This window comes from Prevotella sp. khp1 (assembly GCF_900102205.1).
Lineage (GTDB): Bacteria > Bacteroidota > Bacteroidia > Bacteroidales > Bacteroidaceae > Prevotella > Prevotella ruminicola.
Map to the genome: position 1 here is coordinate 173015 of NZ_FNJZ01000005.1, position 57671 is coordinate 230685.

Here is a 57671-nt window from a genome sequence, read left to right on the forward strand (position 1 = left end):
CGTACTGTGCTGGCAGCAAACCTTTATAGAGCGTAGCCGACACAAGTGCATCGCTATTAAAGGCCGAAAACAATCCAGCCAGGTGCCCCACATTATATACAGGAGCAATATCAACCAGTATCTGGTTTTGGGCTGATGTACCACCTCGCACCTGGAAACTGCTAGATGCATCACTCTCGCTCTTTACACCTGTAAGCAGCTGCATAGAGCGCATAATATCATGTTCGCCAAACAGTTGCGGCGAGTTAGTAAGGTCCTTCAGTTGCACCTGCTCAGCACCAGTCTGTATCTGACGCAGACGCTGGCGAGCCGAGTTCGACTTCACCACCACCTCATCAAGCTGTTCCTGTCGCAGGGTATCGGGTGTTATAGGCATGGCAACAAGTGCCGTAAGTAGTAATGTTGATAGAAACATGTTGCAAAGTTAATAGATTTTTTTGGAAACTCCAAAAAAAATATCTATCTTTGCCACCGAATATTACAAAAAACTAATTTGTTATGAAGAAATTATTTATTGCCGTAGTGGCTATTGCAGCACTCTGTGCTTGTGGAAATGGCGAGAAAAAGTATCTCGACTATCGTGGACTCTCAATGGGTATGCCCTTCAAAACCTTCTGCGACTCGCTCGCTGCTCGTGGTTTTGCTATCGATTCAGCCAAGACCGACTCTGATTTTGCCCGTGTATCGATGTATCACCCCAACCTTAACTACCGTCTGATGTTAGCTCAGCGTAACGATACGTTGGTTGCACTGCAGGAGAACTACACCATCTCTACCAACGATAGCACCCGAAAAATGTGGCAGCAGATGCACGATGCATTCGAGGAGCAACTGGGCGCTTGGCCTAACATGCTGAAGGATGGAAAAGACCACCGTATCGCAAAATTCGAGGATAAAGGTGGTTTCATCACCCTTACCCTCGAAAATACATATAAGCCAACTTTAAGTGTACTTTATCAATCAAAGTAGCATAATGGTGTAGAGGTAAACTACTGCAGCGGGGATGGCCAGCAGCGACGAATCGAAACGATCAAGCATGCCACCATGTCCGGGCAGTATGTTACCGCTATCCTTAATACCGATGGTGCGCTTAAACAAGCTCTCCACCAGATCGCCCCAGGTACCAAAGATAACTACGGTGAGTCCCAATCCGGCCCACTCAACAGCGGTCAGTCCTAACTGGTTAAGCTGATACTCATCGGTAAGATACCATACCAGCACGGCTACGGCTATCACTAAGATACCACCACCGATGCTGCCTTCCCAACTCTTTCCTGGCGAAATGCGGGGGAAGAGTTTATGTTTGCCCAACAGCGATCCACAGAGGTAGGCTCCTGTATCGTTCATCCACAAGAATACGAATACCGACAAGGGTAACACAGCATCGTAAGCCACAAATCCCTGAGGCGCAGCGTGGAATGCCAGCGTATTAAGCAGCGAGAACGGCAGGGCGATATACAACTGAGCCATCATGGTATAGGCCCAATCATGTATGGGATCCTCGTTCTTCAGGTACAGCTCAGCCACCATCAGATAGATGATAGACACAAGGTAAGGGATGAACACAGCAGATGGGGTAAGCTCGCTGCAGAAACCTGCCATGGCAAAAAAGAGATATACACCTGCCACAGTAGATATCATGCGGTTAACTGTCACCTGCGCACGTTCGTTAACCAATCCGGTAAACTCCCAAATGGTCAGTCCTGTAATCAGCGCAAACAGCAGCACCATTGCCTGTGGACGCAAAAAGCTGCACACCAGCACGGCAACAAACAGCACGCCAGTAATAGCTCTAACAATAAAATTACGCATCCTTATCCTCCTTTTCTTCGGGTTTACTCTCTAATGATTTCTGCTCAGCAGCCTTTGCTTCTGCTTCGAGCTCCTTGGCACGCTCTTCAGCCATACGCTCAGCATCGGCTTTCATCTGGGCTTCAAGCAACTCCTCTGCACGACTGGTCCAGGGACGCTTACCAAAGATTTTCTCTACATCCTCGGCAAAAATCACCTCACGATCTATCAGCAACTGAGCCAGCTGGGCATGTCCCTCCTTATGCTCGGTAAGTATCTGCTTGGCACGCTCGTACTGCTCATTTATCATACGCAGCACCTCATCGTCCATAATCTTTGCCGTGGTTTCCGAATAAGGTCTCTGGAACTGATACTCAGCATTATTATAATAACACACGTTAGGCAGTTTTTCGCTCATACCAGCATAAGCAATCATGCCGTAAGCCTGCTTGGTAGTGCGCTCAAGGTCGTTCATAGCACCTGTCGAGATATGACCCACAAACAGCTCTTCGGCTGCGCGACCACCCAACAGCGAACACATCTCATCCAGCATCGCCTCCTTGGTTTGCAGCACGCGCTCCTCAGGCAGATACCAGGCAGCACCAAGGGCCTGTCCACGTGGCACGATAGAAACCTTAACCAATGGGTTGGCAAACTCGGTAAACCATGAGATGGTAGCATGACCAGCCTCGTGAATAGCTATCGAGCGTTTCTCGGCCTGTGTCATCACCTTGGTCTTCTTTTCAAGTCCGCCAATAATACGGTCAACGGCATCCAGGAAGTCCTGCTTCGTTACAGTCTGACTATTATGACGGGCCGCAATCAGCGCAGCCTCATTACAAACATTGGCAATATCAGCACCCGAGAAGCCTGGTGTTTGACGAGCCAGGAAGTCGATATCTACGCTTTCATCAATCTTCACAGGCTTCAGGTGTACCTTAAATACCTCCTTACGCTCGTTCAGATCAGGCAAATCAACGTGTATCTGACGATCGAAGCGTCCTGCACGCAGCAGAGCTGAATCAAGCATATCGGCACGGTTGGTAGCAGCCAGAATAATAACACCGCTATTTGTACCGAATCCGTCCATCTCAGTCAACAGGGCATTCAGCGTATTCTCGCGCTCATCGTTACCGCCCATGGCAGGATTCTTTGAACGAGCACGTCCCACAGCATCAATCTCATCGATGAAGATGATACAAGGGCTCTTTGTTTTGGCCTGCTGGAACAAATCGCGTACACGACTGGCACCAACACCCACAAACATCTCTACAAAGTCAGAACCACTCATTGAGAAGAAAGGCACACCAGCCTCGCCTGCTACAGCCTTAGCTAACAGGGTTTTACCTGTTCCCGGAGGACCGACCAGCAGGGCTCCCTTGGGTATCTTACCTCCCAAGTCGGTATATTTCTGAGGATTCTTCAGGAAGTCAACAATCTCCTGTATCTCTTGTTTGGCACCAGCTTGTCCGGCAACATCCTTAAACGTGATGCCTAACTCACCACCCTTCTCATACATCTTTGCTTTGCTCTTGCCTACGTTGAAGACACCGCCACCAACGCCGCCGCCTCCGCCGCCCATGCGACGCATCAGGAATATCCACAATCCTACTATAAATAAAATAGGAATGAGGTTAGATAGAATCAGCGATAAGAACTCGTTATCACGTTTATTGTCGAAAGCCAAATCACCGGTAAACACCTTTTCATCCTTAGCCTTGGCTACAAACTGCTCAACCTGATCTACGCTACCGAATTCTACCTCCAGATAAGGCTCAACACCCGTTTGCTGCGTTCCCTGGTGGAACACATCACGGATATGTTCGGGCTTTACATACATACGTAGCATGCTCTGGGCCTTGTTTACCACAATCTTTTTGGCATAGCCACGCTCAACCATAGTTTTGAACTCGCTATACGATGCGGTTTTTGCTACGCTACTATTTTCGGCACCACCACTGGTAAAGTAAAGCAGTCCTAAAGCCAGAATAGCGATGAAATATATCCAGTTCATGTTGAACTTGGGCATATTCATCTTAGGACCGTTAGCACCGTTATTTTTGTTTGGTTTTTGATTATTCTCCATATACCTATTATATATATATTAGTCTAAATCTGGAATACGAGTCAGAGGTGCATCTTCCCACAGATGTTCCAAATCGTAATACTCGCGCACATCGGGCAAGAAAATGTGTACCAATACGTCAGTATAATCCATAGCCACCCACTGAGCGTTTTCAAGTCCTACTACGTGTGCAGGTTTCTCGCTTAACTGTTCGCGCACCATATCCCCCACCGACTCAGCAATAGCCTCGACCTGCGTGGGCGAGTTGCCAGTGCAGATAATGAAATACTGACAGATGGTTCCTTCTATTTTAGTCAGGTCGGCCACTACAATATCGCAGCCCTTCTTCTCCTGAATCGCGTCTTTAATTGTTTCTACAAGTTGTATCATTCAAAATTTGCTATTATTTGTGCACAAAGGTAGTGTAAATTGCCCAAAAAACAAAGAAAAAGTGAAAAATTTGCGGTTTTTTATAATTTTTCCCCAAAAAATTTTGGTAGTTCAAGAAAAAGTAGTACCTTTGCACCCGCAAAACAGAACAAGAGAGTTCTCAAGCAAAAACATTTTGGGGTATGGTGTAATGGTAACACTGCAGATTCTGGTCCTGCCTTTCCTGGTTCGAGTCCGGGTACCCCAACTAAAAGAATCGCTAAGTCGCTGAAAACAAAGCACTTAGCGATTTTTAGTTTTCAAAATTCCCGTGATATTCCCGTGATAATTCCCGTATATTAAAAATCCGCCCCCTACCAAGGGGGTTCCAAATGCCTTAAACAATGTAGTAAAACCACTCAAAAATGCCCTTATATATATAATAATGTGTATTTTACACACACTATTCATTCTATAATTTGCTATATATAGTAATAGCTCCTCCCAAGAATTTAGTCAATCTATCTTCTCTTATTACTTTTGGTGTAGCCTTACCCGCCAGCACCAAAATCTTCTTGCCATTGCGGTAAACATGTAGCTGGCGAGAACGCACTATTGCAGTAATCTCAGAATCATCCTGCATCGCCACCCATAGCAGATGATACACACCATCCCCTTCAAATAGCTTCTTTTTCAAGTGCGAACACATGTTTGTAGTATCGATATTCATTGTATCTCTAATTTAGGCTTTACAGGATCAGTTAGTCGGATAATGTGGTCGTATTCTACAGTAACTACGCCCTTTACCGTCTTGAAGTACTGCATCGTTTCCTCAAGAGTTTTGTCGTCAGGTTTCTTAAGAGCCATTCCGTTTATGGTGCCATAGTCATAGCGTATCTCTATTCCGTATTCTTTGATGGCTTCCAAAAGGGGCTTTTTTCCGATCTCTGGATCATACATCACAAGAAACACATTGGGAGAGTGTTCTTGAATCGGCTTATGCTTGATTGGCTCAGTCTTAATTGGCTCACTTATTGTAACTTCCTTTTTCGTACGACATGAAGTTAAAGATAATAATGCAATCTGAGCCATCAAAATCAGCGGCAAGCCATACTTAAACTTCTTGTGCATAGTCTTGTGATGCCATATTCGCATGCCTAATAACGCCCCAATGCTGCCTCCTATAATAGCCAAGATCAGGAGCGTGGCTTCAGATATGCGCCATTTTCCCTGCTTGGCGTTCCATTTATCAACGCCGTAGGCAAAGAAGGTCAGGACATTAATGCCGGTAAGGATATATACAATCGTCTCAGTCATTCTCATCAGCGGCAAAGTTAGCAAAATTTGTTCAGAAGATAATCTGAGTACAAACCATTAAAAATACTCTCTTACTGCGAACTCAAACTGGTCGATAAAAATCTGTTTGAAAGCATAGAGATTATTTTGCTCGTAGAAAATGAGCATCGCCTTCTTGTAGTCTATAGAATCGACAGAGCGGAAACTCAGAGGGCAATAGCCGTTGGCAATCAAAATGGCATTGCTGGTGATGCGAGCCGTGCGTTTGTTGCCATCAGAGAATGCCTGGATATACGACAGGAGCACCAGCGACAGAAGCGCTTTCTCAAATATACTTTCCTTGCTGTTTATCAAGTCGCATGTATCGCGCATGGCCTCACGAATCTGAAATTCATTATCCAACGGGTGGTAATTGGTACCAGTAATACCCACACGACGATGACGGATACCTCTGTCAACGGATAGTTCCTTGGTCAGCAATTGATGGATATCCTCAATATGGCTGACCGTTAAGGTTTGCAGATAGTCTGGGTTGTCAAGAATGAAGCGCAAGGCATCCTTGTGGTTAAGTAGCATAACAGCTTCTTCCTTAGTCTTGCCGTCTGCTGTCTTACTCTCGCGAAGCAGACGTTCGGTTTCCAGCAAAGAATAAGTGTTGCCTTCTATCTGCGACGACTTCCAGCTGAGGTCGATACCCAGTCGTTCCATCTCCTTGCGGTATTCGTTGTCAGTCATCTCTTTAACATGCTGACGGAACTCTGCCTGTAACTCCTGCAGACGTACTTTCTCCTCGTCTGTGAATAGACTGACGGCTGGGAGTTGCTCACGAATCAGCTCAAAGTTGAAAGAAGTCTGTACTTGTCGCTGGTCAACATCAAGTGAGAAATAGGTATCCAGATTAAGCGGCATCAACAGATGTGCCTGGTCAGAAAGGCGATATCGAGTGGCACGAGCCTTACCTTCTACTACGATATCCCCATCCTGGACACCGGCCGCAATGAGACGCTTTAAGGTGGCATCGCTACTCTCGAAGGCTGTACCCTTTGCTATTTCATCACGCGAAGACAGCGGATGATAGTGCAGAAACTGTAGAATCTCTCTTGATATATCCATCACCTTAAGTATTTAATCGGTGCAAATATAGCGCTTATTTTTCAATTATCGGCTCACGATGAGCTAAAAAATGCATAAATTTTATGATTTTTGAGCCGATTCTGCTTAAAAATAGCCATTTTTAATGGATTTTTTTTACCTTTGCATCCCCTAAAGTTTATTTCATAATGATACGAGATCTGTTATTAGTAGCACTTGGAGGAGCAGTAGGCTCCGTATTGCGCTATCTGCTTTCCGGCATAAACACCACATTCCCTTGGGGTACTTTTGCCGTTAATATTCTTGGTTCTCTGCTCATCGGGCTTTTGGTTGGGTTGGTTAGCAAGGGTATATTATCACCAGAAATGAAACTATTGATGGTAACAGGCTTCTGCGGCGGTTTTACCACATTCAGCACGTTTGCCAACGAATCTTTCGGCATGATGAAAGCTGGCGATGTTCTGCAGATGGCACTTTACGTTGGCGCAAGTGTTATAATTGGTATATTAGCCGCATGGTGCGGGATGGCACTATCTGAAAAATAATATAAAGCCATGTTGCATCAAGAGCCTCGAAGAGATCATCGAAATAATTCAAGCGCTTGCGCGTGCAGAATGTCAAAATACCGCATTAGGGGTAGCCTACTACCCCCCTCGCGACATAAATGCCGCCACGGAGGTAGCATACTACCAAGGTCGGGGCATAATGCCGCCAACACTTGGAACCATGCCTAAAGCAAGCAAGCTTGTGGTTGTATGCTTAGGACTAACAATATTAGTCCCAAAATATAAAGTGCTTTATATTCTATTGTTTTAATACCCAAGTTGTGCAGTTAAGCAAACCACCCTCTAATGCTACATCATTATAGTTTATTGTCTCGATAATCCTATCAGGGAAGGTTGCTTTCATAACGTTAATGGCTTTCTCGTCTTCTTCCTTTCTACCAAAGACTGGCATAACAATTAAATTGTTTACCTCTAAATAGTTAACATATACGCCAATTGCACTATATGGATGTTTGGGGTCTTTCTTGTCAATAAAGAAAGGCATCTCGATATATTGCAAGTTAAAATCATTAATGGCTTTTTGCACTTCTTCCTTTATGTATTGGTATTCATTTGCCAAACAATTACCGATAATAGTATTGCGGTCAACAAATCTAACCATACCGTCTGCGTGACCTGTTAAATCGTCTTCTTTAGATCTATATGCAGGAATGATTATTATTTCACATTCCAACAAATCTGCCAATTTAGATTTAAGCGTTTCTGCATCGGAAAGTAGATTCTGCGTGGGTAAATAGATTGTAACTTATTGATTACTAGATGGTTATAACGGTTTGTTAGAGTATTTTAACAAATACAATAACTATCTAATTATCAGCTATTTGCAAAAATCTGCAAATAAAAATTATCACATTCTGCGGTAGAAAGTACGAAAAATGGGGGTAAAAATCTGCAAATATCCGATACTCATTTTGAGGGTAGTTGTCACCTAATATTTGCAGATTTTTGTAGATGTTTGCATTGCACCGATTTCATTATATTATCATGCCTGCACTAAAGCAGGTTTTGATAATATGATATACAACAACAAGAAACACTTCTACGATCCATACGATAGTTTGGACGCAGAATGGAAAGCAAGAATCTCTCATGAGATGCTTTCTGTAAGAGAAGCGGCTAATCTCTCTGGATTCAGTCGCCAGTACATTAACAAACTCATTGCAAACGGCATCATTGATGCAAAAAAGAACAACGATGGGAACTATGTGATAGCATGGATAAAGATCATCAGATGGTTCTCGGCTCTTCCAACCACACCAACCTCCCCTATCGGTTATGCCAGTTACTCTTTGAAAGAGCTGATGCGCTACACGGGCATGAGCAGATGCTGGTTACTTAAGTTTGCGACACGTAATTCTATTCCTTCATACTATGTTGGTATGTATCGTCGTTTCTGCAAGTCAGCCTGTGAAGAAGCATGGAAACGTGAATCTATAGCACTGAAGCGTTGGCTTATCATTGAAGAAGCCTGCGCACTCTTCGATATTGATGAGGAAGTCATCTTTGCTCTTGCCGCCCTACATAAGATAAGAGTGAAAAGACTGAATAAAAGCCAGGTTTATAATAAGGCAGATATACTGTCCGTCGTGAAGAAAGGAGGTAAATTATGTCACGAGTGATTCTAAAGTACAGAAATATTTCACAGGGTAAAATGAAATCCATCTACCTGGAGTTTAATCCTGCTATTCATGACATCAAGGGCAATAGCATAAGATACGAATGCTTGAATTTGGAAATATACACCAATCCGGAGAATAGCTATCAGTTCAAGCACAACAGATCCGTAGAGGAGATTGCAGAAACAATTAGATGTGAAAGGTATCTGCAGCTGGTTCGTCACGACTACAGTTTCTTGGCTAAGGCCAGGCTTGACGAGGACTTTTTAGAGTATTTCAGATTGAATGGTGATTGTCATGGTGCAAAATATCAAAGCAGCCGACTTCATTTTGAGAGATTTTGTAAGGGACAATGCAAGTTTAGGGACATCAATGCGAGCCTATGCGAACGGTTCCGTCTTTACCTGCTTCGTACCAAGGGGCTGCAGCACACCAAGAAAAAGCTATCCAAGAACTCTGCAAGTGCATATTTCAATGCATTCCTTAGCATTGTCCATTTTGCCTATAGGGACAATATTCTTTCTGAAGACTACACCACATGCATAGAAAAGATAAAATGGAACCATGACATTCCAAAGGAATATCTTTCTAGTGCGGAAATCAAGCAGTTAGCAAGTACACCATATGCTGATAATCCAGATGTGTACAGGGCTGGCATGTTTTCCATCTATACTGGATTAAGAAGGAGTGACATCCTTGCTCTCAGATGGGAAAATATACATCATGACCGTGGAAGAAAAGCGTATATCAGGTTCCGTATCAAGAAAACGGGCACTTTGATTCAATTGCCCTTGTCTCTTCCAGCCATCAGAGTGTTAGGTGAATCGAAATCAGAAGGAAAGATATTCCCCATGATTACAGAAAGCATTCTTGTAACTCATGTTGATCGATGGATTAGCAAGGCAAAAATCCGCAAGCACATCACCTTCCACTGTTTCCGGCACACATTCGCCATGCAGCTGTTGGACAAAGGTGTTGACATTTACACCATTGCTGCTCTTCTCGGGCATCGGCAGGTGTCAAGCACACAGAACTACGCCAAGATGACTTCGAAGAAAATGATTGAAGCAATCGTGAAAATGGAATAGTACAATTCAGAACAATATAAATTCGGCGGTAATTTTAGTTTACTGCCGATTATATAGTTCATATATAAAGAACTACTCGAACGTTGGTTGAAGACTCTGACGGTACTCGCTGGGTGACTGACCAAGATGCTTTGTGCAGTAGCGGCTGAAGTAAGAAAGAGTAGTGAAATTCATAAGTTATGCTATCTGGGTGAGGGACAGGCGCTCATCATTCAGATATTCTTTTAATATAGGTACGGTGTGTCGGTCGATGTATGAGGTGACACTGTGTCCTGTCACGCGCTTGATGGTGGCCGAGAGATACTTTGGCGATACGTTTAGTCGCTCTGCGTAGTAGCTCACATCGCGCTCTGTGCGGCTGATGCCGGTGGAGAGAAGTGCCATGAGCTGCTTGACGATGTAGGCTGTCCGGTCAGTATGCGAGTCTGTGGATTCTCGTTGGGCATGGGCATCGAAGATGTCGTACATCATCGTAAGGCAGAGGCTGCCCATCAGGTTGCTGTCGAGGAATAATCGAAAGATGCTGAAAACGGACAAATTGAGTGCAACTCTTTGTGAGAACAGGGGTTGCACCCAATCTTTTTGAATCATTATTTCAAAAGAAATCGACGGTATGAGAAGTTTGCAACTGAGTTGCAAGTGAAATGTCGTATCTTTGCAGCGCAAATTGATATTATATCATAATTAAATGTGATGAAACCGTTATTGCTGCTGTTGTCCATATCTGTTTTATTGCTGTCTGTCATACCATGTAATTGGGATGACATGACAGAGCATTTGGATGCAGTACAGTGCCATCAGATGCATAGAAATGACGGCTCTCATCATGATCACACTTCATGTCCAGAAGGGCATTGCTGTTGCTCGCCTTTCTCCAGTTGTTGCGGATGCGCAAACGTCGTCAAGGCGAAAAAAGTGACGGAAATGTGCTTGAAGCCCTTATCTTGCCACAAGGTCTTCACTCCTTATTCCAATGGATATGTGCATACGGTTTATGCATCTATCTGGCAACCGCCTCAATAGTATCAATTCCATCTTTTAGTGTATTATTGACCTGCGGTCAATATAGTTTACTTTATAGAATTGATACTAAATATAAGTTATGTTTCAACGTATCATCAAGTTCTCTATTGAGAACAAATTGGTGGTCGGGGTATTTACCTGTGCATTGGTGGCGTGGGGCCTATGGTCCTTGCTTCATCTGCCTTTCGATGCCACACCCGACATCACCAACAATCAGGTGCAGATTATCGTGACGTCTCAATCTACTGGTGCTGAGGAGATGGAGCGTAACGTCACTACACCTATCGAAATGGCATTAGCCAATATTCCAGAAGTAAAAGAGCGGAGGAGCATCAGCCGTAGCGGAATGGCGGTTATCACGATGGTCTTCAACGACGCAACTGACAACTATTGGGCGCGTGAACTGATAGACCAGCAGTTGGGGGGCGTCAAGGAAAAACTGCCTGATGACGTGGATGTGGAACTGGCACCCATCTCTACCGGTTTGGGTGAAATATACCATTATACCATCCGTGCCGAGAAGGGGTATGAGGATAAATACTCGCTCACCGACCTGCGTACCATTCAAGATTGGATTGTGAGAAAACAGTTGTCGGGTACGCCAGGTATTGCCGAGGTCAGTGGCTGGGGCGGTTATGTGAAGCAATATGAGGTGGATATAAACCTGGAGCGCCTCAATGCCATGGGCGTGACGATTGCCGAACTCTATACTGCCCTGAACGAGAACAATGAAAATACTGGCGGCGGTTACATAGAGCGTCTTTCCAATCAGTATTATATTCGAGGCCTCGGATTGGTGAAGACGTTGGATGACATTGAGAAAATCGTGGTGAAGACCCAGGGCGGTGTGCCCGTTCTGGTGGGTGATGTGGCGAAGGTGCACTTCGGACATGCAACACGCTACGGTGCCGTGACCCGTAATGGTGAAGGCGAGGTAGTGGCTGGTATCACGCTGATGTTGAGGGGCGAGAATTTTCAGGAAGTCATCAAAAATGTGAAGTCACGCATTGCCGATATTCAGAAGAGTCTTCCCAAGGGTGTTGTCATTGAGCCATTTATTGACCGCACCTTGTTGGTAGACCGTGTTACTAACACCATTGCACGCAATCTGATGGAGGGTGGACTCATTGTCATCTTCATTCTCATCTTTTTCTTGGGAAACTATAGAGCCGGACTTGTTGTGGCTTCGGTCATCCCGTTGTCGATGCTGTTTGCCTTCGGTATGATGCGCGTGTTTGATGTCAGCGGCAACCTGATGAGTCTTGGTGCCATCGACTTTGGTATGATTGTTGACGGTGCCATCATCATCGTAGAAGCCGTGGTGGCGAGGATAGCTTCCCAGGATGACACACAAATCCGTAATTTCGACAATCTGGTGTATGAATCGTCGAGTAGGATACGTAAGTCGGCTGCCTTCGGAGAGATGATCATCATGATTGTCTATTTGCCGATGATGACCTTGGTGGGTATCGAGGGAAAGATGTTCCGTCCCATGGCTATGACCATTTTCTTTGCCATCCTCGGCGCCTTTATTCTCTCGCTTACATATGTCCCGATGATGTCGGCTGTATTCTTGAAGCGGAAAACCACCAACAAGGTCATGCTGCGTTTGGAGCACGCCACGACGTCACTCAGTGCGCGTATGATGGCCCGGCTGCAATCATGGTATCTGCCTCTGGTGGATAAATGCATAAATCACGGCAGGGGTGTCATTGTCGGTATGATGGCACTCTTTGGGGCCTCGCTGTTCCTGATGAGTCGGCTTGGAGCTGAATTTGTACCCACGCTCGAAGAAGGAGATTTCGCTGTAGAATTGAGTATGGCGCAGGGCACGTCGCTCACCCAAATGGTGGAGACCTGTACAAAGGCGGAACAGATTCTGAAACAGGAGTTCCCCGAAATCAAACAGGTGGTGACGCGCATCGGTTCTGCAGAAATACCCACCGACCCGATGCCCGTGGAACGCGCCGACATGCTTGTCGCCCTGAAACCAAAAGCAGAGTGGACTTCTGCCGAGACGAAAAATGATTTGCAGGAAAAAATGGAAGAAGCCCTTGGTGTGATTCCAGGTCTTGATGTGGAGATGTCGCAGCCTATCCAGATGCGTAATAACGAGTTGATTACTGGTATTCGTCAGGATGTCGCGGTGAAAATCTACGGTGGTGATACGGAGGTGTTAGCGGACCTGGCCGACAGGGTGGAGCGCCTTATCAAGGATGTTGAAGGCGTGGGTAGCCTGTTTGTGGAAAAGGTAAATGGACTGCCGCAACTGCAAGTGGAATACAACCGTCAGATGTTGGCCAAGTATGGTATTTCTATCCGTCAGGCCAACGATGTGCTGCAGTCGGCTTTCGCAGGAAAAATAGCAGGGAGCGTGACGGAGGAGAATCGTCAGTTTGACATTGTGCTCCGCATCCACAATGACGGACGTGATGCCCTTTCCAATTTTGAGGAACTATTCGTACCCTCACCGTCTGGCATTTCCGTTCCCATGCGCCAGTTGGCCACCATCAGTTATAAGGAGGCTCCGGCGCAAATCTCTCACGAGGATGGGGAGCGCAGTATCTTTGTAGGATTCAACGTGAAGGGGCGGGATGTCAGTTCCACGGTCATGGATATCCAGCAGATTCTTGACGACCGTCTGGAGATGCCTGCCGGATACCACTATGCCTTCGGGGGTGAGTTCGAGAATCTGCAGAGCGCCACAGACCGGTTGATGGTTGCCATTCCCGTGGCTCTCGTGTTGATTCTGCTATTGCTTTATGCCACTTTGAAGAGTGTGCGTGAGACGCTATACGTTGCATCGGCTATTCCGCTTTCAGCCATTGGCGGTATCGTTGCCTTGTGGCTTCGCGGCATGCCAATGAGTATCTCGGCAGGAATCGGCTTTATTGCCTTGTTCGGTGTTGCCGTACTCAATGGTATAGTACTCGTGGGACAGTTCAATGCCTTGCAACATCATGGTGTCACGGATGTCCGTCAGCGCATACTCGAAGGATGCGAACACCGTCTGCGCCCAGTTGTCATAACGGCATTGGTAGCTTCTTTTGGTTTCCTGCCCATGGCCCTCTCCACCAGTGATGGAGCCGAAGTACAGCGTCCGTTGGCCACCGTCGTTATTGGCGGTCTGCTCACAGCCACGGTTCTTACGCTCTTCGTGATTCCTACCATTTACAAGACTTTTACGAAAAAAACGGAAGCAAATTCACATCAAACAGAAAATGAAAAGAATATATAGTACCTTATTAATATTGATCTGTTGCCTGTCGTCAGTGGATGCACAGTCGCTGGCGAAGTGCATCGAGATTGCCCGTGCCAACAACATGGGCGTGAAGGTGGCCGACCTGCAAGTGCAGCGGGCAAAACGAATGGAAGGCTCCTATTTCGAGCTGGATCGGACGGAGTTGTTGCTGTCGCAGGACCCGACATCGGGCGGCAGTCCCGACAATGCACTGACGCTCTCGCAGAAGATTGATTTCCCGACCGTTTACGGCAAGCGGCGGAAACTGCTGAAAGCCGAAACTTTGGTTGAAGAAAGCCGGCATCAACTTACGGAAAGTGAACTTACGAGGGATGTTTCCGTGGCTTATAGTCAGCTGCTCTTTTGGCAGCATGTCGAAGCGCTGCTTTGCGGAAACGACTCCGTGCTGGGTGAGTTTGTCAGGACGGCAGACATCCGATATAAAAACGGTGAGACCAACCGCCTGGAACTGATGAACGCCCAGCAGATGAAGGCAGAGAATGGTATCAGACTGCGTGAGGCTCAGGATGAGAAAACGGCTGCCGCCATACAGTTGCAGCAGTTGATGAACACCTCGGAAACAGTTGTTGCCACAGACGGTTATCTGTGTGTGCAGCCTGTGGACGATGCCTGGTCGTTTGCCGCTACCCCGCAGGGACAACTATTGGAGAGTGAGCAGATGCGCAGTGAAAGTGAACTGAACTACATCCGCCAGGGAATGATGCCATCATTCAACGTTGGAATCCGTCATCAGTTGGTCATTTCAGGTATCAACCCCTACAACGTGGACAGGTCGCGCTTCGACAAGGGTAACTGGATGGGCTTTGAAGTCGGGGTGGCCTTCCCGCTTTTCTACGGCTCCCAGAAGGCTCGTAAATCTGCTGCAAAACTGGATGTGGATATCGCACGCACAAGAAAGGAACAGGCAGAGCGCAAGAGCGGTTCCGAACTGCTGATTGCCAAGAATGCCTTGGAGAGTGCCAGACGCTCATACGACTATTATCAGAGCGATGGCTTTCCTGCCGCCAAGGAGATGCGTCGCCTGTCGCGTATCGAATATGGAGCCGGAGAGATTACCTACGTGGAACACGTGCAAAACCTGTCGGCGGCACTTGCCGTTGAGATGGATAATGCCAAGGCCATCGATGCGTTGAATCAAGCCATCATCAAACTGAATTTTATCAAAGGAAAGTAATTATTAACGATTAAGAAGATGAAGATAATAATATATTCTATGATCGCCCTGTCGCTGCTGACCGTTTCTTGCAAGAACGAAGTGAAGCAGGCAGAGGAAGAAAAAGAGTCGCATGAAGAGAATGTCGTTGAATTGACCGAACAGCAATTGAATACCATCGGTGTCAAGTTCGGGCATGTAGAGCAACGCCAACTTTCGGGCACCATCAATGCCACGGGAACTTTGAGACTTTCTCCGCAAGACCGTGCGGATGTCACCTCTTTGGTTGCTGGCATCACCAAGCGCATCCTGGTGAAAGAAGGACAGGCTGTAAGGCAGGGACAGACGCTGGCCTTAGTGGAGAACACCGAGATTGTGGCTCTACAGAAAGACTATCTCGTTGCTTCCCGGCAATTATCGCTGGCACGGCAGGCCTTGCAGCGTCAGCAGGATATTCATGAACAAGGGGCTGGTGTGGGTAAAAACCTGCAACAGGCCAAGGCCGAATTTGACATGGCCAGCGTCACCGAGCAAGGCTTGCGCCTTCAGTTGGAACAACTGGGTATCAGCAGTCGTCAGGTGGCGCAAGGGCATTTCTCGAATGCTGCTCCCGTACGTTCACCCATCTCGGGCGTGGTGGGCGAGATATTGGTAAGTATGGGAAGTTATCTCGACAGCGAGACCGTGCTGATGAAGGTCTATGACAACAAAGCCCTCCATGCCGACCTCCATGTCTTTGAAAGCGACATCGCCAGCATCCACATCGGCCAGAAGGTCACCATGCAACTCTCCGACCAGTCCTCAACACTCCTCACGGGCACTGTCTCGTTCGTTACCGCAGCCTTGGACAATGAGTCGAAGTCGGCTTCTGTTCATGTCAAACTCGACAGCGCGGAAGGGGCAAAACTCTTGCCCAATATGTTCGTTTCGGCAGTCATCCACTGTGACGAACAGACCTGCGATGCCGTGCCCGATGAAGCCATTGTGATGAGTGCCAATCGCAAGTTCGTATTTGTCAGTCTTGGTTCCAACCGTTTCCGGAAACAGGAAGTCGTCACGGGATTCAGCCAGCAAGGCTACACGCAAATCACATTCACCGACAGCGTGTCTCCTTCCTCCGAAATTGTCATAGCCAAGGCCTTTTATCTGGAGTCTATGTTGGCCGACCACGGTGAGGAGGAATAAGTAAATACCATTGTTATGGTATTGCACAAATGCTAAGAAAGGTGTACTTTTGCAATTGATGATACGAATTGTCACATACGAGCCGCAATACAAGCAGGACTTTATCCAACTGAACAAGCAGTGGATAGAGACCTGGTTCAGACTGGAGCAGTCTGATCTTGACACATTTGCACATATCGATGACAACATCATCGGACATGGTGGGCAGATATTTCTGGCTATAGACGAAAGCAGACAGGTTGTGGGTTGCTGTGCGCTGAAACCGCATCCTGAATCTGACTGTCACGAGCTGGCAAAGATGGCAGTCTCTCCAGATGCACAGGGAAAAGGCATCGGTCGCCAACTGGGCGAGGCATTATTAGACTATGCCCGCAGTCATGATGTAAAACGAATCTTTCTCGAAGGCAACACCCGCTTGGAAGCCTCCATTGCTCTTTATCGCAAATTGGGATTCAAGGAGATACTGCTGAAGAATAATGCCTACGAACGTTGTGATATACTGATGGAACTGTGTCTGGAGAATAAAACAGCGACCATCAGACCGATAGAACAGGAAGATCAGAAGCCGCTTGCCCGTGTGATACGTTCTGTGTTCGAGGAATATGGAGCACCATTGGTGAACACCGTCTATGATGATTCCCGCACATGGCATATATGGAAATCCTTGCAGGATGTGAATGCCGGATATTGGGTCATCAACGAAGATAGTGAGGTGATGGGGGGCTGTGGTTTCTATCCAACAGAAGGCTTGCCTGAAGGATATGTAGAACTGGTAAAATTCTATCTTTCCCCGAAAGTTCGTGGGAAGGGGTATGGCTCAAAACTTTTCTCACTGGTCATCAATGAAGCACGGAAAGCAGGCTATACACATCTCTACATTGAGTCTTTCCCGGAGTTTGCCGATGCAGTGAAGATGTATGCCCGTCATGGTTTTGTGAAACTGCCTTCTCGCCTTGGTCATTCAGGCCATACGGCAACTACAATTCACATGGTATTATCTCTATGACAAACTTCGAAACATTATCAAAACTTTTGATAATGTTGCTTGATTTGCCATAATCTCGATGTTTTTAATTTCCTTACTGTAGATTTCTCAACTTTCGGGAGTGATTAGAAATTATGTTGCTTCACAAGGTGTTGTGACCATCAGCACAAGGTTATGGCTCCAAATACAACCCAGATAGTGTGGAGAATTTGAGCCATACCACGGATCACATTGGGTAGATGAAGGAACAACAGTTACCTTTGCAACCTAATTTCATCTACTCCAGAAAGTAGAAACATACATTTTTCTTTTCACGCGCATACGCGCACGATGTCAACATTGTGGAAAGTTTTTTCTGCCGTCCAAAAGAAAAAGAGAAAGTATAAAATGGATTGAACTTGGCACGGTTTAGTTTATTTGCATTTAATATATCCATAACCTAAACTAAACTTTTTTCCGCCAAATAATATAATAAACGGACTCTGATTGACAGAATGAAGAGTGCCGAAGGACAAAAAGGGACAGATAACTACTCAATAGTGTCCCCCGAGGGACAGATTTCGTAAAATGCTACAAAGGGACAAAAATAGTGTCAACACTTTTTAACAAGCCAATTTTGAGTTATAAAATACGCCCATTTTTCGTCTGATTATAAATATATACAAAGAACTGCAAAGATAAATGTACCTAAAGGGACAGAAATTGGAAGTCGCTCTTCACTCGCTTCTCAGCGAATACAAAAATGTGCAAGAATCCGTGTTAACGAATGTGAATATACAAAGAACTGGAAAAACGTCTTTGCAGATGTTTGTATATTTTATTTTTGACGGCAGCTTCATTTGCAGATTTTTGTATATTTTCCGTCCCTCCTCCGTCCCTCGGCATAGTATCTGTCCCCTGCAATTGGAGGCATATACACTGATTATCAACGACTTATATTTGCAGATTTTACATTCTGCGTCGATACCTGGATTCTCAGAATAGATTCTATCTGTTAGTATGGCTCTATCTTCACAGATTAAGACATTTCCTCCATCTATATTAATGTTAGAGAATTCAGGAGTAAAGCCGTTTTCCTATCCGGAAGTGGAAGAGGAAGGAGAGGATTACTTGAATGTTGCGGAGAAAGAAACATAAAAATCTGCATAATCTTGAATAAAAGTTTGATTTTTCGCAGATTATTCTTATATTTGCAATGTGAACAGCTAATTATCGTTCAATATCTGTGCCTATGGAAGAATTTATTCACGACCAATATACACTAAAAGCAATAGAACTTGTTAGGGAAGGGCAAAGTTTTTTCATTACAGGTAAAGCAGGAACGGGTAAGACCAGACTTCTGGGAGAAATCGTCAGAGAATGTCGAGCTCGCGGAAAGAACATTGCTGTGGCTGCACCTACGGGAATAGCAGCTAAAAATGCGGAAGGGCAAACCTTGCATTCCTTGTTTGGATTGAAAACCATCACTTTTATTCCCGGTAAAACCCGTAGTTGGTACCACCTTGACACTGCAAAAGAGAGAATAATCAGGAAGTTGGACATCCTTATCATAGATGAAATAAGCATGGTAAGATGCGATGTTCTCGATATGGTGGATCAAACATTGAAAAAGGTCAGATGGAGCGGCAGCGCCTTCGGCGGTGTCCAGGTTATATTTTTTGGCGACCTGTTCCAACTTCCACCAGTGGTTGAAGATGATGATGAAGAACTGCTGTATTCCCACTATGAAAAAGATAATCCATATTTCTTTTCGTCCGACGTTATTAGGAAACGCCCATTGCCGTTACTTGAATTAAAAAAAGTACACAGACAGAAAAACGAAAGATTTGTACGCATCTTGAATAATATCCGTGAGGGTAAAAGCCTATCTTCTGATATAGAGGCAATAAACAGAAGATATAAAGCCGACTACGAGCCTTCAAATTCTGAACCCGCTGTATATTTACGAACCAGGAAATATAATGTTTGGAAACACAATGATAACAAGCTAAAGGAATTACCCGGTGAAAGATTTACGAGTAAAGCTGACATAGATGGCTATTTCCCCAAAAGGCTCTTTCCTGCAGACGAAGAATTAGCATTGAAAGTAGGCGCAAAGGTTATGCTTCTGCGCAACGACAATGATGGCTATGAATATGTGAATGGCACTTTGGGGATTGTCAAAAGTATATACGGTGGAGTCGTAAGGGTCATTACACAAGAAGGAAAACTGATAAGTGTGGAGAAATCTGCATGGACGCTATACAAGTATGAATACGACGAGAGAAACAAGATTATAAAGCCCTATCCTGTCGGCACATTTACACAATATCCTATTAAGTTGGCCTGGGCTGTTACAATCCACAAAAGCCAAGGGTTGACCTTTGACAAGGTCATTATTGATGCGCATCGATCATTTGCCTCAGGTCAGGTATATGTGGCATTAAGTCGTTGTCGCTCACTGAAAGGTATTGTTTTAACGTCAAAAATCTCTAAGGATGATATCAAGTTAGATCCGATTATTGTCGGCTACATGAAGACTGTCGAAAAGATTATGCCTGATTTGGTACTCCAAAGTCAAGAATTGAAAGAGGTTTTCCTCTTTGATGACAATGGTAAGACAATCACAGGCATTGTAAGTGAGTTCTATGGGCCAATCGAAATCCCCGAAGGAGTAGAAAAAATAGCAGATAATGCTTTCAAAGATAATACGGGAATCACAGAAGTGATTTGCCCAGAATCGCTACGAGAAATCGGTGAAAACGCGTTCAAAGGCTGTATCAATCTGCAAAAGATAGAATTCAACGAAGGCTTGGATAGCATAGATATGGGGGCATTTGTCGATACAGGACTAAAAGGAGTTGTTCTTCCTTCAACACTTTCATACACCTTTAATTCTTTTGAGTGTAGAATGAGAGTCAATGAACTCAATGAATATTTTTCTGATATTGATGGAGTACTTTACAACGAAGATGCTACAAAGCTCATTCTCCATCCCAGAAAGATAAAACTGAAAATAATTGAGATACCAGATTCCGTTACTTCTATAGATGCATATGCTTTTGAAAATAACGAAGCAGAAGAGATAATCATTCCGAAAGATATCGATGTATTAGATGACGCTGTCTTTTCTGGTTGTACTAATTTGAAAACCCTGACAATAAAAGCCGACTATCCGGATTTCATAGACATAAAGGATGATACATTTGAAGAGTTCGAGGTAGAGAATTGCGTTCTCCGGGTTCCCTTTGATTCTTTGTCGGGATATATGAAGGATGAGAGATTCAAAGATTTCAAATATATTACAGCCATTGAGGGAAGCCGTTCCCTGCGGTATGATGAAAACGGAACTGAGATTACAGGATACGACGATGACGGCTCAGAAGATATTATTATCCCTGAAGGAGTCACCAGCATAAAGGAGGAAGCTTTCTGCGATAATGAGGATATCGTAAGCGTAGTTTTTCCTGAGTCCCTTGAGACTATTCACCACTCAGCATTTTCCGGATGTTCAAACCTTTCTGATATAGAGTTAAAGAGTGGATTAGAGACTATAAAATGGGATGCTTTTAAAGGTACGGCACTTCCTGAGGTAAATATACCAGACACTGTAAAAGAAATAGATTGTACGGCTTTCTCATGTAAAATTGAGGTTGATGCGCAGAATGTGGATTATTGTGCTTACGACGGAGTGCTCTATTCTTTCAATGAATCAAAGCTGGTCATCTATCCTTCAGACAAAACCGATGATGAGTTTATTGTACCGGAAACAGTCTCTATAATCCATCATTTTGCCTTTGAAGATTCTTCTCTACAATCTCTCTATATCCATAAGGATGTAGATGAAATAGGTCAGGCCTTCATCGGAGGTTGCGAAAAGCTGACAAAACTAACCATCGACATTGAAGACCCGGCTTCTATCCAGTTTCATGAGAAAACTTTTGCGAATTTCAGCAAAAAACAATGTACGCTATACGTTCCTTATGGATGCCGCCAGAAATACTTGTCTAACGAGTTGTTCCAGAATTTCAAGAGCATTAAGGAATTACAATCTGAAGATGCCTATGTAACGGGACAATTTTTTGAGTCGCTCCCAAGTTATTCATATAGCGAGAGCAAACCGTTCTGCCTTGTTGATGGCAAATATCGTTTCTATATTGTTTCAACAAATGACGGATTCTTCCTGCGTAAGGTAGGCGTTGGCTACTATTTCCTTTCAGATCATGTCAGAAGGGATAAGACAGGGGCCATCTGGGTTCATAACAAAAAAGAGAAGGCCGCCAGTTACGACTTCAGTTACACCACCGATAAAGAGACAAGAACAAAAGTCGGGCATTTCGACGAGAATTACATCAAGAAAGCATTAATATATAAAGACTATCAATCTGGGAGAACTTTTACGATTGATTTAATGTAGAAGTGTTTAAAAGGCCCAAACAAGACGCAATTGACAGGTACATATAGGATATAAAGACAGGAATTAATCATAATATAGGAGGAAGTGCTTATGTATGACGATTATGATGACTATGATCCTTATCTGGATGATTTAGATGATCTGGATGCTGATGTGTATAATGATTTCGAATTCGAGGCACAGATGATTGAGGACAGTTATGAAAATGAATTGTCCGAGGTTGACGAGTATTGGGATCGAGAGAACGAGTACATCATGAATAACGATGTGTATACGGACGAAGAAAAACGTATGATTATCGAGCAACATAATAGTATTCGCAACAGCAAAAAGGAAGAGATACAAGCTCAATATGAGTTTGAGAAGGACGACCTGGAATGGCAAAAGGAACAGGCAGAGTTTGACCGTCAGATAGAAAGGGAAGATAGAGAGTTTGAAAGACTGGAAAGGAAGCTTGATAGACAGAAAAGAGCAAACGAATATCTTGAGCATAGCAAGGTTGCATCATATTCGCCAAACTATTATAAGCCAGAACGTCCCGGTTTCATCAAGCGCACTCTTACTGCAGCAGCCATATATCACTTTTTGAAGAAGCTGTTTTAATTCTTTGAGATACGAAAAAGAACGTTTTATCACAGAAAAGTATTAAGTGATATGATAGACGAGTGTAGCGCATACGAGATAGTGATGATAGTTCATGAGCTTCATAAGCGAGGTTATGAGCAATTAAGACTTTTCCCAGGCTTGTCTCCATCGGGAGGCAGCTGGAGGTGGATGGTTTATCCTAAGGTGCTGATAGGCGATAACTTGTATTGTGAACATAATCACGATAGCCTGCCCTTCGAATGTCCACATGGTTCTACAGCCGACGATCGTCCAAATCCCAGGAGGCCATTGATTGGCGCCGACGATTTCATAAAGGAGTATGGTAGCTACGTGGCATTAGCTAAAGGAAATGATGTAGAATACGTCAGATGGTTCGAGAATATAGTAAATCATGCCAAAAACTATGATTATCCAATTGCCTTTGCAGAATACTTTAATGCTGAGCAGTGGAAGTTCACTTCGGGGGCGCAGCTATCTTATCCGCCAATTACCCCAATAACTATCGACTCGCTTTCAGACGAGCAGATGATTACCTACGCAAAATGCACCTTTGACGATTTTTCTGTGGCAGAATTGAATGAAGTTTTAACTTTTGATGGTATCCGCCCCTCAATCCAGCAGCTTGCGAACGTAATTCGCCAGGCTATAAGAGAGAAGAAAGGCTTGATAAATCATGTAGAGTTTGGATTGGAAAAACGCCTTGCTTATATTGGCAGGGACATTATAAATGAAGAAAAGATAGAGCATGGATTGAGAATTACCTTAAAAACAGGAGAGGTGATTGACTTAATGGATGAAATTGAATTGTTTGCTTGGAGTAATAATAAATGAAGATTATGATGACGATTAGAGAATTCACTCAGAAGTGCAGAGAACTGCAGGGCAAGTATCGCGAACGTATGGGCGAGCCAATGGGAGTTGGGCCACACCTTAAGAAAGGTACGCCACAAATAAACATGTTGGTTGATGGCGACAAGACTGGTAAGAACTTTGTGAACGAGTTTACTTTTAATTATGCCAAACAGAGAGTAGAAAACAAACAACCTCATGAGACGATTGACGAATATCGACTCTTCAATAATATGCTATCCAGTCAACCAATGGCATTTAACCTCTTTTGTCCCTTTATAGAAATGCGAGAGCAAGGTAAGGGCGACATTGTCAGCAGAATCTTTCAGAATATATTTCCCGATAAATATATAAGTGAGGTTACAAAAGTGGGATTAGAGTATCTGGATACAGACATTAAAAAATATCTGAACGATAATACCGCAATGGATGCTATCGTACGTTATAAAGATACGGATGGCAAACCTGCCTTTATCGCGATAGAAACAAAGTATACAGATGTGTTAGGCGAAAACACCAGTAGAAAGAGCGATGTACTATATGATGTATGGATTAAGAGGATTGGTATGTTCAAACCTGAAACTGAAGCAGAACTGCTTAAGAGTGCAGAGGCAGCCAAGGATAAGAAAAAGAAGTTAGAAGGCATGAAAGTTGTGACGCAAATATATCGCAACTTCCTTTTAACTGAATGCTATGGTATTGTCGAGGGTGCACACAGATGCTATTCCGTTGTGCTCGCCCCCGCACAGCATCCAACTACAGAAAAAGAGGTTGCATCATTACGGAATGAGCTTAAACCTGAATTCCAGCATAAGATTTCTGCCATTTCTCTCGAAGATTTTATCGCCAAGACTTTAGAGGTATGCCCCGATGAGGATAAAGCACCATTCGAGTATTTTAAAAATAGGTACATACCCAAATGAAAAGCGGCTCCCATTTGAGGAGCCGTATTTCATATTAATCTTTCAAGCAACCGATGGGAACTACGAATATGCCATCTGGCCTTTGGTATGCATAGGGACCAACTGCAGTTAGAACCATCTTGAATGAAGGTTTCTTCATTTTTGTGGTGTCTATGGTGTCGGCAAGCTTATTCAAAGCATCTGCACCATCGTTTATCAGTTTTTCGCCACCAAGCTTCACCTCAATTAGTCCATACGTGCCGTTGCGACGATGTAACACCGTGTCACACTCCAGGCCTGAACTGTCGCGATAATGATATAGTTTTCCGTCGAGTGCTTCGGCAAAAACACGTAGGTCTCGCACGGCCATATCTTCGAAGATAAGTCCGAACGAGTCCAGATCATTTATTAGGTCTTTGGGACCTAAGCCTAACGATGCCGTACCTATGCTTGGCTCAACGAAATGGCGTGTGTCGCTTGTACGAATAGCTGCCTTACTGCGGATATTTGGATTCCATGCATCAAGGTCTTCAATTACAAAAAGCTTTCTCAGTGCTTTGATGTAGTCGGCAACGGTATCCTCGTCAAGTGTTTGTGAGTCGTTTGACAGCATATCGGCCTTGATGGTGCTATAGGGTACTTGCTGAGAAATGTTGCGGGCATACGAACGGAGTAGTAGACGTGTACGCTCTGGGCTGCGTTTTACTCCGTCAACACGTTGTATATCTCTTTCAGAAATGTCATCAACATAGCCAAAGGCCTGATCCAGTGCAATATCACCTTCCAGCAGCGTTGCTTGTGGCCAGCCACCACGGCATGTCAGAAAGGCTATACGCTCCAAATCAATGCTATTTGGTTGCGGTTCGAACGTCTCGCCATCAAAGAGCTTAGCCAGGCTGACACTGCCGGTAGACTCGCCAGACTCATATAGACTCATCGGTCGCATTTTGACTCTGCCAATACGCCCCGTTCCGCTGTGAACAGTGTCTTCAGCCTGTGGAGCAACAGTAGAACCCGTCAGGATGAATTGAGAAAAAGCACTTCGCTTATCAACCTCATTTCTGATAGTGTCCCATAGTTCTGTTATTGTCTGCCATTCGTCAATCAGTCTGGGTGTTTCGCCTTGGAGGAGTGTCTTCGAACTGATTTCCATCATCTGTTTGCTCTGTTTCAAAACTTCAGTGTCACCTAAGTCAAGTAAACTCTTGGCTTGCTGGCGAGCGGTAGTTGTCTTGCCACACCATTTAGGGCCTTCAATCAACACAGCCCCCTTGCCTGCAAGCTTGCGAGCTAATAGTCTGTCGGCAATTCTTGGTTTATACATACTGTCCATCATTTTATTTGTTTTTGATTTTGTGTGCAAAGTTACTGATTTATAATGAATTATCCAAATTTTTATGTAACTTTTCGGTTGTTTGTGGCGATTTTGTTCGGTTGTTTGTGGTGAATTCGTTCGGTTGTTTGTGATGATTTTGTTCGGTTGTTTGTGTTTTTTCGTAGAAATCCCTATGTGTTTTTCAGGCACCACCTACAAGAACCAACTAAAGCGCAGTCATGGCAACATGTATACATTTATACCTGTGTACTTGTATTCATTAACACCAATATACATGTAATCATTAATACTTGTATACACTATCCATACCCATTATTACCCGAGTTCGTGTGTCTAATTACCCGAGTTCGTGTGTAAAAACATCCCAATTACCCGAATTCGTAGGCTATAAGCATCATAAATAGCCCTAAAACATGGTAGATTTCCCCCGAAAAACTCCTAATTCGGGTAATTAACAGGCTAAAAACTCCTAATTCGGGTAATTAACAGGCTAAAAACTCCTAATTCGAGTAATAAGACAGAATTGGCTCCTAATTCGGGTAATTAATAGGCAAAACTACTAATTCGGGAAGATAACCTGGGTGCGGCTACCAATTCGGAAAGATAAAACGCTGTTTATATGCAGATAACCATCCAAATGAAGGCTATCCGGTAGGTATAAGCATTAAAAATAACCATTTTCTGCTACCAATTCGGGAAGATAACCCAGAATCCGCTACCAATTCGGGAAGATAGCCAGAAAGCCTTTAAATACGGGCCTTTCAGAATAATAGTATCTATCTTTCGAACAATTAAACAAAAACGATATTTATCATATTACGTATAGAAAATATATCACATATCGCATATAAGAAAAAGCAAAATGGCCTGAATATCAGTAAATTACATACGCTTTCTACGAATTCTTTGGGTTTACTTCCCGAGTTTGTAGGTGCTTCTTCCCGAAAATGTAGGTTATCTTCCCGAGTTTGTTGTCCATCTTCCCGAGTTTGTAGGCAGTTTTTGCCTTTTTGTGGTTCATCTTTCATATATTACATATATAGAATTAAGGTAATCTTTGATATTTTTTTTCAGAACTCAATATTATCATCGAGCTTGCTCGTTTTATTTATATCCTCCCCCTCCACACATTGTAGCATTCTCCTTCGGAGGGGGGGTAATAGGCTACCCCAATTGCGGCATTTCTGCCGCCCTTCAGCGCAAGCGCCTTACACGCCCAGGAACTTCCTATTGTTTTTTCTTTTATCAAATATGTAAACAATTATTACGCACATATTTAACAAGTACGGACTTCCTTCGACAAATTGGACTGTTACATTTTCGACAAATACGGGATTATATTAGAAAGTCTGCACATTCCTGAAATCCTTCATTTTTAGTAACTTTTTCTTCTTTTCCTTGGTATTATCATTGGTTTTGCATATCTTTGCAGTATTAATCTAAGGCATAAATATGAATTCAGATAAGCAACAAGCCAAAGCAGCAGCAGAGTTCGCAGAGCGATGGAAAGGCAAAGGATATGAACGTGGACAAAGTCAGCTATTCTGGGCTGACTTGTTGTCTAACGTATATGGTGTGGATAATCTTAGTGAGTTTATTCGCTACGAAGAGCAGGTAAAGAATATGGTTGACTCCACCAACTTTATCGATGGCCATATTCCCAGCACTCGTGTGCTGATAGAGCAAAAGTCACTTGGCAAGGATTTGCGTAAAGGTATTGTTCAGAGCGATGGATCTGTGCTTAATCCGTTTCAGCAAGCAAAACGCTATGTTGCTAATATGCCTGTATCTGAGCATCCCAAGTGGATTGTTACCTGCAACTTTGCCGAGTTTCTGGTTTATGACATGGAGCAGCCAAATGGCGAACCTGAGCAGATACTTCTGGAAAATCTCGGAAAAGAGTATTATCGACTACAATTTCTTGTTGATGCTAAGAACGAACATCTGTCTAAAGAGATGCAGGTTTCTATTGATGCAGGAAAGATAGTTGGGCGCATTTATGATGCTCTTTTGAAGCAATATGATGATTCTTCTCCCGAGGCTTTGCGATGGCTGAATATTCTTTGTGTGCGCATTGTCTTCTGTCTGTATGCTGAAGATGCAGGTGTGTTTAAACACGACCAATTCCATGATTTCCTTACTACTTACGAGGCAAAAGATATGCGCAGAGCTTTGCGTGACTTGTTTGAAGTGCTGAATACTCCAACCGAAAAGCGCAGCAGATATCTACAACCAGAATTACAGGCATTTCCATATACCAATGGTGGTTTGTTTGAAGAAGAAATTGAGATTCCGCAGTTTACCGAGGAACTGAAGGAGACGTTGCTACAGAATGCAAGTCTTGATTTCGATTGGAGTGAGATTTCGCCCACCATCTTGGGAGCCGTTTTTGAGAGCACACTTAACCCAGAGACTCGTCGTAGTGGAGGCATGCACTACACTTCGATTGAGAATATTCACAAGGTGATAGACCCACTTTTCTTGAACGACTTGCGTAGCGAACTGGATACAATCTTAGAAGAGAAAGTGGAACGTCAACGCGTCAAAAAGCTCGATGCTTATCAAGATAAACTGGCCTCATTGACGTTCCTCGACCCTGCTTGTGGTTCAGGTAACTTCTTGACTGAAACCTATCTGTCGTTGCGACGCCTGGAGAATGAGGTTATTCGTGAGCGTTATCATGGTCAAATGATGATGGGTGCTTTTATCAATCCAATCAAGGTAGATATACATCAGTTTTATGGCATAGAGATTAATGATTTCGCCGTAACAGTTGCCACAACTGCCCTTTGGATTAGTGAGGCTCAGATGCTTGCAGAAACAGAGCGTATTGTTCACCAAGACATTGACTTTTTACCTCTGAAATCATACACTAATATTGTAGAGGGTAATGCTTTGCGGATAGATTGGGAGAGTGTTGTTCCTAAAGATAAACTGAATTATATCATGGGCAATCCGCCGTTTGTGGGGGCGAGAATGATGGCTCAAGGTAGTTCACAAAAGAAAGACGTTGAAGATTTGTTTGGAAAGATCAAAGACGTTCAAGACCTCGACTATGTGTGTTGCTGGTATAGGAAAGCTGCTCTATTAATGCAGAATTCACATACAAGGACTGGTTTTGTTTCTACCAATAGCATCTGTCAAGGTTCGCAGGTTCCCATTCTTTGGAATGTTCTTCTTAATGATTTCCATGTGCATATTAACTTCGCCTATCAGACTTTCAAGTGGAATAGTGAAGCCAGCGAAAAAGCTGCTGTGCATTGTGTCATTATTGGCTTTAGTACAGACGAGGTGAAGAATAAATATCTGTTCACTTCTGGAGGACAAATGCAGCAGGTAAGCAACATCAGTCCTTATCTATTTGAAGGGGACGAAACATTTGTCGTTAGCCAAAAAACACCGCTTTGTAATGTTCCCCAGATGAACTTTGGTAACCAACCACGTGATGGAGGTCACTTCGTATTATCAGAAGAGGAGAAAAATTCCTTGATTCAAGAAGAGTCTTCAGTAGCAAGATGGATACATCCATACATTGGTGCAGAAGAATTCATCAAGCAGAAGTCTCGATATTGTATATGGTTACGTAATGCTCAACCTACTGACATCAAACAAAGCAAGATACTATATGAAAGGGTACAAGCAGTACGTGAATTTAGACTTGCCTCTTCTGCTAAGACTACTCAGGGGTATGCCAAAGTTCCACACTTGTTTGCACAAATAACTCAGCCAGAAGGTCAAGATTATCTTTTAGTTCCTTCCGTTTCATCCGAGCGTAGAAGATATGTACCAATAGGTTTTATGAAAGCAGACGTTATTTCTTCTAATGCAGTCCAGATTATACCAAATGCCACACTCTATCACTTTGGAGTGCTCACGTCTAATGTTCACATGGCATGGATGAGAGTTGTTTGTGGTAGGTTGAAAAGCGACTATCGCTATAGCAAAGAGCAGGTGTATAACACATTCCCATGGCCAAATCCCACAGAAGCACAAATGGCAAAGATAGCACAAACGGCACAAACTATTCTTGATGCTCGCGCAAAATACTCAGGTTCATCTTTGGCGGACTTATACGACGAAATTACGATGCCAGTTGATCTTCGAAAAGCCCACCAGGACAACGACCGTGCAGTAATGCAGGCTTATGGCTTTGACGTAAAGAATATGACAGAGAGTCGATGTGTGGCAGAATTGTTTAAGATGTATAAAAGTATTGTCAATCAGCATAAATAGTTTATGAAGGAGCGAGGCTTTGTAAGTATTAATATTCCGTTGAATTTGAATGAATTGTCAAAGTCCCTATGGGAGATATTTGGGGAATGGCGTCTTTTGTATCCTCAAGCAGAGAATGAGTATGATGATTTGTCTCAGTGTATGCTCCAAATGATGATAGTCAAAACAAGAACTTTGGAGCAGATGCTGAATGGTGTGCCAATGTATCCTGATTTGCCAAATTTAGGTGCCATACTCGATATATCTTCAATAGCTGCAATTGTACGCAGCATATATGAGTCTACATATATATACCATAGCATTTTTGTTGATAAAGATTCTTCGGATGAAACAGACCTCTTATTGTGCTTGTGGAGAATAAGAGGCCTTAACAATATTAGAAGATTCCCAATTCCATCTGAATTAAAGGATACCATCAAACAAAGTGACGAAGCGGAGATTAAGAAGTATAGAAATAAAATTGATGGCATATTAAATAGAATAAAAATAACAGACTCTGCTAAAAAAAGGCTATTAAGTATTGCCAACAATTCGGTTACTACAATAAAAGGTTACAAATTCATTAAGAATAAAAAAGAAGGAATAATAGACATCAAAGAATTTGGCTTTACTGATACTGCTTTTTTGTTTGGGCATGACCATTATAAAGAGTGGTATACTTTTCTCTCTTCTCATAGCCATCCTTCTTATTATGGTTTTTCAGAGTTTGGTAGTATGTATCAAAATAATCATGACAAAGAGATATTAGTTGGGCTTATTATGATGTCACATAGTATATTAGCTCGATTTATTCGTGACTGGTGTAATGTGATTACTGATGGGGATAAGATAAAAGAAAAAGTGTTTCCAACCATTTCTTCTATTGATTTTTTGTAACTATTTTTGTTGATTTTAGAAAAATATAATATATATAATTATGGCATATACATGGATTCCATTTTATAAAGAGTTGTCACAGAAACTCTTGCTGTATAGAAACAATAGGAAACCGTTGATAAACTGGATTTATGATAATCTTGAGGGTTATATCAATCATCTTAAAGATGATCCGGAAGGAACGCGTGTTGCTGATATAGACCCTTTTACCGTCTTTGCAATATTCAATCGTGGTATTACGCATGAAAGACGTATTGATATATGCCAAAAGTTTAAAGGATATCTTAACATAACAGCAGATGTGCCAGAAGATTTTGATGGTATTCCTGTAATGAATACGCAAAAAACAAACTTTATGGCATTTGCTGAGCGCCGTAAACATGGTGACATTGATAAACTATGGAATGTGTTTACTGATGCTGTACTTGGTAGAGATATAGAAGAATCATATAATGCACTCAACGGGCAATTCTTAATCAAATTCAATCTCACAATGGGATTATTCTGGATTCGTCCTGATAGATTTATGCCTTTGGATGGAACAAGTCAGAGTCTATTAAATACGCTTGGGATTTCTTTTGATAATTCAAAATTCTTGATGTATAAAGAGTATAAGAGTGTTATGGATAGGCTTGATGAGAAAATGAAGTCTGAATCATTGGGCTACACTAATTATGCAGAATTCTCGTATACAGCATGGACTATGTTATCCTCAGAGGGTAAGAAAGATGTTAAAAATGACAGCAAAGGTAAAGCATATTGGACATTCTCCCCAGGTGAGAATGCTTCTAAATGGCAATTATGTGTCAATGATGGTATTATATGTATCGGATGGGATGCTTTGGGCGATTTGTCACAATATGCATCTCGCGAAGACATGAGGTTAGAAATAAAGAAGTTCTTTCCTACTGATGGCAATGCTAAAAATGACTCATTAGCTGTATGGCAGTTTGCAAACGAGATGAAACCTGGTGATATCGTGTTTGCCAAGAAAGGTATCACTAAAATAATCGGTCGTGGTATAGTAGAATCTGATTATTATTTTGATGATACCTATCCTGATTTTAAACATGTCAGAAAAATCAAATGGACAAATGTTGGCGAATGGGTAACAGTTGACAAGCACGCAATGAAGACTCTCACTAATGTTACCCCATATACTGATTATGTGGATAGGCTAAATAAAATAATTGAAGGAGAGGAGATTCCTGAAACAGCAGGATCATCAGCTCAGAACTATTGGTGGCTGGTGGCAAATCCCAAAATTTGGAGCATAACTGGAATGAAGATTGGCGAGGAACAAAGTTATAGTCTGTATAATGAAAACGGACATAAGAGAAACGTCTTCCAAAATTTCCTTGATGCGAAAGCTGGTGATATCGTTTTAGGTTATGAGTCATCACCCACGAAACAAGTTGTTTGTTTGCTGACAATCTCTAAAGAGAATGATGGTAAAGAGTTGTATTTTAGGATGACAGAGAAATTACCGACTCCAATAGATTTCTCTACTCTGAGAAATACTCCAGGATTAGAGAAAATGGAGTATATGAGGAATCAACAAGGTTCATTCTTCAGAGTCTCAGCTGATGAATTCGACATTATCATGGAGCTGGTGCGAGGTGAAAATCCATTGCCTAAAAATGAAGTTAAGGAAGAATATGATAGGGACAAATTCTTAGATGAAGTATATGTAACGTATGATGATTACGAGCATATTAAGAACTTGTTGCTTAGAAAGAAGAACTTAATTCTACAAGGTGCTCCAGGCGTTGGTAAGACTTTTGCAGCAAGACGTCTGGCCTATGCCATCATGGGCGAGAAAGACGATAGCAGAGTGATGCAAGTGCAGTTCCACCAGAACTATAGCTATGAAGATTTCGTGATGGGCTATAAGCCAAATGAGAATGGCGGATTTAATATGAAATTAGGCGTATTCCGCAAGTTCTGTAATCGAGCTGCTGTTGATAAAGAGCATAAGTATTTCTTTATAATCGATGAGATAAATCGTGGTAATCTCAGTAAGATATTTGGTGAGTTGTTGATGCTGATAGAAACCGACTATCGAGACAAGCCGATCCAGCTGTCATACAATGATGAGACATTTGCTGTCCCATCGAATATCTATATTATAGGCATGATGAATACGGCAGACCGTTCGTTGGCAATGATTGATTATGCTCTACGTCGCAGATTCTCGTTCTTTGAGATGAAACCTGGGTTCGAAACTCCGTTATTTAAGGACTATATCAGCAAAAAGTATGATCCTCAATTGAGCAATCTGGTTAAGGCGATTATAGAACTGAATAAAGCAATTGCTGACGACGATTCGCTTGGCTCGGGATTCTGTATTGGTCATAGCTATCTTTGCAATCTGAATAATAACTATCAGTTAGAGAGTATTGTAGAATACGACATCGTTCCTATGCTAAGAGAGTATTGGTTTGACAACGACGAACAGTTTAATCTGCAGGCAGATAAACTTAGAAACGCTCTGAAATGACAGAAGATAAAGGTATATTGATTCACAACGTGTATTACATGTTGGCCTATGCTTTCCAGGAGCTTAGGCAGAATAACTATGCCGAGATAACAGGAGAGGCGTTTGATGATATTTATGATCTGTTTGCTGAAATTATAGCACGAGGCATATCTTATCAGCTAAAACAGGGATTGTATCGCCAGTATGTGGCTAAAAACGAGTCGATGCAAACCGTACGGGGCAAGATAGACTTAAACGGTACCATCGCCAACAAAATGCGCAATATCCATCATATAGCGTGCGATTACGACGAACTATCGGAGAATAATATCTATAACCAAATATTGCTTACAACAGCCACTTTATTGATAAAACACTCGGATGTAAAGAAAGAAAAGAAGTCGAAGCTTAAGCGGTTGATGCTGTTCTTCCAGAATGTACAACCGATAGATGTACATACCATACGTTGGAATACACTTCGTTTTGATCGTAATAATCAGAACTATCGCATGTTGCTGTATCTGTGCTACTTTATTATCAACGAGTGGCTGATGACAACAGATAGCGGTAAATACAAGCTGCGCGATTTCTCTGATGACCACATGTGCAGACTCTATGAGAAGTTTATTTTGGCATATTATAAGAAGCATCATCCAGAGTTGAAACCATGTGCTGCCCGAATAGACTGGAATATCGACAAGGAACAATCTACTACAAACATTCTGCCGATTATGCAGACAGACATCCTGTTGACAATGGGAGAGCGCACGCTGATTATCGATGCCAAATATTATACTCGCTCAATGCAGAAGCAATACGACAAATCGACCATTCATTCTAATAATCTCTATCAGATACATACGTATGTAACAGAGTGCGATGAAGACCATAAAGGTAATGTGGACGGAATGTTACTCTATGCAAAGACGCAGGAAGATATCGTTCCAGATGGGCAGATGAAGCGTAAGGACGGCAATTATATCTATTTCAGGACTCTTAATTTGAACACAGATTTCAACACCATAAAAGAACGGCTGGATAGTTTTGTAATAAGATAGTGCCAAAAGGGTAAATCTATGTAACTATTACCCCCACTCTCGCAAAATCGAAAAAACACTTTTACAAAGAAACAGTTTCTAATGAAACCGCTCTTGATTTAAAAAGTATGTGCTAACTTAGTTTACTTAACTAACTTAGCACATTTTACAACATTCGCTACTTGAACAAACTTTGTTTGTTTTGCAAAGTTAGCGCTTTTTTACCATGTTTCTTTTGAACAGCATCTAACCCTTTCTGGAGCAATTGTTCGGCCGCAGAGACTTCTGAACACGAGAAATAATGGGCAACCGCCTTAATTTGGTCTATCATCGTCTGAGGAAGAACATAAGTATGCCTTATATATCCAGGTTTGCACCCCGCAGCGGCACCCTTTGAAGGGCGTGTTTCAGTTTTTAAGCCAAGTGATTCAAGCCCCATCTGATCAGGTGCTTTCTCGTTGCAAATATCACTAAATGTATCTAAAGTTAATGCCGTCTTTGTTTCTCTCTTTGCCATATTAACTAACTTAACTAACAATACTAATTTTACAAAAAACACTAATTATCCAAAGCTTTTAGCAACTCTTCGATAGAGTCCATTATTGCTTTTGTTTGGTAATTATCGATTGGACGTATCGTAGATACGCGCTGAATAGCCACACCCTGCTTAATCCTGGGCAGTATAATGCCAACTTTGTGTAACATATTCCTAATAGATTCCTCATTCGGATTTTTAATCCTTACGTCTATGCTATTGGGCAAAAACCACCAAATAGCATTTATTTGGGCAGCCTTGAGAACCTTAACGAAGGTCATTGTTCGAAGAACAACAACGTCGTCATACCTAAAGGGAATCACAATGGCATCAGCGCACTTAAAGAACGGGAGAAGATTAGGGTTAAGCGAACCAGGACAATCTACTAAAACGTACACGTCGCCCAAGGCTTTGACTTTTTCTACAAACGCTTGAGAATTAGTCGAAGCGTTCCATACGTCCCAAGGTTTCTCCGCATCAGGATTCGCCTTAACCTCCATTTTTCTTAGTTCATTTACTGTCTGGCCTTCGTCTGCATCCAGAATAACAACTTTCTTGCCTTTTGCTACCAAGTAGTTCGCAAACTGCATACAAATGGTACTTTTACCGGTACCACCTTTCGAATTTGAAATTACTATAATTTTTGCCATAATCTATAATTTAAGCAGATTGATTTGCGGATTTACCTAAAATTTTGTAGTTCAACTTAAAACCACAACCAAAATATTTCGGCAATACTCGCCCCATTTTTTGAGCAAAATTTGCTTCAATATAATCATACGTTTCTTTGTTTGGCACACCCAAAAGAATTACTTTTGAAGATGTGTCATAGTTTAAGAAACTTACATTATCGTAGACCTTCGCCTTTCCATCGGAACCCACGCTTTTCGTTATCTCTTCTAATGAAAGCTTCCAAAGTTGACCGGGATCCGAAAGAGTTGCTGGTTTAGTACACTTGGAACTTTTCTTTTTACCATCTGCAGCAAGCTTCTCCTGTTTAAACAACCAGTCATTGAAATGCTGCTTAAAATCGCTTAAGCTTTCGTGTCCTTCCTTACCACGGCAAGAACATTCACAAACAAAAGAATCTAACCATTCGATGATGTATTCTGCAGACATCTTATGACGGCGAACCATCTGGCTTATCCATTGGCCATCTTTTTTTAGTAATTCGGCAGCATCTGCAGCAATTATCTCATCACTTTCTAAGCCACCAAGTTCTCGCGTATGCGCGGGTGATGTTGTTGTTGATGGAGAGAATATTCTTTCTTTAATATTCTTACTATATATATAGGGGTTGTCGGCAAGGTTGTCGGCCTTGTTGTCGGTTCCCATAATGGAAAGGTTGTCGGTTTCACTCCATTGCGAACCTCCTAAAACATCCTGTTTATGGGAATATTCCACAATTTCAAGGTTGTCGGCCTTTTCTGGTAGAAGGTTGTCGGCAAGGTTGTCGGCAAGGTTGTCGGTCGTATTAAGGTTGTCGACAAGGTTGTCGGTTTGCTTACCGTTTAATCTCTTGAAAGTACTTTGTTTATCGGTATTCTGGATATGTTCAGGGTTGTCGGCAAGGTTGTCGGTGTCATCCTCTAAATCATAATCAAGAATAGTTATTATTGAAATGTTATTCTTGGTTGTTTTAATAATAAGGCCTTTTGTCTCCAAGACCTTTATATATTTGATAATCATATCCTTGCTTCGATCCCAACGCTTCACGAGATCATTTATACTCGCAATAAGCTGTCCTCTATGTAATGATATGGGTATAGATCCTACCATAACGGTTTCGGACTTCCAGCAAGCACAGTGCATTAAATCCCCCCACCACAATAAATACTGTGGATTTTTAAAAAACCATTCATCATGAAGATCATTTCTCATTTTATAAAATGAATGCATTGTTACTGATAATTAATCTATTTCTTTCAAATAATTTGGAAGTTTCGCAGAAAATTCGTACCTTTGCATTTGGAGAATGGAAGGTATAACATCTGCGAAGATTATCCCGGGCAAATTGCTCGGGACCTTTCTTTTTATTTCGTTAGTTTTTCAATGTCGGAACGGCGATAATAGATTTTCTTTCCAACTCTCACAGGAACAAGAAAACCTCTCTGTTCCCACTTCCATAACGTGGTATGACTTACGCCCAAACCAGTTATTACACTTTTTTTACTAACCATATCCTTGTTCTGTTCCGGAAACAATCCGCAATCGTTTTTTTGCTCCATTTGAAGATTTGTTCCTTCCTCAATAGCAAAGGTCTGCAGAGCTTTTATGAAAGCTAATACTCCGTTACCAGTGAGAGTTACCGAGACATGATTGGGGCTCCGATGTACCTCTGATACCAATTTACTTGCAAGTAACTTTCTCTCGAAATCCAAATCCAAAGTTTGTGGATTGGAGACGTCGTTCAGATTGTTAACACTCTGTGTCATAAGTTTTTTTTATTTTATTTTGTTATATAATTATTTATTTGTATTTTTGCACCCAGATACGGCATGTGTATTATTGGGGCATTGAAACTTGCTGCAAATATACACAAAACACTTGAGACGCAATATATTTGCGTATATTATTTAATAACTTTTAACTGAGTTGCTGTATATTTGTGTATGATTGAAGATTTAAATATAGGAAAAAAAATAAGGGAAATAATTGCCGAGAAAGGTATTTCTCAGGCACAATTGGGACGTATGTTAGAGAAACCGCCAACATATGTTACCCGTCTTCTAAACAAGGAAACAATAGATACAGAAACTCTATGTGGTATATGCGAACACTTGAAATACAATCTCTTTGCGGATTTTTCCAAATCCGAATTACTTGATCCTGTATATCAATTATGTATTAATTTAAAAGGTGAAGATGATGACATATGGGCTGGAGGATGTGTCCTGCGTCATCCACATATCGGCAATAGAATAATAGACATTCTGAAAAAGAATAAAGTAACTCAAGCAGAACTTGGAGATTTCTTAGGTGTTTCACATCAAGAGGTTAGCAGACTTTTAAAGAACGACTCGATTGATACAGGAAAATTGGTTTTAATATCCAATTTCTTGAAATACGATTTTTTTAGCTGCTATTATTGGTTGGAGACCTGTAGTGAAATGATTGCAGGCGAGACTATAGACAATATTTTGGTTAAATATGTTGATGAACTTTCCATAGAAGACACTGTTACCGCCGTCTTGATGGATTATGATGTTATGGCCAAGTATGGAAAGAACATAAAAAACATGGTTAATCTTATTAATAGTCTATGGAAGGAGAACCAAGAGCTTAAAAGCATTAAGAAACCATAGCACATCTTTTTAAATATGCTATGGTTAAGTGCTTTGATTAAATACTACCCAATAAGATCTATTACATCCTTAAGAGTTTCATCTTCGATATTGCGGTAACGTTTAAAGGCCTTAGACCCTTCAACATGTCCGCTCATCTTACCGATCAAGTTAGGATCGGCTACCTTGAAGTAAGCATTGCCAATGAAAGTACGGCGAGCAAGATGACTTGAAGCAATCTCATTGATTGGTCGCAGTTCATATTCACCTGTCAGTGAATTACGAACCTCGACATTCCTGGTAATCCCGGCCATTGTGAATATCGCTTTTATGGCATCATTATATTTTTGAGCAGAAACAAAGGGGAAGAGTCTTCCTTTCTTGTCTTGGCCTTTATATTTCTTTATCAGTTCAATAGCTTTAGGATGCAGTGGAACTCTGGCCTGAATTGCCTCCTCTTGATCATCCGTTTTTTGGGGCGTGTATGCAAGTATTTTATTTTCAATGTACTGGGGAGTAAACTTCACAAGGTCACTTACTCGACATCCTATAAAACATTGAAAAACAAAAATATCTCTGCATGCTATAATGGTTTCGATTTTCACGTTTATGCTCTTACGAAAGTCATCATCCATCTCCAACCATTTCTGTTCAAGATCACAGTCTGCAATTTTATTTCTCTCCTCAATACTTATGTAATAAGGTGTACCGACCTTGGCAGTGCCAATCTTGACACCATCAAAAGGGCGATTTGAAGTCATGCCCTCCTCAACAAAGAACAGGAAGAGCGACTTCAGGCGCGTACGCATTTTGATAATAGTATTCTCACCTCGCGCCTCTATAACATTGCGTCCTTTCTTTACTGAAGCAGGATATTCCTCAATCAATTTTGCAAATAGATTTGGATACATCTCTGACAACTCTTTCTCATGGCGCATATATTCACTTAACTCCTCTATGTCGTCACGAGTAACGGCATCTATGGAGAAAGCATAATCCTTCCTCGCTTTATCAGTAGCTCTGACATATCCTTGATATCTGGCTATAACGCGAGATAGAACGCGAAAAGTTCTTGCATGAGACTCTGCAAGCTGATGACGACTGATATACAATTCAACAAGATCGAAAAATGACTTATCTGTCGTCTTTATGTTATACTTTTCCGGATGATGAAACATGTCAACCACCTCTTTAAGCCATTCACTTGAAAGACCACTCTTATCGACACTTTCATAACGATCAAGAATGAATTTCTTCAATTTTTCAATGCGTTCAACCTGTTCACGATGGTATTTTACCTCAGGCGTTTCTAAACGCTGCTTGAAAACAATAGTACCACTCTTACGAAGCGCATAACCATTTTTCTCAGCTTTCTCAACAGACGACGTAATAGCGTTACCAGGAACCTTTACACCTGCTTTCTCCGTTTTCTCACGATTAATATAATACTCGAAGTACTCAGGATTTACAAATATCCCACTTTTGGAATAAAGATCAAATGATGTTCCTTGAAAGAAACGCACCATGATTTCACTCCTTCCAGTTTCCTTCTGTACCTTACTCGATATTCTAAGTTCTATCTGTGCCATATCAAAAAATTACTCTTCACTGTCAATAGTGTTTTCAATTCTGGCCTTTGCGACCTCCAATGATTTTTGAATCTGCTGCATCAAAACATGACGAGGCGGCAGCTCTGTTAAGTAATTGGCCACCTTTATGCCAGCATTGTCGAGTTGAAGCAGTTCTATTTGCTCCTCACTACCTTCAGTGCATAGCAACAATCCCAGAGGAGTTTCCTCTCCTGGCTCCATTTCATTCTGTTCCAACCATCGAAGATAAAGTTCCATCTGGCCTTTGTATTGTGCCTTGAAACGCCCTTTCTTAAGATCAATGGCTATCAAACGATGTAAACGACGGTGGTAGAATAGCAGATCAAGATAAAAGTCCTCTCCATCGATTATCATGCGTTTCTGGCGGGCTACAAAAGTAAAGCCATTGCCCAACTCGATGATGAACTGCTCCAAATGAGCCACTAAACAATCCTCCAGACTTTTCTCACTGTACATACCTTTCAGTCCTGTAAACTCCAAGAAATATGGACTTTTAAATACAATGTCTGGCGACATTACGTTATTATCTCGCAAAGAGGATAATTCTTTCTTGATAAACTCATCTGACTTACCACTGATTGCTGTACGCTCATAGAGCATACCGTCTATCTCTTTGCGAAGGCGGTCACGGCCCCATCTTTCAGAAGCGGCCAGAGTTATATAAAACTCACGCTGAAGACCATCTTTCAGCGGTAAAACCTCTATAAAATGCGACCAAGTCAATTGTGTCGCAGCCTGCGACACAATTTCCTCTTGCGGAAAAAGAGAAGCAAACTGCATCATCCTTCTGATATTTCTTGTCTCAAATCCTCTCTTTCCATACTCCTCTTGTAATTGTGTCGCAACCTGCGTCACAATTTGTTTTCCATACTCTGCACGTTGGTTACCAAGCAAATCGCGATTAATTCGTTCGCCAATATGCCAATACATCATTGTCAGTTCATAATTTGCTGTAGCAGCCACATGACTACGTGCCTGCTTGACAATCTGGCGCAAATCTTCTATCAGCATCTGTGCTTCTGGCTGCGCATACTTCCCGACCTCTTCCATCAGATATATCCTAATAAATTTGTTATTCTCAACTAAATATCGTACCTTTGCCACGAATATATAAAGCGAACTTTAAAATATTGAGCATTAAAATACGGCTGCAAAGATACACAAAAAAAGCCACGGGAATGCATAATTTTTCCCGTGTTTTTCCCGTGATAACACAAATTTAACATTACTTAAGACAATACAAGTTGTTTGTAAAATCCTGGAAACCCCTATAAAATCAGGCTTTTTAAAAAACTTCGATTTTTACCGATTTCTTTCAATCACCATGTGTCGAGTCCGGGTACCCCAACTAAAAAGGTCGCTAAGTTTTGAACTTAGCGATTTTTTTATTATAAGCATTTTACAGCGTTTTTCTTGCTTAATTCAGCTAAAAAATGTATCTTTGCCACGATTTTTAAAACGAAAATCGAAATATGGCAAAAGAACAATCGGCAACAAAAGAGCGGCAGCACACCAACCTGCGCGAGCCGCGGCGATACAAAGTAACAATATACAACGACGATTTTACCACGATGGAATTTGTGGTGAAGATACTTACACAAGTGTTTTTTAAAAGTGAGACAGAGGCCGAGGCACTCATGCTGCAGGTACACCATAGCGACAAAGCAGTGGTGGGTATCTATAGCTATGACGTTGCCACATCGAAGGTGCGTAAAGCCACCAACATGGCCCGTGAAGAGGGATTTCCCCTCCGTTTAACTGTTGAACCTGAGGAATAACTATGGCAGAGATAAAGCAAACCAAACGCGCCGCCAGGATGCTCAGCGATACTATGAAGTGCTGCAAAGAGTACCGACATGAGTTTATCATGCCCGAGCACCTGCTGTTGGTAATGATGGACGACAATGAGTTTTACAACACACTCGACAGCTACTATTCGGCCAACCTGTTTCAGGAGCGAATAGAAAACAAGTTAGACGAAGTAGAGACCGTACCCGAAGACATAGATTACGAACCCGAAGCATCGACACAAATGGGACAACTGATAGAGTTTGCCTGCGCGCAAATCATCAATAGCAGTGCAACAGCACTCGATGTTCCTCACTTGGTGATGGGGTTACTTAATCTACCAGAATCTTGGGCCTGTTACCTACTGAAAGATGCGTTAGGCGATAATGAAAGCAACTTTATGAGCGACCTGATTAGCGCCTACGAGTTAGCCGACCAACTGGGCACAGGCGACCAGCAAAAGGGCCAGGAAGCCTGGCGCCGACTGGTTACCTGTATGAACACACTGTACCAACAGCACAACCCACTGATTGGTCGCGAGCAGGAGTTGCAGCGTACTATACAAGTACTTTGTCGACGTGACAAAAACAACCCGCTGCACGTGGGCGAACCCGGTGTAGGCAAAACAGCCCTAGTTTGGGGACTTGCACGCATGATTGAGGAGGACCAGAACCTACCTGAACGCCTGAAAGGCAGCAAGATATACCAGCTTGACCTGGGCACACTGTTGGCAGGCACTCAGTATCGCGGCGACTTTGAGAACCGCATTAAGCAAATAATGGAGGGCATACAAGAGGAAAGCGACAAAAACATCGTTTACATCGACGAGATACATACGCTGGTAGGCGCAGGTGCCACCGGCGAGGGCGCCATGGATGCTTCGAACATGCTGAAACCTTATTTAGAAGCTGGCGGCATCCGTTTTATCGGATCGACAACCTACGAAGAGTACAACCGTCACTTTGCCCGTTCAAAAGGTCTGGTGCGCCGTTTCCAGCAAATCGACATTCCCGAGCCAACGCCCGAAGAAACCAAGCACATCGTGCGCCAGTTACGCTCGCAATACGAGAGTTTCCATCACGTCACATACGACGAGGCGGCACTCGACTTTGCCGTTGATGCCAGCTATAAATACGTAAACGACCGTTTTCTACCCGATAAAGCCATCGACTTGATAGACGAAGCAGGAGCTGCAGCAGAGCTTAAAGATGGCGCACAACCTGCAAACGTCAACAAAGTCGATATTGCCGATGTACTGGCAAAAACCTGCAAGGTAGACACTATGGCTATGAACAGCGATGACGATAACGCTCAACTGGAAACACTGGCCCCACGTCTACTCCAGAAGATATACGGACAGGACGAGGCTATCCGTCAGGTAGTAGAAGCTGTACAGATGTCGAAAGCCGGACTGCTTGATGACAATAAGCCGCTGGCATCACTATTGTTTGTTGGTCCCACAGGTGTGGGCAAAACAGAGGTGGCACGCGTGCTGGCCAAAGAGCTTGGCATAGCGTTGCTACGTTTCGATATGAGTGAATATACCGAGAAGCACACCGTTGCCAAGCTGATAGGCTCGCCTGCAGGCTATATAGGCTACGAGGATGGCGGACTACTTACCGATGCCATCCGCAAAACACCTAACTGCGTGTTACTACTCGACGAGATAGAAAAAGCGCATCAGGACATCTATAATATCCTGCTGCAGGTAATGGACTATGCACGCTTGACCGACAACAAAGGGCGCAAGGCCGACTTCCGCAACGTGATACTGATTATGACCTCGAACGCAGGTGCCCAATATGCTGCACAAGCCAACATAGGCTTTACAGGTAACACATCGCGCGGCGAGGCCATGTTGAAACAGGTAAAGAAAACATTCAAGCCCGAATTCATCAACCGTCTGTCGGGCACGGTAGTGTTCAACGATATGGATCATGAGATGGCCACACTCATCCTAAAGAAGAAGTTAAGCGAGTTGCAGGACAAACTGACCGCGAAACAAGTAGAGATGACACTGAGCGACGAGGCCTTTAAGCTGCTGCTTGACGAGGGTTACACCCACGAATACGGTGCCCGCGAGATGGACCGCGTGATAGCCCAGCGACTGAAACCGCTACTCATGCGCGAGATACTGTTCGGCAGTCTGAAACAAGGTGGACATATTATAATAAGTACACGCGATGGCAGTTTATCAATTGGATAACGATCTGTGGTTTCCAGATCCACACCTTGGCGAAGAGGATGGATTAGTGGCTGTGGGCGGCGATCTATCTGTTGACAGACTTCTACTAGCCTACAGCAATGGTTTCTTCCCCTGGTTTGCCTACCGACACCAGCAGGAGCCGCTATGGTACTGTCCGCTGCAGCGCTTCGTTATATTTCCTAACGAAGTACATATAAGCCACTCCATGCAACAAGTTATCAGGAAGGGCGAACTACAGATAACCATCAATCAAGACTTTGAAGGGGTGATACGTGGCTGCGCCACCGCCCAAAACCGCAACAACGACGAAGGCGCCTGGTTAGGTCCTGAAATGATTGAGGCCTATACCGAGATGCACCGACAGGGATTTGCTGCCAGTGTTGAAGTGTGGCAGGGCGAGACACTAGTGGGAGGTCTGTACGGCATAAACCTAGGTACAGCCTTTTTCGGCGAGAGTATGTTCTCATTAGTACCCAACGCCTCAAAGTTAGCCCTGATACATCTGGCACAAACCTTCGATAAACTGGGCGGCAAACTGATTGACTGCCAGTTTGAAACACCACATTTAAAGCACATGGGAGGCCGTTTTATACCCTACGAAACCTATATCAGACTCCTAAAATCGTGAAAAATTGTAGCGCACTGTAAACAAGTGTAAAAAAGACCCGTTTTCGCACACAAATCGATTGTGTTCGCACACAACAGCTTGATGTATATCAAAAGAAGTGCACTTTTTTGAGGAAAGTACATCATATTTCTTGTGTGGTTGCAAAAATCGTCGTACCTTTGCAACGTCAAAAGAAAACAAGAGTTCTTTAATAGAAGCATAGAAAACAATACAGAGGTATTAGTTAAGGTATATAAAGATTGATTGATTTAGGTTTTAGTTAGAGTTAATAGTTAGTTAGAATTTGGTTTTAGGTTTATTAGTTAAATTGGAGATAGGTATTTCTAAGGTGTTAGAAAAGATTTGTTAGTAAGGATAACAAAGACGCAGTGGTGACACTCCGTTTTTTCTCAGAAAAAGGTTTTTAGTTATTCATAGATTGTTGGTGCCGCCCTCGAGTCGTTGATGACCCTTGAGCGGCTTTTTTTTGCTAACTACTAAAACAGTAAAATATGAATTAAGCTTGCTTGAGTTTCAACTTATCAGCCCAACTTCCTTTGAACAAGCGCACAAGGAAGATAATACCACGGAAGGTAAGTTCGATGGCCATAGCAGTCCATACACCCAGTAAACCCCATTTGGGAGCCAGTGTGGCAGCCAACGACAAACGAACAGCCCACATAGAAGCCAAACTCATGATGGCCGGGATGATGGTATCGCCTGCACCCACGAAAATACCGTTAACTACAATGGCAGCAGCAAACATCGGCTCGGCCCATGCTTCGATACGCAGAACCTGAGCACCCAGAGCTATCACTTCATCAACAGGCGACATGATAGCCATCAACTGTGGTGCAAAAGTCCACATCAGCACACCCATCAGTGTCATTACCATCATGCCTAAACCAACCGACATATGGGCAAACGAGCGGGTAAGCTGTTTCTGCCCTGCACCTATACCCTGTCCCACCAATGTAGTGGCAGCCTCGGCTATACCGAAACCAGGCATATAGCATAAACTCTCTACCGTAATAGCCAACGAATGGGCAGCAATAGCAATCGTACCCAATGGTGCCACAATCAGCGTGCTCACCATCTGAGCCGAACCCATTAGCAGATGCTGCAAACCCATGGGGGCACCAATTCTGAAAGCTGTACCAATGGTATCAGCTTTTGGCTTGAATGAACCTGGGCGTCCTACCAATGAGAGCATTTTTGAGCGTACCAATAGGAAATACAGCATCAGACTAGCTGTAACCAGCATGGCCATACCTGTACCAATGGCAGCACCCATCACACCCAAACCTAAAATATAAATAAACAGGTAGTTAAACACCACATCCATCACGCACATGCCGATATTCAACATCGAGGGAATCTTCATGTTACCCGAGCACTTGAGCATAGAACCTGCCAATCCCTCCATCTGAAAAAAGATACCACAAGCTCCGAAAATACCGAAATACAATGAGGCATCGCGGGCAATCTCAGCCGTTCCTCCCATCCAATAAGGCAGGAATGGACTGATAGCTACCGATGTAATGGATATCAATAGTGCCCAAACCATACAGCACACTAAAGCCTGGCGCAAGACACGACGGGCCGCCTCAAAGTCGTTGGCACCAATAAAATGCGCCACCTGCACCGAAAAGCCCATGTTAGCTGCCGAAGCCAAACCACCCAACAGCCAACCGGTAGTTTCCACCAGACCTATTGAAGCCGATGCCTTGGCGCCCAAATGGCCCACCATCGAGGCATCGATAAAAAACATGATGGTAGCTGATATCTGTGCCAGGATCGAAGGAATACTCAAACTAACAATCAACCAAAGTTTTTCTCTTTGGCTCATCTCACGTCCTTCACGGATGTATGAAAGCAGTAGTTCGCTATTCTTAACCTTCTTCATGTGGCAGTTATGTCTGTTGTTAAATGAAAAAAGGATGTGACCGAAATCACATCCTAACTTGTTGTTGTGGGCGTTGACGGATTCGAACCGCCGACCCTCTGCTTGTAAGGCAGATGCTCTAAACCAGCTGAGCTAAACGCCCTCATTTCTTGTAAGCGGGTGCAAAGGTAAGAAGATTTTTTGAAACTACCGCATGTTTTACAAGAAATCTGTCAGAATTTAACCTTCATTCACATTTTAACCCAATAAATGCTCAATATCGCCCTGTGGAAGTATGCAAAGTATAGCTTTTCCATCGGGTGTATAATTGACGTTCGAGCACGAGAAAAGATCGTTAATGATGCTCTCAATTTCGTCATTAGTCAGTATCTGACCATAAGGAATGGCAGCACTCTGGGCTAGGCGGAGTGCCAAAGCAGCATGAATAGCCTCTATCGAATCGGCTGCACTCGTTGATGACAGCATGTCGTGCAGCAGGTTCTGCGGATTAATACCTTCGAGTCCAGCAGGAATACCATTCACAGCATAGGTATTACCACCTAAATCGCTCAGGTCGAAACCATAAGCGGTAAGTTCGGGCAACAGCTGCTGCATGGTAACACCCTCGGACGGAGAGAATGTAATCGTTTCAGGGAACAGCATTTTCTGGGTGCTGATAACATGACCGTCGTGCTGACTCAGGTAACGATCGTAAAGCACACGGATGCTGGCACGATGCTGGTCGATAATCATCAGACCAGATTTTACTGCCGTCATCAGGTACTTGCCCTTATACTGGTAGTGAGCAGGCGACTTCTCAGAGAGAATCTCGGTAGCCGACTGTGGCGCCACAACGTTTTCATCGTCAAAGAACGATGGTTGCTGTACAGGTTCCTCACGGAACGAGCCCTGTTCCACACCCTGATACAAACTCTCCCACTGATTAGGCACACTGCTGGAACTACTTCCACCACTCTGCTTAAACGGATTATAATCTGGGTTATAGTTAACCTTGGGCGCAGCAAAACTATCTTGGAAAGTGTTGCTGTTATTATCAAACAAGGGAATGTCTGGTTGTCCCTGAGTATCGAAATCAATCGAAGGCACTTCGCAGTACTTGCCAATACCATCACGAACAGCTGCCGACAGAATCTGCCAGATGGCCTGTTCATTCTCAAACTTAATTTCGGTCTTGGTAGGATGTATGTTCACATCTATCTCGCCTGGCTCTACTTCTATATACAAGAAATAAGGTACAGCCATACCTTCGGGCACCAAACGGTCGTAAGCTTTCATCACAGCCTTGTGAAAGTAAGGGTGCTTCATAAAGCGACCATTGACGAAGAAATAGTCGCACCCAGTTTTTTTGCGGGCAGCCTCAGGTTTACCCACAAAACCAGAAACCGTACACATGGCTGTATGCACCTCAACAGGTACTAAATCCTGATTATACTGTTTTCCAAACACATCTGCAATGCGCTGACGTACAGAGCCTGCACGCAGGTTCAGCATCTCTACCCCATTATTGTGCAAGGTAAAATGAATATCGGGATAAACGAGCACGATACGCTCGAAAGCTGTCAAGATATTATTCAGCTCGGTAGCATTCGTCTTCAGGAACTTGCGACGGGCAGGTACATTGAAGAACAGGTTATCAACCTTAAAGTTAGATCCCACCGGACAAGATACCGGTTCCTGTCGAGTTACCTTCGACCCAGCAATTGAAACCTTGGTTCCTATCTCATCTTCCTGTCGACGTGTTTGCAGTTCAACCTGTGCCACGGCAGCAATCGAAGCCAAAGCCTCGCCACGGAATCCCATGGTGTGCAGGGCAAACAGATCGTCGGCCTGCGAGATCTTCGATGTAGCATGGCGCTCGAACGCCAATCGTGCATCGGTCTCACTCATGCCCTTACCATCGTCGATAACCTGAATAGAGGTACGACCAGCATCCACCACAATCACATGGATGGTCTTGGCACCTGCATCAACAGAATTCTCAACCAGCTCCTTGATAACAGAAGCCGGACGCTGTATTACCTCACCAGCGGCAATCTGGTTAGCAACACTATCGGGAAGAAGATGTATTAAATCCATTTTTCAGTCTTAGTTTTCAACGCTTTTCTTTTCGCGCCAATTGAAAATGTCGTAGCGATTCATTGGGCGCACGTAGTTATACCACGCAAAGCCTGGCAGATGCTTACGATCATTAGGGATCTGGTTTAGCGGATACATCGTACCACTGCTCTTGGGTGTCCATACCTTTTGCAGTTTACGGTCCTTCAGGAACATACGAAGTTCGGATGTTTCCTGGTAATTATAGATAATCGCCACGCTGTCGCCCTCCTCAAAATAATAACCTATCAGCACATTACCCTTAGCTTGGGCTTCGTGGATGGCACCATCAATAAAGTAGGCAAACATCTCCTTCGACGACACCTGATTATAAAGCGTAGTATCGCTACGAAGTTGTTGTATCGAGAAACAGTTGTCGATAACATGGGCATGATCGATCAGCGAATCTTTCATAAACACCTCGATACGGTCGCCCACCAACTGCTGGTTATTGTTCCACACGATAGGATCGTGATAGAGCGTCATACACGAATCGAGCGAGTTATAGATAAGTGAGTCGCAAACAGCCTGCACATCGTTTCGGAATGCACGCACATGATGGAAAGCAAAGATTTTGCGATACACCGAATCGGTTTCAATATTATAGGTTACCACCTTAAATGTATCGGCATGCATAAACAACGAGTCTCCCTGCGAGTAGTCGATGGCTACGGCACTATCCGTACACAGCGCAAAACCGGTATTCTCGTAGTACTCGCCATAGTTACCTGTAAGTTTATTCTTGTTTACAGAATCCACATACACCACGTTGCGGAAGGCCTGGCTAAAGCCCTGTTTGCTATCGTAGTAAACACTATCTCCCACCATCATCTTACCCTGGTTAGAGAGAACCGAGCGGTTCATCAGACGAGCACGGTCGTTCTTGGTATCATAATAGCCTTGCTCGGAATAGATATGGCTCTCTCCCGAGGTGATATTTGATGGACCAACAATATGAGCCATCGACAAACGGGTGTCGTAATAAAGAGTATCGGTAGTGAGGAAGAACTTGGGACTCTTCATCTTCACATCGTAATTGAATACCGACATTTTGCTCTTGGTGTTATATTCTCCCCAGTCGGAGGTAAGCGTAGTCTTACCGTCAATCATCTTTCCACCCTCAAAGAAGTAGGCATTATCATACAAACGGTCGTAATCAAGGCTATCGGTATAAAGAGTGGTCTTCTTATGCTTCAGCACCACATTATAACGGGCACGAGCCATCTGCTCGTTACCATCGTAATAAGCATAATCGCTCAACAGCGAGAGCGTATCGCCCTGGTACATCTTCACATGTCCGAACGCCTCGAACGAATTGCTGGCCTCATAGAAATAGGCACTATCGCAATACAATCGGGCACCCTGATGTGTAAAATGTACCTTACCATTCAGAATGGTGGCATCGGGATTCTTCAGCTGGTCGTAATGCAGCACATCGGCATGCACCAGATACACACGTGTATCCTTAGCCTTAGCCGTTTTACGTGCAGCCGGACGACGACGCTGCTGCTTTTGCTGGGCAAATGCAGAAACGAAGCCAACCATCAGAACGATTGACAGGAATAGAGCAGCTCTACTTAATCCAACCTTCATATTCGAAATTGCAATCCTTATAATCGTCGTTCAGTCGGGTATAAGTACTCTTAATCTTATCTACTACCCACTGATGGATACGGTCCTCACGACGCTTATTCAGCACCACGTCCTTCATAATCTGGAAGTCCTCGGTTACAGAGGCCTTATGACCTTCGGTACGACTCTTCAGCTTAGCAATCACACATACGGTCTTACCACGCTGGTTAATCATCTGGAAGGCATTAGAGATCTCACCCACCTTCAGTGTATCAACAGCCTTGGCAATCTCAGCAGGCAGGTCCTGCATACGGAACTTAGATGAGGTCTTACCAGTACGCATCTGATCGGTACTCAACAGTCCCTTGGCGTTACGGGTATCCTTATCGTCAGAAATCAGTGAGGCAGCATCCTCAAAGCTGAATTTCTCGGCACGCAAATCGGCCGCAATAGAATCCAGACGACCCAAAGCACGGTCAACAGACTCCTGCGATACCACAGGCTTACGCAGGATATGACGTACATTCACCTTGTCACCACGCTTCTCAATCAGCTGGATGATATGGAAACCGAACTCCGACTCAACAATCTTCGACACCTTTTTAGGATCGGTAAGATTGAAAGCAACAGCAGCAAAGGCAGGATCAAGGGTACCACGTCCCATCAGACCGAGCTCACCACCACGACGAGCAGAACCTGGGTCCTCAGAATACAACTGTGCCAAAGTCTGGAATCGGGTTTCACCCTTATTTACACGCTCTGTATAGTTACGCAGTTCATCCTTTACACGGTTCAGTTCCTCCTGTTCAATCTTTGGGGTAAGCTGTACAATCTGTACTTCAACCTCGGTAGGAACAAAAGGCAGACTATCCTGTGGCAGGGCACTGAAATAGCGACGAACCTCAGCAGGTGTAACGGCAATATCCTCAACAAGCTTCTGCTTCATTTTCTGTACCATCTGACGATCTTTCATTTCCTCGCGCAGGTCGGCACGAATCTGTGTCAGGTTCTGGTGCTTGTACTCCTCGAGGCGCTCACGTGAACCATCAACCATCTCGAGCCAGTAGCTAATCTGCTGCTCTACCTCCTGTGCCACATCGGCATCGGTCACCTCAATACTATCAATCTGAGCCTGGTGCTTGAACAGTTTCTGAACTGCAATCTGCTCTGGAATAGTGCAGTCGGGGTTTCCACTCCATTTTACACCTTCCATAGCCGACTGCATGCGCAGGGCTTCAACATCCGAACGGAGGATGGCTTCATCGCCAACCACCCATACCACTTCGTCGATGACGGTACCAATAGAATCCTTCTTCTGGGCAGTAGCTACCAAAGGCAAGGCCAGAAGCGCCAGTGTCATTACTTTCTTTATAATACTCATAGATGTTTATTTACAGTTTTCAATACTTCTTGATTCACTTCTACCTGATAACGATGGCGTAAGGCATCAACCCACTCCTGCTCCAGGTAATCCTGCAGATCCTCAACCACTTGCTGACGCACATCCTGATAGTTATCTGGACGTTTCAGTTTCTTGCCATATACAGCATCGATGGGATAATTAGCATCAGATGTTGAACTGGTAGCCTGCTTAAACACCATCTTATCAATGGTAGGATTATCGCCAAGTTTAAACAGTCCTTTCTCCACACGGATGCGGATCACAGAATCGGGGTTAAAGGTAGTACGCAAAGCCTCTGCCCACTGATCGAAAGGCAGATTCTTTACACATTGCTTTACAGCCTTTACATCTTGCTTGGTTTTCACGTGGTAGGCAATGCCGCGGTAACGGGGTTCCTTCCATGTGTATTTCTTTTTATGGGTGTCGAACCAAGCCTTCAGTGCAATTTCATCATTCTGGGCTTTGCTCCACACCTCGCGGTTGCTGATTTCGTAAAGCAACAAACCGTCGTGATACTCTTTAAACAGATATTTCAGCTCGCTGTTGGCAGCAGCTACCGAATCGGCTTTCTGCTGCATCACATCATTGGGCTTCAGCTTGCCTGCCGACGCTGCCACACGGTTACGTAACTTCATATCTGCAATCTCGTTACGGATACCATGACGCTCAAGCGATGCAACAATGCTCTGTTTCAACGAGTCGAATGGTTCCAGTTGTTTACGTTCTTTCATCAAGATGATGTGGTAACCAACAGGACTCAGGAATGGCTGACTTAACTGACCAGGTGCCAGCGAATAAGCCACATCCTCGAACTCCTTCAGTGTTTGTGAAGGTGCAATCCAAGGCAGTTCGCCTCCACGGACAGCCGAACCAGTATCTTCAGAAACCTTCTTGGCCAATTCCGCGAAATCAGCTCCTGCTTGCAGGGCACGATAAACAGAATCGATACGCTGGTGTATCTTTTCCTGCTGCTGAACGGTAGCTTGCGTCGACAACTTTAATAGGATGTGCGCTGGGCGTACCAATCCTTTCGAGCCAATCATCGCCTGAGTGCGTTCGTACATCTGTCGGGCCTGATCAAGCACCTCGGCATCGGTCACCATCGTTGGGCGCACCTGCTGGTCGCGATACATCTGGTATTCCTGACGGAACGACGACAGCGTATCGAGTTTAGCATCGAGGGCTGCAGCCACCTTCAGCTTATAATTTATAAATAAGGTGACATACTCATCCACCGACAGTTTGTCGATTACCCCTTCGCCATTGTTCTTATTGTACGAATACTCGAACTCTGAACGAGAAACAGGAACACCGGCCACGGTCATTACAACCGGGTCGGTAGTCTGTGCCAATGTTTGCTGCGAGGTAATCGCAGCAAACAATGAAAGGGCTATGGTGAGTTGTCTCATCATTAATCGTTTGGACGGCTGTAGTTAGGAGCCTCACTGGTGATAGTGATATCGTGTGGATGCGACTCGTTTACACCGGCATTGGTAATGCGTGTAAACTTGGCATCATGCAACTTCTCGATAGTCTGGGCACCGCAGTAACCCATACCTGAGCGCAAGCCACCAACCATCTGATAAATCACTTCCTGAACGGTTCCCTTGTAAGGAACACGACCAGCGATACCCTCTGGTACAAGCTTCTTCACATCCTTGGTGTCGGCCTGGAAGTAGCGGTCCTTCGAACCATGCTCCATAGCCTCGAGCGAACCCATACCACGATAGCTCTTGAACTTACGTCCGTTATAGATAATGGTATCGCCAGGGCTCTCCTCGGTACCAGCCACAAGCGAACCAATCATGACGCTGCTACCACCGGCAGCAAGTGCCTTTACGATATCGCCTGAGTAGCGCAAACCGCCATCAGCAATCAGAGGAACATTAGTTCCCTTCAGGGCGCTGTATACATCATAAACAGCACTCAGCTGAGGCACACCAACACCAGCAACCACACGAGTGGTGCAGATTGAGCCTGGGCCAATACCAACCTTTACAGCGTCGGCACCGTTGTCAACCAGCATCTTAGCGGCAGCACCGGTAGCAATATTTCCTACCACGATATCGATATTGGGGAACGAAGCCTTTGCCTCGCGCAGCTTCTCGATAACACTCTTTGAGTGTCCGTGGGCTGTATCAATAACAATGGCATCAACACCTGCGTTAACCAGAGCCTGCATACGGTCGAGGGTATCAACGGTTACACCTACACCGGCTGCAACACGCAAACGTCCCTTATCGTCCTTACAAGCCATGGGCTTATCCTTTGCCTTGGTGATGTCCTTATAGGTAATCAGTCCAATCAATCGGTTATCCTTATCTACAACAGGAAGTTTCTCAATCTTGTTCTCCTGCAGAATCTGTGCAGCAGCAGTCAGATCGGTCTGCTGATGGGTGGTTACCAGGTTCTCCTTCGACATGATTTCCTCTACGGGACGATCCAAGCGACGCTCAAAGCGCAGGTCGCGGTTGGTTACGATACCCACCAGGCGACGGTCATCGTCAACCACGGGGATACCACCGATATGGTACTCCGACATGATTTCGAGGGCCTGAGCCACGGTGCTTCCCAATGGAATAGTGATGGGGTCGTAGATCATACCATTCTCAGCACGCTTTACAATCGCTACCTCGCGTGCCTGGTTGTCTATCGACATGTTCTTGTGAATCACTCCGATACCTCCCTCACGGGCGATGGCAATAGCCATCTGGCTTTCGGTTACTGTATCCATAGCTGCCGTTACAAAAGGAACGTTCAGCTCAATGTGCTTCGAAAAACGGGTTTTCAGCTCCACCGTTTTGGGCAGCACCTCCGAATAAGCGGGAATCAACAGGACGTCGTCGAATGTCAGACCGTCCATCACAATCTTGTCTGCAATAAATGATGCCATAATCTTTATCTCTTTTTAATTCTTCAAATCTTCAATTCTTAGTTCGCCATCTCCGAAATGAACTTAATGCGTACCAGTCGGATTTCGTCTTCCGAGTAGTCCTCGCCAAGCTCTTCCTCAGCCACACTCAGCTTATCGGTTTCGCTCTCGGCAAAGTAGTCGTAGATATCATCTACGTGATCTTCATCCATTACCTCCTCAAGGAAGTAATCAATATCCAGTTTGGTACCGCTATAAACGATTGCCTCAACCTCGTCGAGCAGTTCCTCGAACTCAATACCCTGTGCTTCAGCGATATCGTCGAGTGCTATCTGACGGTCGATACTCTGGATAATCTTGACTTTCAGCATTGACTTTTTAGCAACGGTACGCACGCGCATGTCAACCTGTCGTTCAATCTCATTCTCTTCGCAGTAGGCCTTAATCAGGTCTACAAACTCTTGAGCATAAGGCTGCTTAACCTTACCTTCGCCCACACCCTGGATACACTTCAGCTCCTCGAGTGTAATAGGATAGTCGGTTGCCATCTGGTCGATCGACACATCCTGGAAGATAACGTAAGGTGGACGACCTAACTGTCGCGAAACCTTCTTACGAAGGTCAAGCAACATAGCCGTCAGCACAGGATCAAGGGCGCTTAGTCCACCCTCCTGATCAGCCGACTCATAGTCGTCGTTAAATTCAGCATCCTTCACGATCATAAACGATTTGGGAGCCTTTATAAACTTCTTACCAGCGGCAGTCAGTTTCAGCAGTCCGTAGTTCTCTACCTCTTTACGCAGGTAGCCGGCTATCAGCGCCTGACGGATTACTGGGTTCCAAATCTTCTCATCGTCATCGGCTCCAGCACCAAACAGTTCCTGCTCGTCGTGATGATGAGCCAGAATCTCTTCGGTAGGTTTACCGATAATAAAGTCAATCACATAGTCCGAGCGGAAATTCTCCTTGATAACCTGGATCGTTTTCAGTACAATAACCAACTGTTCTTGAGCTTCGATCTTGGTCTTGGGGTGCAGACAGTTATCGCAGTTACCACAGTTATCCTTCTCGTAGGTCTCACCGAAATAGTGTAACAACATCTTACGGCGACAAACCGACGTCTCTGCATAAGCAGCGGTCTCAACCAACAACTGACGACCGATATCCTGCTCGGCCACAGGTTTACCCTCCATAAACTTATCGAGCTTCTGCAAGTCCTTATACGAGTAGAAGGCCAGGCAGATTCCCTCGCCACCGTCACGTCCGGCACGACCAGTTTCCTGATAATAGCCTTCCAACGACTTAGGTATGTCGTAGTGAATCACAAAGCGCACATCGGGCTTATCGATACCCATACCAAAGGCGATGGTAGCCACAATCACATCGATATTCTCCATCAGGAACTCATCCTGGGTATTCGAACGTGTATTCGAGTCAAGTCCGGCATGATAGGCAGCAGCCTTAATACCATTCACACGCAGGATCTCGGCCAACTCTTCTACCTTCTTTCTCGACAGGCAGTAGATAATACCGCTCTTTCCTGGGTGCTGCTTAATGAACTTGATGATATCCTTATCTACATTCGCAGTCTTTGGACGTACCTCGTAATACAGATTCGGACGGTTGAACGAGCTTTTGAACTCAGCAGCATCCACAATACCAAGGTTTTTCTTGATATCAGTACGAACCTTATCGGTAGCAGTAGCCGTAAGCGCAATGATAGGTGCCTTACCTATTTCATTTACGATAGGACGGATTTTGCGATACTCAGGACGGAAATCGTGACCCCATTCTGAAATACAGTGAGCCTCATCGATGGCATAGAAAGATATCTTAACCGAACGCAGGAACTCTACGTTCTCTTCTTTTGTCAACGACTCTGGAGCAACATATAACAGTTTGGTTCTACCAGCCATCACATCCGATTTAACCTGATCAATAGCCGCTTTGTTCAGCGACGAGTTCAGGTAGTGGGCAGTACCCTCGGTTTCGCTCATGCTGGTAATCACATCCACCTGATTCTTCATCAGCGCAATCAGCGGCGAAATCACAATGGCTGTACCCTCCATCAGTAGCGAGGGCAACTGGTAGCACAATGATTTTCCACCGCCTGTTGGCATCAGCACAAAGGTATCGTTGCCATCCATCAGGTTCTGGATAATACGCTCCTGATCGCCTTTGAATGTGTCGAATCCAAAGTACTTCTTCAGGGCTGCTGTGAGATTCATCTTTTCGCTCATATATTATAGTTAGTTAGGCTTCCAACTTCTGGAGGTATGATTTATCAAGCTGCTTACTGACGTAATCAGCCGTCACATTGAATTTCTTAGTTTTCTTCGATGGCAGGTCGTACATAGCGTCCATCATCACACTCTCAACAATCGAACGCAGTCCGCGAGCACCAAGCTTGTACTCTACAGCCTTGTCTACCAGCGTGTCGAGTGCCTCCTGATCGAAAGTCAACGCAACACCATCCATCTCAAACAGTTTCTTGTACTGACGGATGATAGAATTCTTAGGCTCAGTCAGGATTCTTTCCAATGCCTTACGGTCCAACGGATTCAGATGTGTGAGCACTGGCAGACGACCGATAATCTCAGGAATAAGTCCGAACGACTTCAGATCCTGAGGAACGATATACTTCATCAAATCATTCTTATCAATCTTTCTGACGTTGGTTACCGAGTTATAACCTACCACATGGGTGTTCATACGCTGTGCAATCTTACGCTCGATACCATCAAAGGCGCCACCGCATATAAACAGGATATTACGGGTATCTACATGGATGTAATCCTGGTCGGGATGCTTACGGCCACCCTTGGGTGGAACATTCACCATGGTACCCTCTAATAATTTCAACAATCCCTGCTGCACGCCCTCGCCACTAACGTCGCGGGTGATAGAAGGGTTGTCGCTCTTACGAGCAATCTTATCTATCTCGTCGATAAACACGATACCGCGCTGAGCAGCCTCAACATTGTAATCAGCCACCTGCAACAGTCGTGACAATATGCTTTCTACGTCCTCACCTACATAACCAGCCTCGGTAAACACCGTAGCATCTACAATAGTAAAGGGCACATCAAGCAGTTTGGCAATGGTACGTGCCAGCAAGGTTTTACCCGTACCAGTACTACCTACCATAATAATATTACTCTTCTCAATCTCTACACCATCATCATCCACGGGCTGCTGCAAACGCTTGTAGTGGTTGTAAACAGCCACAGCCAGATAACGCTTGGCATCGTCCTGACCGATCACATACTGGTCGAGGTACTCTTTGATTTCCTTGGGTTTAGGCACCTTCAGGTTTTCGGGCTTTTCAGCGGCTTTTCCTTTCTTCTTTGCAACAGGCGCCTCGCGCAGGTTATCATTTATAATCTGATAAGCCTGCTCCACGCAGTTCTCGCAAATCTGACCGTTAAGGCCCGAGATCAACAGTTTTACCTCGTTTTCGCCTCTACCACAGAAACTACATACTTTCTTCATCGGCATTATTTCTTCCGTGTCAGCACCTCGTCAATCATTCCGTAAGCCTTTGCTTCCTCGGCCGTCATCCAATAGTTACGGTCAGAGTCGGCATAAAC

General features: G+C 43.9%; 46 protein-coding genes and 2 tRNA genes (2 of these 48 running past the window's edge). 21 read left to right on the forward strand and 27 right to left on the reverse strand.

Features of this window, described 5'->3' with window-relative positions:
* A protein-coding gene (locus BLR73_RS13100) for a TonB-dependent receptor plug domain-containing protein (protein WP_013065586.1) crosses the window boundary here: on the reverse strand, nucleotides 1–415 show its 5' portion. The gene continues 1640 nt to the left of window position 1, outside the view; only the first 415 of its 2055 coding nucleotides appear in the window; the start codon lies at nucleotides 413–415; its stop codon lies beyond the left edge, outside the window.
* A gap of 83 nt (nucleotides 416–498) precedes the next feature.
* On the opposite strand from BLR73_RS13100, the gene BLR73_RS13105 reads away from it, so the two are divergent.
* Nucleotides 499–969, forward strand: coding sequence for a hypothetical protein (locus tag BLR73_RS13105; RefSeq protein WP_013065003.1), 471 nt, complete (start codon nucleotides 499–501; stop codon nucleotides 967–969).
* Here the strand turns inward: BLR73_RS13105 and BLR73_RS13110 are convergent.
* From BLR73_RS13110 to rsfS, 3 genes are read right to left on the reverse strand one after another with little or no spacing between them, the layout of a single operon-like run.
* Nucleotides 961–1812 carry a phosphatidate cytidylyltransferase gene (locus tag BLR73_RS13110; protein ID WP_013063745.1) on the reverse strand — a complete coding sequence of 284 codons (852 nt, stop codon included), beginning with the start codon at nucleotides 1810–1812 and terminating at the stop codon, nucleotides 961–963. The two genes, BLR73_RS13105 and BLR73_RS13110, sit on opposite strands and share 9 nt — an antisense overlap.
* Nucleotides 1805–3877, reverse strand: a complete 2073-nt coding sequence (gene ftsH, locus BLR73_RS13115) for an ATP-dependent zinc metalloprotease FtsH (RefSeq protein ID WP_091862756.1) — start codon at nucleotides 3875–3877, stop codon at nucleotides 1805–1807. The genes BLR73_RS13110 and ftsH overlap by 8 nt, the downstream gene beginning before the upstream one ends.
* Before the next feature lie 18 nt (nucleotides 3878–3895).
* Nucleotides 3896–4246, reverse strand: coding sequence for a ribosome silencing factor (gene rsfS, locus BLR73_RS13120; protein ID WP_013064674.1), 351 nt, complete (start codon nucleotides 4244–4246; stop codon nucleotides 3896–3898).
* Nucleotides 4247–4422: 176 nt separating this feature from the next.
* Here rsfS and BLR73_RS13125 point away from each other — a divergent pair.
* A tRNA-Gln gene (locus BLR73_RS13125) sits at nucleotides 4423–4493 on the forward strand.
* A gap of 204 nt (nucleotides 4494–4697) precedes the next feature.
* Here BLR73_RS13125 and BLR73_RS13130 read toward each other — a convergent pair.
* From BLR73_RS13130 to BLR73_RS13140, 3 genes are read right to left on the reverse strand one after another with little or no spacing between them, the layout of a single operon-like run.
* A complete protein-coding gene (locus BLR73_RS13130; RefSeq protein ID WP_073207490.1) occupies nucleotides 4698–4955 on the reverse strand; it encodes a hypothetical protein in 258 nt (85 codons plus the stop codon).
* The gene (locus tag BLR73_RS13135) at nucleotides 4952–5542 is read right to left on the reverse strand and encodes a DUF1294 domain-containing protein (RefSeq protein WP_233456469.1); all 591 of its coding nucleotides are present in this window, start codon (nucleotides 5540–5542) and stop codon (nucleotides 4952–4954) included. Before BLR73_RS13135 ends, BLR73_RS13130 begins: the two co-directional genes overlap by 4 nt.
* 57 nt (nucleotides 5543–5599) lie before the next feature.
* A complete protein-coding gene (locus tag BLR73_RS13140; protein WP_091862762.1) occupies nucleotides 5600–6634 on the reverse strand; it encodes a Fic family protein in 1035 nt (344 codons plus the stop codon).
* A gap of 170 nt (nucleotides 6635–6804) precedes the next feature.
* Here BLR73_RS13140 and crcB point away from each other — a divergent pair, with 170 nt between their 5' ends.
* A complete protein-coding gene (crcB, locus tag BLR73_RS13145; RefSeq protein WP_027454870.1) occupies nucleotides 6805–7158 on the forward strand; it encodes a fluoride efflux transporter CrcB in 354 nt (117 codons plus the stop codon).
* 259 nt (nucleotides 7159–7417) lie between these two features.
* Here the strand turns inward: crcB and BLR73_RS13150 are convergent, their stop codons facing one another.
* Nucleotides 7418–7918: an agmatine deiminase family protein gene (locus BLR73_RS13150; RefSeq protein ID WP_091862765.1), complete on the reverse strand. Its 501-nt coding sequence runs from the start codon at nucleotides 7916–7918 to the stop codon at nucleotides 7418–7420.
* Nucleotides 7919–8192: 274 nt separating this feature from the next.
* Here BLR73_RS13150 and BLR73_RS13155 point away from each other — a divergent pair, with 274 nt between their 5' ends.
* Together BLR73_RS13155 and BLR73_RS13160 are read left to right on the forward strand one after the other, a co-directional pair.
* Nucleotides 8193–8798, forward strand: a complete 606-nt coding sequence (locus BLR73_RS13155) for a hypothetical protein (protein ID WP_028912869.1) — start codon at nucleotides 8193–8195, stop codon at nucleotides 8796–8798.
* Complete coding sequence (locus BLR73_RS13160; RefSeq protein WP_028912868.1) at nucleotides 8786–9883, forward strand: tyrosine-type recombinase/integrase; 1098 nt, start codon at nucleotides 8786–8788, stop codon at nucleotides 9881–9883. The genes BLR73_RS13155 and BLR73_RS13160 overlap by 13 nt, the downstream gene beginning before the upstream one ends.
* A gap of 72 nt (nucleotides 9884–9955) precedes the next feature.
* Here the strand turns inward: BLR73_RS13160 and BLR73_RS14790 are convergent, their stop codons facing one another.
* Both BLR73_RS14790 and BLR73_RS13165 read right to left on the reverse strand, forming a co-directional pair.
* Nucleotides 9956–10057 carry a helix-turn-helix domain-containing protein gene (locus BLR73_RS14790; RefSeq protein ID WP_218124128.1) on the reverse strand — a complete coding sequence of 34 codons (102 nt, stop codon included), beginning with the start codon at nucleotides 10055–10057 and terminating at the stop codon, nucleotides 9956–9958.
* Nucleotides 10058–10060: 3 nt separating this feature from the next.
* Nucleotides 10061–10375 (reverse strand): helix-turn-helix domain-containing protein, encoded by a 315-nt coding sequence (locus BLR73_RS13165; RefSeq protein ID WP_176763696.1) that lies wholly within the window; start codon nucleotides 10373–10375, stop codon nucleotides 10061–10063.
* 610 nt (nucleotides 10376–10985) lie between these two features.
* On the opposite strand from BLR73_RS13165, the gene BLR73_RS13170 reads away from it, so the two are divergent.
* From BLR73_RS13170 to BLR73_RS13205, 8 genes are all read left to right on the forward strand, one after another.
* Nucleotides 10986–14144: an efflux RND transporter permease subunit gene (locus BLR73_RS13170; protein ID WP_081772794.1), complete on the forward strand. Its 3159-nt coding sequence runs from the start codon at nucleotides 10986–10988 to the stop codon at nucleotides 14142–14144.
* Nucleotides 14128–15342, forward strand: coding sequence for a TolC family protein (locus tag BLR73_RS13175; RefSeq protein ID WP_081772793.1), 1215 nt, complete (start codon nucleotides 14128–14130; stop codon nucleotides 15340–15342). The genes BLR73_RS13170 and BLR73_RS13175 overlap by 17 nt, the downstream gene beginning before the upstream one ends.
* Nucleotides 15343–15360: 18 nt before the next feature.
* Nucleotides 15361–16506, forward strand: coding sequence for an efflux RND transporter periplasmic adaptor subunit (locus BLR73_RS13180; RefSeq protein WP_081772792.1), 1146 nt, complete (start codon nucleotides 15361–15363; stop codon nucleotides 16504–16506).
* Between the two features lie 58 nt (nucleotides 16507–16564).
* Nucleotides 16565–17512: a GNAT family N-acetyltransferase gene (locus BLR73_RS14640; protein WP_231488156.1), complete on the forward strand. Its 948-nt coding sequence runs from the start codon at nucleotides 16565–16567 to the stop codon at nucleotides 17510–17512.
* Nucleotides 17513–18722: 1210 nt separating this feature from the next.
* Nucleotides 18723–21887: a leucine-rich repeat protein gene (locus tag BLR73_RS13190; protein WP_143010962.1), complete on the forward strand. Its 3165-nt coding sequence runs from the start codon at nucleotides 18723–18725 to the stop codon at nucleotides 21885–21887.
* Between the two features lie 90 nt (nucleotides 21888–21977).
* The gene (locus BLR73_RS13195; protein WP_091862771.1) at nucleotides 21978–22490 is read left to right on the forward strand and encodes a hypothetical protein; all 513 of its coding nucleotides are present in this window, start codon (nucleotides 21978–21980) and stop codon (nucleotides 22488–22490) included.
* A 51-nt stretch (nucleotides 22491–22541) separates the two neighbouring features.
* Nucleotides 22542–23324 carry a hypothetical protein gene (locus BLR73_RS13200; protein WP_091862774.1) on the forward strand — a complete coding sequence of 261 codons (783 nt, stop codon included), beginning with the start codon at nucleotides 22542–22544 and terminating at the stop codon, nucleotides 23322–23324.
* A gap of 5 nt (nucleotides 23325–23329) precedes the next feature.
* A complete protein-coding gene (locus BLR73_RS13205) occupies nucleotides 23330–24265 on the forward strand; it encodes a PGN_0703 family putative restriction endonuclease (protein ID WP_143010963.1) in 936 nt (311 codons plus the stop codon).
* Nucleotides 24266–24299: 34 nt separating this feature from the next.
* Here the strand turns inward: BLR73_RS13205 and BLR73_RS13210 are convergent, their stop codons facing one another.
* Entirely contained in the window at nucleotides 24300–25568 is a 1269-nt protein-coding gene (locus BLR73_RS13210) for an ATP-binding protein (RefSeq protein WP_369821152.1), read from the reverse strand.
* Nucleotides 25569–27032: 1464 nt separating this feature from the next.
* Here BLR73_RS13210 and BLR73_RS14645 point away from each other — a divergent pair.
* From BLR73_RS14645 to mcrC, 4 genes are read left to right on the forward strand one after another with little or no spacing between them, the layout of a single operon-like run.
* A complete protein-coding gene (locus BLR73_RS14645) occupies nucleotides 27033–29813 on the forward strand; it encodes a DNA methyltransferase (RefSeq protein WP_091862780.1) in 2781 nt (926 codons plus the stop codon).
* Between the two features lie 3 nt (nucleotides 29814–29816).
* On the forward strand, nucleotides 29817–30689 hold the full coding sequence (locus BLR73_RS13220; RefSeq protein ID WP_091862783.1) for a hypothetical protein: 873 nt from the start codon (nucleotides 29817–29819) through the stop codon (nucleotides 30687–30689).
* Nucleotides 30690–30729: 40 nt separating this feature from the next.
* Complete coding sequence (locus tag BLR73_RS13225) at nucleotides 30730–33189, forward strand: AAA family ATPase (protein ID WP_233456471.1); 2460 nt, start codon at nucleotides 30730–30732, stop codon at nucleotides 33187–33189.
* The gene (gene mcrC / locus BLR73_RS13230; RefSeq protein WP_091862786.1) at nucleotides 33186–34226 is read left to right on the forward strand and encodes a 5-methylcytosine-specific restriction endonuclease system specificity protein McrC; all 1041 of its coding nucleotides are present in this window, start codon (nucleotides 33186–33188) and stop codon (nucleotides 34224–34226) included. Before BLR73_RS13225 ends, mcrC begins: the two co-directional genes overlap by 4 nt.
* A 157-nt stretch (nucleotides 34227–34383) precedes the next feature.
* On the opposite strand, the gene BLR73_RS13235 is transcribed toward mcrC, so the two are convergent.
* From BLR73_RS13235 to BLR73_RS13250, 4 genes are all read right to left on the reverse strand, one after another.
* The gene (locus tag BLR73_RS13235) at nucleotides 34384–34722 is read right to left on the reverse strand and encodes a hypothetical protein (RefSeq protein ID WP_091862788.1); all 339 of its coding nucleotides are present in this window, start codon (nucleotides 34720–34722) and stop codon (nucleotides 34384–34386) included.
* 41 nt (nucleotides 34723–34763) lie between these two features.
* Nucleotides 34764–35390, reverse strand: a complete 627-nt coding sequence (locus tag BLR73_RS13240) for a ParA family protein (protein ID WP_091862791.1) — start codon at nucleotides 35388–35390, stop codon at nucleotides 34764–34766.
* A gap of 10 nt (nucleotides 35391–35400) precedes the next feature.
* Nucleotides 35401–36429: a DUF7833 domain-containing protein gene (locus tag BLR73_RS13245; RefSeq protein WP_143010964.1), complete on the reverse strand. Its 1029-nt coding sequence runs from the start codon at nucleotides 36427–36429 to the stop codon at nucleotides 35401–35403.
* Between the two features lie 344 nt (nucleotides 36430–36773).
* Nucleotides 36774–37175, reverse strand: coding sequence for a helix-turn-helix domain-containing protein (locus BLR73_RS13250; RefSeq protein ID WP_073207554.1), 402 nt, complete (start codon nucleotides 37173–37175; stop codon nucleotides 36774–36776).
* A gap of 177 nt (nucleotides 37176–37352) precedes the next feature.
* Here BLR73_RS13250 and BLR73_RS13255 point away from each other — a divergent pair, with 177 nt between their 5' ends.
* Nucleotides 37353–38045 (forward strand): helix-turn-helix transcriptional regulator, encoded by a 693-nt coding sequence (locus BLR73_RS13255; RefSeq protein ID WP_073207557.1) that lies wholly within the window; start codon nucleotides 37353–37355, stop codon nucleotides 38043–38045.
* Nucleotides 38046–38089: 44 nt separating this feature from the next.
* On the opposite strand, the gene BLR73_RS13260 is transcribed toward BLR73_RS13255, so the two are convergent.
* Both BLR73_RS13260 and BLR73_RS13265 read right to left on the reverse strand, forming a co-directional pair.
* Nucleotides 38090–39613, reverse strand: a complete 1524-nt coding sequence (locus BLR73_RS13260; RefSeq protein ID WP_091862798.1) for a site-specific integrase — start codon at nucleotides 39611–39613, stop codon at nucleotides 38090–38092.
* Between the two features lie 9 nt (nucleotides 39614–39622).
* Nucleotides 39623–40738, reverse strand: coding sequence for a PDDEXK nuclease domain-containing protein (locus BLR73_RS13265; RefSeq protein WP_213605556.1), 1116 nt, complete (start codon nucleotides 40736–40738; stop codon nucleotides 39623–39625).
* A 368-nt stretch (nucleotides 40739–41106) separates the two neighbouring features.
* On the opposite strand from BLR73_RS13265, the gene BLR73_RS13270 reads away from it, so the two are divergent.
* From BLR73_RS13270 to aat, 3 genes are read left to right on the forward strand one after another with little or no spacing between them, the layout of a single operon-like run.
* On the forward strand, nucleotides 41107–41412 hold the full coding sequence (locus BLR73_RS13270; protein ID WP_013063523.1) for an ATP-dependent Clp protease adaptor ClpS: 306 nt from the start codon (nucleotides 41107–41109) through the stop codon (nucleotides 41410–41412).
* 2 nt (nucleotides 41413–41414) lie between these two features.
* Nucleotides 41415–43628 (forward strand): ATP-dependent Clp protease ATP-binding subunit ClpA, encoded by a 2214-nt coding sequence (gene clpA / locus BLR73_RS13275; RefSeq protein ID WP_073046687.1) that lies wholly within the window; start codon nucleotides 41415–41417, stop codon nucleotides 43626–43628.
* Nucleotides 43606–44256: a leucyl/phenylalanyl-tRNA--protein transferase gene (aat, locus tag BLR73_RS13280; protein WP_091862801.1), complete on the forward strand. Its 651-nt coding sequence runs from the start codon at nucleotides 43606–43608 to the stop codon at nucleotides 44254–44256. Before clpA ends, aat begins: the two co-directional genes overlap by 23 nt.
* A gap of 496 nt (nucleotides 44257–44752) precedes the next feature.
* Here the strand turns inward: aat and BLR73_RS13285 are convergent, their stop codons facing one another.
* The 10 genes from BLR73_RS13285 to clpP all read right to left on the reverse strand — a co-directional run.
* Nucleotides 44753–46141, reverse strand: a complete 1389-nt coding sequence (locus BLR73_RS13285) for an MATE family efflux transporter (RefSeq protein WP_091862804.1) — start codon at nucleotides 46139–46141, stop codon at nucleotides 44753–44755.
* Between the two features lie 67 nt (nucleotides 46142–46208).
* A tRNA-Val gene (locus BLR73_RS13290) sits at nucleotides 46209–46283 on the reverse strand.
* 95 nt (nucleotides 46284–46378) lie between these two features.
* On the reverse strand, nucleotides 46379–48217 hold the full coding sequence (gene mutL / locus BLR73_RS13295; protein WP_073046693.1) for a DNA mismatch repair endonuclease MutL: 1839 nt from the start codon (nucleotides 48215–48217) through the stop codon (nucleotides 46379–46381).
* Between the two features lie 9 nt (nucleotides 48218–48226).
* Complete coding sequence (locus BLR73_RS13300) at nucleotides 48227–49828, reverse strand: OstA-like protein (RefSeq protein ID WP_139294854.1); 1602 nt, start codon at nucleotides 49826–49828, stop codon at nucleotides 48227–48229.
* Entirely contained in the window at nucleotides 49809–51188 is a 1380-nt protein-coding gene (locus BLR73_RS13305) for a peptidylprolyl isomerase (protein ID WP_080517151.1), read from the reverse strand. Before BLR73_RS13305 ends, BLR73_RS13300 begins: the two co-directional genes overlap by 20 nt.
* Nucleotides 51185–52618, reverse strand: coding sequence for a peptidylprolyl isomerase (locus tag BLR73_RS13310; RefSeq protein ID WP_074833266.1), 1434 nt, complete (start codon nucleotides 52616–52618; stop codon nucleotides 51185–51187). Before BLR73_RS13310 ends, BLR73_RS13305 begins: the two co-directional genes overlap by 4 nt.
* Before the next feature lie 2 nt (nucleotides 52619–52620).
* On the reverse strand, nucleotides 52621–54102 hold the full coding sequence (gene guaB / locus BLR73_RS13315; RefSeq protein WP_013064397.1) for an IMP dehydrogenase: 1482 nt from the start codon (nucleotides 54100–54102) through the stop codon (nucleotides 52621–52623).
* Nucleotides 54103–54140: 38 nt separating this feature from the next.
* Nucleotides 54141–56321: a DNA helicase RecQ gene (recQ, locus tag BLR73_RS13320; RefSeq protein WP_033151026.1), complete on the reverse strand. Its 2181-nt coding sequence runs from the start codon at nucleotides 56319–56321 to the stop codon at nucleotides 54141–54143.
* A gap of 13 nt (nucleotides 56322–56334) precedes the next feature.
* A complete protein-coding gene (clpX, locus tag BLR73_RS13325; protein WP_033151027.1) occupies nucleotides 56335–57579 on the reverse strand; it encodes an ATP-dependent Clp protease ATP-binding subunit ClpX in 1245 nt (414 codons plus the stop codon).
* Nucleotides 57579–57671, reverse strand: partial view of an ATP-dependent Clp endopeptidase proteolytic subunit ClpP gene (clpP, locus tag BLR73_RS13330; RefSeq protein WP_028907289.1) — the final stretch only. 576 nt of this gene lie beyond the right edge of the window; the window shows 93 of its 669 coding nt (coding positions 577–669); the start codon falls outside the window, past its right edge — the gene reads right to left on this strand; its stop codon occupies nucleotides 57579–57581. Before clpP ends, clpX begins: the two co-directional genes overlap by 1 nt.

Bases quoted from the DNA above. Each gene is read 5' to 3' on its own strand.
- BLR73_RS13225 (WP_233456471.1), top strand. From the start codon at position 30,730: ATGGCATATACATGGATTCCATTTTATAAAGAGTTGTCACAGAAACTC.
- BLR73_RS13240 (WP_091862791.1), bottom strand. From the start codon at position 35,390: ATGGCAAAAATTATAGTAATTTCAAATTCGAAAGGTGGTACCGGTAAA.
- BLR73_RS13130 (WP_073207490.1), bottom strand. From the start codon at position 4,955: ATGAATATCGATACTACAAACATGTGTTCGCACTTGAAAAAGAAGCTA.
- BLR73_RS13285 (WP_091862804.1), bottom strand. From the start codon at position 46,141: ATGAAGAAGGTTAAGAATAGCGAACTACTGCTTTCATACATCCGTGAA.
- BLR73_RS13160 (WP_028912868.1), top strand. From the start codon at position 8,786: ATGTCACGAGTGATTCTAAAGTACAGAAATATTTCACAGGGTAAAATG.
- BLR73_RS13195 (WP_091862771.1), top strand. From the start codon at position 21,978: ATGTATGACGATTATGATGACTATGATCCTTATCTGGATGATTTAGAT.
- BLR73_RS13210 (WP_369821152.1), bottom strand. From the start codon at position 25,568: ATGTATAAACCAAGAATTGCCGACAGACTATTAGCTCGCAAGCTTGCA.
- BLR73_RS13180 (WP_081772792.1), top strand. From the start codon at position 15,361: ATGAAGATAATAATATATTCTATGATCGCCCTGTCGCTGCTGACCGTT.
- clpA (WP_073046687.1), top strand. From the start codon at position 41,415: ATGGCAGAGATAAAGCAAACCAAACGCGCCGCCAGGATGCTCAGCGAT.
- BLR73_RS13200 (WP_091862774.1), top strand. From the start codon at position 22,542: ATGATAGACGAGTGTAGCGCATACGAGATAGTGATGATAGTTCATGAG.
- clpX (WP_033151027.1), bottom strand. From the start codon at position 57,579: ATGCCGATGAAGAAAGTATGTAGTTTCTGTGGTAGAGGCGAAAACGAG.
- BLR73_RS13205 (WP_143010963.1), top strand. From the start codon at position 23,330: ATGATGACGATTAGAGAATTCACTCAGAAGTGCAGAGAACTGCAGGGC.
- BLR73_RS13105 (WP_013065003.1), top strand. From the start codon at position 499: ATGAAGAAATTATTTATTGCCGTAGTGGCTATTGCAGCACTCTGTGCT.
- BLR73_RS13245 (WP_143010964.1), bottom strand. From the start codon at position 36,429: ATGATTATCAAATATATAAAGGTCTTGGAGACAAAAGGCCTTATTATT.
- recQ (WP_033151026.1), bottom strand. From the start codon at position 56,321: ATGAGCGAAAAGATGAATCTCACAGCAGCCCTGAAGAAGTACTTTGGA.
- BLR73_RS13165 (WP_176763696.1), bottom strand. From the start codon at position 10,375: ATGGGCAGCCTCTGCCTTACGATGATGTACGACATCTTCGATGCCCAT.
- BLR73_RS13140 (WP_091862762.1), bottom strand. From the start codon at position 6,634: ATGGATATATCAAGAGAGATTCTACAGTTTCTGCACTATCATCCGCTG.
- mcrC (WP_091862786.1), top strand. From the start codon at position 33,186: ATGACAGAAGATAAAGGTATATTGATTCACAACGTGTATTACATGTTG.
- aat (WP_091862801.1), top strand. From the start codon at position 43,606: ATGGCAGTTTATCAATTGGATAACGATCTGTGGTTTCCAGATCCACAC.
- BLR73_RS13155 (WP_028912869.1), top strand. From the start codon at position 8,193: ATGATATACAACAACAAGAAACACTTCTACGATCCATACGATAGTTTG.
- mutL (WP_073046693.1), bottom strand. From the start codon at position 48,217: ATGGATTTAATACATCTTCTTCCCGATAGTGTTGCTAACCAGATTGCC.
- BLR73_RS13235 (WP_091862788.1), bottom strand. From the start codon at position 34,722: ATGGCAAAGAGAGAAACAAAGACGGCATTAACTTTAGATACATTTAGT.
- BLR73_RS14640 (WP_231488156.1), top strand. From the start codon at position 16,565: ATGATACGAATTGTCACATACGAGCCGCAATACAAGCAGGACTTTATC.
- BLR73_RS13190 (WP_143010962.1), top strand. From the start codon at position 18,723: ATGGAAGAATTTATTCACGACCAATATACACTAAAAGCAATAGAACTT.
- BLR73_RS13260 (WP_091862798.1), bottom strand. From the start codon at position 39,613: ATGGCACAGATAGAACTTAGAATATCGAGTAAGGTACAGAAGGAAACT.
- BLR73_RS13255 (WP_073207557.1), top strand. From the start codon at position 37,353: ATGATTGAAGATTTAAATATAGGAAAAAAAATAAGGGAAATAATTGCC.
- guaB (WP_013064397.1), bottom strand. From the start codon at position 54,102: ATGGCATCATTTATTGCAGACAAGATTGTGATGGACGGTCTGACATTC.
- BLR73_RS13220 (WP_091862783.1), top strand. From the start codon at position 29,817: ATGAAGGAGCGAGGCTTTGTAAGTATTAATATTCCGTTGAATTTGAAT.
- BLR73_RS13170 (WP_081772794.1), top strand. From the start codon at position 10,986: ATGTTTCAACGTATCATCAAGTTCTCTATTGAGAACAAATTGGTGGTC.
- BLR73_RS14790 (WP_218124128.1), bottom strand. From the start codon at position 10,057: ATGAATTTCACTACTCTTTCTTACTTCAGCCGCTACTGCACAAAGCAT.
- BLR73_RS13300 (WP_139294854.1), bottom strand. From the start codon at position 49,828: ATGAAGGTTGGATTAAGTAGAGCTGCTCTATTCCTGTCAATCGTTCTG.
- BLR73_RS14645 (WP_091862780.1), top strand. From the start codon at position 27,033: ATGAATTCAGATAAGCAACAAGCCAAAGCAGCAGCAGAGTTCGCAGAG.
- rsfS (WP_013064674.1), bottom strand. From the start codon at position 4,246: ATGATACAACTTGTAGAAACAATTAAAGACGCGATTCAGGAGAAGAAG.
- ftsH (WP_091862756.1), bottom strand. From the start codon at position 3,877: ATGGAGAATAATCAAAAACCAAACAAAAATAACGGTGCTAACGGTCCT.
- BLR73_RS13270 (WP_013063523.1), top strand. From the start codon at position 41,107: ATGGCAAAAGAACAATCGGCAACAAAAGAGCGGCAGCACACCAACCTG.
- BLR73_RS13175 (WP_081772793.1), top strand. From the start codon at position 14,128: ATGAAAAGAATATATAGTACCTTATTAATATTGATCTGTTGCCTGTCG.
- BLR73_RS13310 (WP_074833266.1), bottom strand. From the start codon at position 52,618: ATGAGACAACTCACCATAGCCCTTTCATTGTTTGCTGCGATTACCTCG.
- BLR73_RS13250 (WP_073207554.1), bottom strand. From the start codon at position 37,175: ATGACACAGAGTGTTAACAATCTGAACGACGTCTCCAATCCACAAACT.
- BLR73_RS13135 (WP_233456469.1), bottom strand. From the start codon at position 5,542: ATGACTGAGACGATTGTATATATCCTTACCGGCATTAATGTCCTGACC.
- BLR73_RS13305 (WP_080517151.1), bottom strand. From the start codon at position 51,188: ATGAGTATTATAAAGAAAGTAATGACACTGGCGCTTCTGGCCTTGCCT.
- BLR73_RS13110 (WP_013063745.1), bottom strand. From the start codon at position 1,812: ATGCGTAATTTTATTGTTAGAGCTATTACTGGCGTGCTGTTTGTTGCC.